We start from the raw sequence: 54,124 nt of genomic DNA on the forward strand, positions 1-54,124 counted from the left end.
TAAGACTGATTCCATCATTCAAAAATTTCGTGCTTATGGTATTTTGTTATGTTGTTGCAATTTACTTAATAGTGGGATTATTTTATATGATGGTTATTGATAATATACAAAATATTATGATTTATATTTGCTGGTTAGGAATATTTTTGGCATTTTCATTTATGAATATAGCTTCAATTTCTGATAGAAAAGTGCATGCCAAAATAATGAATTGAATGTGAAAATAATAATCTAAAAAGAATTGTAGAGCTATATAAACTTGAGACGATTAAGTAGACGTTCCTTATTGAGAAGGAGCGTTTTTTTATGCGGGTTGTCTAGAGGGGAGGATAAATATATGGGAATTCAACATGTCGAATAATGATTATTGATGACAACCATAAGAAGGCCGAAACGTTAGTATAGGTATTGCACGTATAAAATAGTATTTAGGTTTTTTATTTTTTACTCATTTGATAAACGCATAATTACACCAATTTTTGACTTAGTCTTTACATACGAATATATAATTTATGATAATTTCGCAATTATGATAACGTCTATTATTGCAATATATACTTAATTACCTTTCTTTGTATAAATTAGTAAGTTAGTTGTTACAAAAATATTTGATACTAGTAACATTATAATAATTTGAAAGGATGATATTTGAATTTTTACGTTAAATATTTATATATAACTATAAATGTTGAGTAATCATTGGTAAAATAAATTATAAATAATTATAAATAATATCTGGTAATTCTACCTAAATATTTAAGGGATGTGAATGATGATATGAGTCAAGTTAAGAGTGATACTAGTAAAACAAGTAAAATTTTCTCAACCTTACAAAGTGCAATAAATGAATGTGAAAGTGTATCTGACCCTTCAAAAGATGAGAGCACAACAGTAAGCGGAAATAAAGATGCACATAGTGCAATAGATAATTTAATGAAGATGAATCAATCTGTTACCAAAACTATTGAAAAAGCTAGTAAAAATATCCAGAATGTTGGAGATGTATTTGAACAAACAGATCAAGCTATAGGTAATGACATTTCTAGAAACTAAAGGAGTAAATCAATGACGAGTAAAGTGGATGAATTTAATCATTTGATTGTGGAGAAAAAGGAACAAGTGGATAATCTTTTAGTTGAAAAAAAACATGTTAATGATTTAATGAATGAATATCAAGATATGATACAGACTACTGAAAAATTAAATCGTCATTTGGTAGAAAGATACTATGAAAGTCGTATGTTGAGTAGTATTGAGCAAAATAGCGATATCTTCCGACATGGTCAACAACAAGCGTTGAATGCATTACAAGATCAACAAAGTAAAATTGATAAAGATATACAATATTTAAATAGAGATATTACTGAGATTGAAAGAAAAAGAAACATAGAATTACAAATTGAACATGAGAGGGGGAAAATTAATGAGCATTGATATGTATGTGGGGAAATCTAAAAGTCAGGCGTCTGATGTTGCTAGTAAAGTTAAATCTATAACAAGTGGCTATGATAGTTTGCAAAAAGGTATCATGCAGTTTGTTAGTGAAGATGAATTACGAGGAAAAGCTTATGATTCAGGGAAACAATTCTTTTCTTCAGTTATAGCACCATTAACTGTAAGTATTAAAACTTTAGGAGATTTAACTGAACAAGCATGTAAAGAGTTCGTTGAAAAATATCAATCTGATGTAGATAGCCAAAGTTTAAAAGAATCGGAATTAGAGGAAGACATTCGAGAATTAGAACAACAAATCAGCAGATTAGAAGAATTGAATGCTTCTTTGAAACATAAATCTTCTCAAAATAAAGGTTTATTGTCAGGGAATAAACAAATGATAGGGAGTTTAGAGGAACAGAAAAAGGAATTAGAAGAAAAATTACATAAACTAAGACAGTTCAACCAAACGTCACCTAATATATTTAAAGAAGTTGAATCTTTCCAAAAAAACGTTCAGCAAGGTATCAATCAAGCTAAAACTGCTTGGGATCCAGGCAAACAATCATTTAATATCCCATCTGGTAAGCAGATGGAGTGGGCTAAGGTAAGCCAACAAAAAGCTTTAGATGTACGAATGAAAAAAATTAATCAGAAAGCTAAAGATGGGAAGAAATTGAATAAGGATGATATATTCACAATCATTACTTATCAACAACAAAAGCAATCGAGACTATTACCCAAAAGTATTCAGAAATATATGGATGAAAATGCCAGTGATATTTCTAAAGATTTAACAGTAGATGGTTCAACAAAACTCATGGAAGAATATGGTAAATACTTATCTAAAAATCCTGATCTATCAATCAATGGAAAGATGATTAAAGAATACGGTGTAGGATTTGCTAAAGCAGGTAAATATGGCGGTAGCACCATGGGAGCATTGAATTTTGGAGTAGGAATGTATACAGATATAACAGAAGACAATAAAACAGCTGGACAAGCTTTTGCACATAATGGTCTAACGGCAGGAGTGGGTGCTGGAGCCGGTCTTGTAGCGACGGTGGCACTTGCTTCTACACCCCCTGGGCTTATATTAGTAGGGAGTATAGCCGCGGTTACATTAGCAACATATGGCGTTGAACTGGCTTATAAAAATAATTTTCTTGGATTAAAAGATGGAACTGATTGGGTGGGAGAAAATATATTCGACCCTACGTTTAATTGGATTGGTAATAAATGGAAAGCCAACTATACTTTCCAAAAAAATATGATAAGTGGAGGTTATAATATAGTTAAAAATGAAGGAAGAAAAATCATGAAAAATAATGTTGTACCTACTTTTGCAAAAGAGACAGGTAAAGTTATATCTAAAACAAATGAAATTCAAAAAAATACAGAATCTACTATAAAAGAATATAGAACTAATGCCAATAAAGTTTTTGAAAAAACGGATAGGAAAGTAAATGAAGTATCTGATTCATTTAAAACAACTTCTCATCATATACAAAATCAAGTTGGGCAATCACTTAATAAAGTAAAAAGTTCACTAAATCCAATGAAAGGATGGTAGTGGGTTTGGAAAATTATAATTTTATGTTAAAGGAGAAGGAGCAACCATCAAAACAATAACTATAGAGACTATCGAAAAAAACAGTAAATATAAATTAATACACTATAAGGATAAGACCTACATTATAGACATTAATGGAAATAAATTAACTTATTTATTTCCATTGATGAATTACGTAACTAAACGACAATTAATCGAAGTAGATAAGGAAGAATTAAGCAATATTAAAACGGCTTACATAAATAATGATAAAAAAAATAAAACTAACGCTTTAGGATTTATAGGTACTGGTATAGGTTTATTGTTTGCTACATTGACAAAACCACTATTAGATTATTTAAATTTTACAGCAAGTTTTTTGATTAATATTATTTTAATAATAATTGCAATAACCCCTCTAATAGTAATTAAGATATTTGTGGACAAAAATAAGAAAGATAAATTAGGGGTTAAGTTAAATGGGCATAGGCTAAGGGCATTTGTTCTTCCTAATGTTAAAGAGATATTTAAAAATGTTGTTATAAACATTGTAATAAGTTTTGTTTTTATTGCATTAGTTTTGGGAGTAATAATAGAAAAACAATTAAATATTATATATTATTTATGTATGATGATGGTACTGTCTTGTATTTTATTCCAAAATGTTTTTCTTTATGCACAAACTGAAATTAAAGGGAAGATTGGTGGTATTAAATGGAAACAATAGGCAGTATTATATATTTAAAAGAAGGCTCGCAAAAATTAATGATTATTAATCGAGGTCCCATTGTGGAAATAGATAACCAAAAATATATATTTGATTATTCCGCGTGTAAGTATCCTGTAGGTGTTGTAGAAGATCAAATATATTACTTTAATGAGGAAAACATTGATACAGTTATTTTTAAAGGATATTCTGATCAAGATGAAACAAGGTTTCAAGAATTATTTGAAGATATGAAAAAGGATTTAGATTCCGATATTCAAAGAGGTTCAGTAAAATTACAAGATAGTTTTGGCCTAAATTAATTATATTGAGTAATATTAATTTTAAGATAAGGTCAGTGAAGCCTTTGCTAGACTTTTTTAAGAAGAGCTACAATTATTTCTAAAAAGTATTTAAACCAAGAAATAGGTTTAAACGAGCAATTAAAGAAGTAATTGAAAATAAAGAGAAGTTTTTTTTTCATAAAAAAGCCTTAGAAATTATAATAAAATTAAGAATATATATCTTTTAATCTAATAGGAGTTTGGGACATAGTTCCCAAACTCTTTTTTACACTTGCTGAATATTTTTATGTCTTGGACAGAAATGACGTACTATAAGAAAGCGCATACTAATTTTTTAGTAAGTTAGGGGTTTTATAAAAAAGGAACAAGAAACATACATTAAAGAAAATATCTATTTCTTTTTCGATTTATGTTGTTTTACTCCAAAAATGAAGGTTGGCATCATTATAGAACAAACAAGACATAACCAAAATATAATCTTTAAAAATATAGTTAGAACCATTGATTTCACCTTCTTTGATTTAATAATGAGAATTAAATAGTTTATCTCAAAAATTGTACTTTATTATAGTCTGTATTTGCGAAGGTTTATTTTCTATATAGGTTAAATGACAAAGCTTTTAGTTTGATTAAAATCTTATGTTGGAGCGTTATTTACATAATTAGTTACAAATGACTTAATCTAATTAATAAAATTATACTAATCATAACCCATATTTTAGGATTTCATAAAAACTCATGTATTAATGATTGTGAGAAAATATAAATGTTGCCATACATAAAAAGTATTATCGAAGTTAAATTTTTCTTCTATTTTTTCTTTTTCTCATTCAAACTAATAATAATTGGTATCATACCACAACAAATGATTATCAATAATATTAATCCTGAGTTCATTTTTGTACCTCTTGTGATTATTTAGTGTTCATATTTGGCATTGATTGACCAGAAGCTCCACTTATTAATCCAAATCCAACTAATAAAACTAAAGCAACGATGCCTAATATGATTGATGTTTTCTTGGATAAACGACTTGTTGAATAGTAGACTACACCTGTTAAAAATGCTTTTAATACATTAGTTAAACTAATAGCCATAAGGTACTTATTATCTTTAGCAAAGATATTTAAGCTGTCTAATTTATATTCAAAAATACTTAATCCAAATAATGCTTGAATAATAGTGATAATAAGTGAGAAAGTATCAATGATAATCGCGTATGAAAGTGCAGCAGAAAAAATACTACTACCTTTAGCATCAGATTTAAATATTTTAGAAATAACTAAGAAAATCACAAAAATTATTGCTGTATTAAAAAGAATACCGAAGAAACCGGTGAATAATGAAATTATCAAGTATAATCCTGAATTCATTTGACCGTTAGATTGTGATATTACAGTATCTTTCGTAGCCAAGTAACTTACGAATGCAGTTATTAATGCTAAAACTATTAGAATTAATAACTTCACTAACCACTTTGGATTTTCTCTTAATTTACTAAAGTGACTTACAAATGGAACGCTTGAATTCTCTAGTTGGTTATTTTCAATGTTTTGATTTTCCATATTATGTATATCTCCTTTGTTTAATTGTGATAGTAAAAGGTTAACATTTTATTCTATTTAATAAAATACGCAATTTAAATTTTTGATTAAAATTACTTGTGAGTACTAAATCATTTTAACTAAATAATGTTTTTTTAATTTTAACTATTCTAAGATTTTGTAAATTTCTCTTAAATAAAATATTACTAATATTACGAGTATGTTATCATTCCAATTGTAATTAATTATTAAGGAGAAATAGATATGAAAAAGAAAACATTGTGGATCATCATAGGAATTGCAATCATCCTATTATTAATTATCGCTGCTTTTATCGTGAAACAAGTGAATGGTTCAGGTAAAAAAGACAGTGAAGGTTACGATACATATACAGTTAAAAAAGAAACACCTATCAGTTTGGAGGGGAAAGCTTCTCCTAAATCTGTAAAAACATACAACAATAACAGTTCAATTGGAACATTTTTAAGTGCATCTGTAGATGATGGACAGAAGGTTAAACAAGGGGATCGTTTAATCAATTATGATACGAATGCTAGTAAACGTGAACAATTAGCCAATAAAGTGAATCAAGCACAAAGCCAAGTGAATGATGATTATCAAAAGATTAATCAAAGTCCGAATAATAGCCAATTACAATCTAAGCTTACGCAAGACCAAAGTTCATTAAATGAGGCTCAACAATCACTTGCACAACACGACAGACAAGTGAATGACAGTATGTATGCTACTTTCGATGGTAAAGTAAATATGAAAAATGATTCAGATGTCGGCGATGGACAACCGATTTTACAGTTGATTTCAGATAACCCTCAAATCAATGCGACTGTTACAGAATTTGATATTAATAAAATCAAAGAAGGCGATAAAGTCGATGTCACTGTAAATAGTACCGGTAAAAAAGGCGAAGGTAAGATTCTAAAAATTGATGAACTTCCTACAAGTTTTGATGCTGGCAGTGAGAGCGAGGCTTCTGGTGGTGCTCAAGCAGGTGGTGAAGAAGGTGAAGGCGCTCAAGCTTCTAATCCAACTGTAAACAATCCTTCAGGAGGTAAAGATGGCGACACATCTAAATATAAAGTTGTTATTGGAGATTTAGATATTCCTGTAAGATCAGGTTTCTCTATGGATGCGAAGATTCCTTTAAATACTAAGAAATTACCTAATAATGTGCTAACAAAAGATAATAATGTATTTGTCGTTGATAAAGACCACAAAGTGCATAAACGTGATATCAAAATTGAACGTAATAATGGACAAATCATTGTTAAGAAAGGCTTAAAATCAGGCGATAAAGTGATTAAAAACCCTAAAGGTAATTTAAATGATGGAGAAAAAGTTGAGGTGTCATCATGATTGAGTTGAAGAAAGTCAATCGACATTTCAAAAATGGTAATGAATCCAATCATATTTTAAAGGATATTGATATTCATATTGATGAAGGGGAATTTATCGCTATTATGGGACCTTCAGGTTCAGGTAAGAGTACGCTCATCAATATTTTAGGGTTTATCGATCGCGGATATGAAGGGGAATACCTTTTCAATAATGAAAATTATCAAAAAAGTTCAGACAACAAGTTAGCTGAAATTCGAAATCATACTGTAGGGTTTGTCTTTCAAAACTTCAAGTTAATTCAAAATAATACTATTCTTGAGAATGTTAGTATCCCTCTTATTTATAACGGAATGGGTAGTAAAGAGCGTAAAGATAAAGTTTTAGACGGTCTTCAAGACGTCGGTCTAAAAGGTAAAGAAGATTTATTACCGAATAAGTTGTCGGGCGGCCAACAACAACGTGTGGCTATTGCCCGGGCAATTATTAATAATCCTAAATTTGTTATTGCCGATGAACCGACAGGCGCGCTCGATTCTAAGACGTCTCAAGATATTATGGACCTCTTTGTCAAATTAAATAAAGAAAAGAAAACAACCATGATTATGGTGACACACGACCGTGACGTCGCAGATAAAGCTGACCGTATTATCCATATTCTTGATGGACGTGTGCAAGAGGAAGAGGTGTTAACGCATGAATAACTTTTCTAATGTTATTGCAGTTGCCTTTCGCTCGATCCTTAAGAACAAACGTCGTAATATCTTCACAATGATTGGTATCATCATTGGTATCGCAGCTGTGATTACCATTATGTCTCTTGGTAATGGTTTTAAGAAATCTACGAATGAACAATTTGATGAAGCCGGTGCAGGTAAAGATCAGGCTTCGATTTCATTTATGACTGAAAATATGGACGCACCAAAAAACAATCCGTTTAAACAAGAAGATATCAGTGTGGTGGAACAAATTAACGGTGTTAAAAGTGCTAAAGTAAAAGATAGTGAAGATAGTACATATTCCGCTAAAATTACGAATACGCATGGTAGCGGTGATACAAGTCTGAAAAAAGTCAATGAATTAACTGATCCAGAGAAAGGTAAGGGATTCACTAAAGATGATAATGACACAGAAGAGAAAGTAGCTGTTATTGATAGTAAAATAGCTAAAAAAGTGTTCAATAATCATGCGTTAGGTAAGTCCCTCTATATCAACGGTGAAGGATTTAAAGTTGTGGGAGTATCTGAAAGTTCAGGGATGGACGCCGGAGGTATGGGAATGCCTGAAGAATCTACAGTGCAACTCCCTACAAAGACATTTAATAAATATATGGGAAATTTAACTCAAGGTATGCCTCAATTATTAGTATCTGTTGAAAAAGGCGCTGATAAAAAAGAGATAGGTAAAAAAGTTGAAAAAGAGTTAAATAAAAAAGGTACTGGCACATCTGAAGGTCAATATAGTTATCAAGATAACGAAGCAATGATGAAAGGTATTGGTAAAGTCTTAGATACCATTACTTACTTTGTTGCAGCTGTGGCAGGTATTTCCCTGTTTATTGCTGGTATAGGTGTTATGAACGTGATGTACATTTCAGTTACTGAGCGTACTGAAGAAATTGCGATTCGACGTGCATTTGGTGCAAAAGGTCGAGATATCGAAATACAATTCTTAGTCGAAAGTGTTGTACTATGTCTTATTGGCGGTATTATCGGTCTGATACTCGGAATTATCATTGCGACACTCATAGATGCAGTGACGCCAGAGATGGTTAAGAGCTCCGTCAGTCTAGGTTCCGTCATTTTAGCAGTAGGCGTATCGACCCTCATCGGAATCGTCTTCGGTTGGATACCGGCACGTGCTGCTTCTAAGAAAGAATTAATTGATATTATTAAGTAATTTTAAGCGAGATTCTCGCTAATATTTAAAAAAAATACCCCACCTGTTACATTGCAGGGGGGTTTTATAATGGAAGTATAATATTGACTATTATCAGAAAATTCTGTAATTTAATTTTAAGGATTTGGCTAACTATTAAGGTGAGGTGGGATATGAAAATTTTTAAAACAGCATTAGATTTTCTTACATTATCAATCTTAACCACGTTATTCATTTTGTTTTGCCTGAGAGAAAATGAAGAATTAATCCCTAATAGTAAGTATATTGTAGCAATCAGTGAATGGAATCATAAAATTTCTAAAAAAGAGATTCTTGAAAGTATAAATACCATTGCTAAAAAAGAGAATATATCAATTTACAAATCTGTTTCTACTTTTGAAGACAAAAATAAGAAAGGTATTTATATATTTAACGAGAAAAGCGATAACAACCTCAAATATGTAGTTAGTAGTCCTAAAATTAATAAAATGAGCTATGAAGAATTCTTAATAAAAGATATTAGAGGTAAATATTTTGTTACAGAAAAGCACTTTGACAAAGCATATTTAGTGAAATCATTATCCAATAAAGGTTTAAAGGTTGAATTATTTAAAGTGAATAGATGGATACTATTTTTAGAAACTGTAAACAATCATTTTCTATTAATTCCAATTGTCTCAATCATCGTGATTTACTTGCTTTATTATGTTCACGAAAAGAATAAGAAGTTCAAAGAAATATCTATTAAAACTTTAAATGGCTATTCTTTTTTATCTATTATTTTCGAAAAACTATATATAAGGATAGCTTATTGGCTCATGCTTTATGTAATTCAATTTTTATGTGCTCTAATAGCTATGTATTTTATGGATCTAAATAATAATTATTTATTATTCATACAAAGGCTTTTAATCGTATTCATATCATTCACGCTAATAATTACTTTTATGAATCTTTTAACATACACTATGTTATGTAAATTAGATATTGCTTCAATGATTAAAGGTAACGACCATTTTAAACTGATTCGTCTTATCGCTACGGGCTCGAAATGTATTATATTATTTTTACTAACTGTATTAATCATTCAAAATTTATCAACTTTTAATGAGTTAAGTAAAATTAATGATTCTAAAAAGTATTGGAGTCAATTGAAAGATTATTACACCATTGAACTTGAGCCTATTAAAACGGATGAAGAAGAAGTAAAAATAAAGGCTCATGGCTTTCATCAATTTATCAAAGATAGCGAAAGTAAGAACAATGCTATTTTGATAAGAAGTAACAATATTTATAACCCACAAATTCATAATTATAATCCTTATAGTGGGAATATTTTATATGTTAATCAGAAATTTTTAGAATTATACGGTAAAAACATCTTTGCGATACAAACATTACAGGATAAAGCTCAGTCTATTGAAGTCATGTTACCCAAAGCACAATCAAATGTATTTAATAAGATTAAAGACGAATTTATAGAGTGGAGTTATTTTCAGAATGAATTTAAAAGAAAATTAAACGTAGAGGTAACGAGTTCTAAAGATAATAATAATATTTTTTCTTATGATAATCGAACAGAAAATAGTTATAAGTTTTTAAAGTCACCAGCAATTGTGTTATTAAATTCAAAGGATTTAGCTGATGATTTTTATTATGCTAGTCTCTCGCAAGGTGCATATTTATTTAAGAACTATGCAGATATTGAAGAAAGTTTAAATCGATTGCATTTAAAGGATTATGTTAGTGGTATCACAAGTTATACAGATAGTATTGAACAAAACTTAAGGGAAACGAATATAAAATTAATTATAGTCACATTCTCAGGTTTGTTATTAATTATCGTCGGTATGATTACCATCATTTTTGATATTCAATATTACTTTGAACAAAACAAAAAAGATTTACTTATCAAACGTTTATATGGTTTTAATGTATTTAAAACAAACTTTAATTATATTTCATTAAATCTTTTAATTACCTGGATTATAGGGGCCACATGTTATTTTTATATGAAGAATATGTGGGTGATATACATTTTTATCGTAATAACAATGATTCAACTGTTAATTCAATGTCTACAAATTGTCAGTCTCAATCAATCATTCACCAAAAAGATATTGGAGTTGTAAGCTATGAAAAAATTACTAACATTATTTATATCTCTCATTTTAATCATACTTATGTGTTTTATTCTAATTAGAAATTCTTTTCTAGATAGATTTAATCCTTTAATCAAGATGGAATATTCTTATGCAAAGGTGCCAAAAGATACGCAAAAATATGAAGACATCATTATCTATGATGATAAAGGTAGCAAACTTGATTATACGCTTACCTTTAAAGGATATGATTCTAGTCAAATTTACGTAAAGATTCTGCATAAAGGATACTATGTTAAACAAATAGAATATGTAAATAAAAATGAATTTCCTAAGAATATAAGGTGAGTGACATGATTAAATTAGAAAATTTAAATGTTACAAAAGACCGTCAACAGATATTTAAGGATTTAAATATGGAATTTGAAAGAGGTAAATCTTATGCACTTATAGGAAAAAGTGGGTCTGGTAAGTCTACATTACTCAATATTATTGCTGGATTAGAGAGGTCCAAAAAACATAATATTTATATTGAAGGGAAAAAAGAAAGGTTCCGAACGTCTTTTTATAGATATAAATTAGGATATCTATTTCAAAATTACGGTTTGATTGAAACACAATCTATTGATGATAATTTAGAAATAGGATTAAAATTTCATCACTTATCTAAAAAAGAAAAGAAGGAATTAAAAGCGTTTTATTTAAAAGAATTTGAAATTACTGAGGATCTTAAAAGAAAGATACATACACTTAGTGGTGGAGAACAACAACGCATTGCTTTAATCAGGTTAATTCTAAAAAATCCTAAAATTATTCTAGCAGATGAGCCGACTGGTTCACTAGATGCTAAAAATGGACAAAAAATAATTAAAGCGCTCCTCAGTTTAAAAACTAAAGAGCGCGTCATTATAATAGCTACACATGATCACTTCATAGCAGAACAATGCGATGAAATAATAAATATAGAAGATTATAGAGTTTAACGAAGAGAAACTGGAAAGTTGTTAATTTAATTGAGACTTTCCAGTTTTTAATTTGTCTTATTTTGAAACGATACAATATGTAAGTCCAGTTAAAGTCAATGTAAGAATAATTGTCAAAACCAATGTAGTAATTATTCTTTCTACAAGAGAGACATGGCGTAATCCTATAAAAACTGTAACAGTAAAGAACACAAAGGCACAGATTAAGTATAGGATAAACGCAATCAATACGAATGTATTAGGGCTGTCTAAGAATTGTTGATAGTTCTCCATTGATATAACCTCGCAAATGTTGACCTTTATATAATATATCAAAAAGTAGTATGTGTATCGAATAAAAATTGATAAAGATATAACTGTTTATTCTTCGACAAAAAATACATATTTAATATTTTAAATGAAAACAAAAAATTTAACACTAAATCTCAAAAACATAAAATTAACTAAATTTTAATAAAAATAGTTAAATAATTTAAAGAATTCTATGTTATTGTGAAAATAGCAGTTATATTTTTCAATCTTTATAAAGGAAAAAACTTATAGAGGTGATTATTTTTGGAAAATTACAAAGAAAAAAACAGATTTAGTATCAGAAAGTACGCAGTCGGAGCAATATCAATTATTACGGGTGTAGCAATTTTTATTGGGGGACATCAAGCACAAGCTGCTGAAGATACGCATCAAAACGTTGATAAGCCTACGCAAACTCAAGAATTAACGCAAAGTGTTCAAAAAGAAAATCAATCAACTGAAGCTTCGGAGTCTTCTACTGAAAAGACACAAGTACAATCTCCAAATCAACAGGCTCAAGTTACTACGAAACATAATGATGAACAGATGAAAGAAGCTTCAAATCAAAATCTTAATGAAGCGGACAATCCTAAACAAATCGATTCTAAAAAAGAAGAGCCAGCTACTCATCAAGACGCCGTTCCGTCTAAAAAAACTGATGATGCTACGCATCAAAAAGAGCCATCTACAAATCATCAATCCCAAGAACCACCTGAAAATGAATATTCAGTTCAAAAGAATGTAAGTGATAACACAGAATCAAATAAAAATAACCAAGATTCACAAACACAACAAGCAACGAATTCAGGTAAAAATACATATTCTAAAGAGCCTGAACAAAGTCAAGATACAACTCAACAAAAAGCAAAAGAACAAGAATCTCAAAATGATTCTAAGAAAAAAGAAAAACAAGTTGATAAAGGTGAAAAACAGCCATCACAAAATTTACAACAATCAGCCGAAAATAACGAATCAAAAGTAGACAAGCCTAAAAAAGGTGAACAAATTCAAACGAAATCCTCAAATACGAACCACAATTCACTGAACCAAAATAAAGAGAAAGAAAAACATCAACAAACGATCCAATCAACAAACAACAAAGAAGAAATTCCAAAACCATCTAAACAAACTACAAAAGCTAACAAAAAATCAGCTTCACAATCTTCACAATCATTACAATCAAAACAATCTAATAAACTTCCTAAAAAAGCTGCTCAAGCTCAATATAAAAATCAATATCCAGTCATATTCGTACATGGGTTTGTTGGTTTAGTTGGAGAAGATTCATTTGATTTATATCCAAATTATTGGGGCGGCAAAAAATATAATGTAAAAGAAAAATTGACAGAACAAGGCTATCGTGTTCATGAAGCCAATGTCGGCGCATTTAGTAGTAACTATGATCGTGCAGTAGAACTATATTACTATATTAAAGGCGGTCGCGTTGATTATGGCGCAGCTCATGCCGCTAAATATGGTCACAATCGTTATGGAAGAACTTACAAAGGTATTATTCCTGATTGGGAACCCGGCAAGAAAGTTCATCTCGTTGGCCATAGTATGGGTGGACAGACGATTCGTTTGATGGAACACTTTTTAAGAAATGGGAATCAAGAAGAAATAGATTACCAACGTGAGCATGGAGGAACGGTATCTGATCTGTTCAAAGGTGGAAAAGATAATATGATATCTTCCATTACCACTCTTGGGACACCACATAATGGTACGCCTGCTGCAGATAAACTAGGCACACGCAAATTTGTCAAAAACACAATTAATCGTATAGGACGTATTGGTGGTAGTAAAGCACTCAATTTAAACCTAGGATTCGCTCAATGGGGCTTCAAACAAAAGCCTAATGAAAGTTACGCGGAATATGCCAAACGTATTGCTAATAGTAAAGTTTGGGATACTGAAGACCAAGCGATTACTGATTTAACTAGTCCAGGAGCAGAAAAGTTAAATCAAATGACGACACTCAATCCTAATATTGTATATACGTCTTATACTGGTGCTGCGACACATACAGGACCTCTCGGAAATGAAGTACCTAACGTAAGACAATTCTTCTTGTTCGATTTAACAAGTCGTGTAATTGGTAGTGATGAAAATAAAGATCGCAGAGTTAACGATGGTATTGTACCTGTGACATCTTCACTACATCCTACTAACCAAGCATTTAAAAAGGTAGGATTAATGAATCCAGCGACAGATAAAGGAATTTGGCAAGTAAGACCGGTACAATATAATTGGGACCATTTAGACTTCGTAGGTTTAGATGATACCGATTATAAACGCGATGGAAAAGAACTAGGTGAGTTCTATCAAAGTTTGATTAATAATATGATGAGAGTCGAAGAAAAAGACGGCGTAGCTAAAAAATAAATATAGTCGCTATGTAAAAAATTTACCCTCATAGATAGAGGTCTAAATGACTTCTTCTATGAGGGTTTTCTAGTTCAAACTCTACAATTATTTATTTTCTTTTTCTTCACGACGTTTCAAATAATACGCGCCACCTAATAACCCGATAGGTACACCTGCGATTGGTGTAATGATATTACTTAAAATGAATACAGCAGCAACTAATACTAGAATATTGAACCAATTAATAGTTAAGTTTTTTAAATCCTCATATGATTGTTTGATTAAATCTTTAATTTTCATTATAAATACCATCCTTTTTAATAAATTTTTTGAAAAATCATTTTAAATTGAGCGCTTAATGACACGATTTGAGTGAATAAATGCTATAAGTGCAAAGATAAGATAAACGACTGCGTAAGCAATCATTACTATGAATATCGGCATCATTGTTACATTGCCCATAATCTTCATAAAGGCAAGTGATGCAAATAGTGCATGTAGTAAAGCAACTATTAAAGGCAATCCGAAGTTGAATAGAATTTTGAGTAATAAGCCTTTAGACATGTCAGAATTTGTGAATCCGATGCGTCGAAGTATTTTAAAGTTATCAATTTCATCTTCAGTTTCATCCATTTGTTTAATGTAAATAATACATCCAGCAGCGATTAGGAATGCTAATCCTAAGAATGAAGTTACAAATATGAGAATACCATTTGATGCATCTATTATTTTTTTCAATTCATCTTTAGAAACAACATTTGGATCAACTTTCGACGCGATGTGTTTAGCTTTTTTCATATCGCTAGGATGTTTAATGTTAAATCCATAAACTCGCACAGTATTTTTATCAGTTTTTAATGAGTTGTATACTTTAGGGCTTACTTCCACCATAGGAGCAGCATATGAAAGTTCAGATGGGTAAACTTTGGAATCATCTTTATCAGTTACTTTCACAGTTTCTTTAGACTTACCTTTAACTGTGATTTGTTTATTCATGTTAAATTTCATTATTCCGAGAGCGGTTTTTGTATTTGTTAATCGAGCGTCATTACCTTTAAGATGTTTATTAACAATCATTGACGTATTCTCTGAAATACTCTCAGAATCATTTTGGAAAGTCATTACTTCGTCTTTTACTGTTTTAGGATTAATAGACTCATAAGTAATTTTATTATGCTTAATATTATTTTTATCTAATTGTTGTTCAAATTTATGAGCTTGTTTACCTTTTGAAAAGTCAAAATCTTGTGGTGTTGATGATTCAATATTATAATCCGAATTTGCTTTGGTAATAGCCGCAAAACAAAGAATCGTCACTGTAATTGCTGAAATAATTGCGATTACTGTTAATGACATCGCATTTTTCTTCATTCTGTGCATGATAGATGAGGTGCAGACCACATCCGTAATAGAGACACGTCCATTTTTAGCACGTTTAATTGATTTAAATATGAGTGAAACAGAACTTCTAAAGAATAAGTATGCACCGACAATAGTTAGGAATAATATGATGAATGGTGAAATCATTGCCATGGTTAAAGGGTTAAATACGCCGAACATCTCAGTCGCCATATAGTATCCGAAAGCTATCATTAGAATTCCTAACACGCCACCAATGATTTCGAGTACGGTGATGCGCGCTTTAGTCGCTTCTGTCTGAGAACTATCCTTCATCATTGTTAAGATGCTTCTTCTTTTAAGGAAAAGGAAATTCTGAATAAGTATTAATACAAAAGCGATGACTAACATCACGATTGTGACAAGTAATGCCTGTGGTTCGAAACCAATTGAAAGGTGAACCTTTAACTTCATTAAATTTGAAGCGATGGCAAGCAAGAGTTGTGAACCAAAAATTCCAATGATTACGCCAAGAATGCCTGTTACTACAAATATGGCAAATTGTTCAATGCTTAACATTCTTAGAATGTTGCTTCTTGTTAATCCGATAAGTTGGAAAAGTGCAAACTCTTTCGTACGTCTCTTAATAAATAAGTGATTCGCATACATTAAGAAAATGATAATGATGATGAATAGAATAGTTGAGCCAACACTTGAACCTTTTTGAATTATTTTGAGAGAATTTGAATTATTGATACTGTGTGAATACTTTAAAGTTGTGAAACTAAAGTAAAGTACGATACTTAATAATAAAGAAAATAGGAACATGCCATAATGTTTAATATTTTGTCTTAAGTTCTTAAGTGTGATTTGATTAAACGTCATGAGTGACACCACCTAATGCCGATTGCAGTTTGATGATTTCTTGATAGAAGTCTTGTTTAGAATCTTCTCCTTGGTAAATTTCAGAGTGAATATCACCATCTTTCAACATAATGACTCTTTCAGCAAAACTTGCTGCTGAAGGATCGTGAGTGACCATGATAATGGTTGAATTAAACTGCTTATTCATATCTTCTAAACGATTAAGTAAATCTTGTGCGCTTTTAGAATCTAGGGCCCCTGTAGGCTCATCGGCAAAGATGATTGTCGGTTTATGAACGAATGCACGTGCTGCTGCCGTACGTTGTTGTTGACCGCCAGAAATTTCGCTAGGATATTTATTTCCCAGGTCATAAATGCCAAGTGCTCCTGTGACTTCTTTGTAATTTTGCTCCATTTCATATTTTTGAACTTTCTGAACTGAAAGTGGAAGCATGATATTTTCCTTAACGGTCAGAGTTGGCAACACACTGTAATCTTGGAAAATGAATCCGAGTTGTTTTTTACGAAAATTCGCAAGTTGTTTATTACTGAGTTTATTAATTTCATTGCCGTCAACTTCTACAGTACCCCCGGAAATAGTATCGATTGAACTGAGTACGTTGAGTAAGGTCGTCTTACCTGAACCAGAAGGTCCCATGATAGCGACGAATTCTCCTTTTTCTACCGAGAAACTGATATCTTTAAGTGCTTGATACTTTTGTTTATCACCATAGACCTTAGATAGATTGTTAACTTTTAAAATTGACATCTTTTTCACTCCTCAAGTTGTTTATACTTAAATTGTAGAATCTTAGCGTCATCACTGCCTTTATCTAACCTTACAAAATCGCTGTCTAAACTTACATGTATGTAAGATTAGTAAGATTTTGCAAAATAAAAACCACAATCCATTAAAAAGATTGTGGAAAATTTAATTTAAATTTTTATTCGCATTTTTTGGGATATCATTTGTCTTAACTTCCGAATAATTCAAAACTTGTCCTTGTTTCATTGTAAGTTTGAGATAATGATTGGTTTTTAACTTCTTAGTAGCCGTATAAGTAATTTTCTTACCATCACCTTGTTCATCATAGCCTACTGTCTTGTAAGTGTAATTGTAGAAATCTTTATCTAATTTTTCTTTATTTACAGGTTGATTCGTTTTAACAAAATACGCTTCTTTAGGAATCATTGGATTATATTTATTCAAGTCTTGTACTACGGAATCGTTTGGATGATGTTCCCCGTAAATTTTCCCTACTAACATGAGGGCGCCAATAACAAGAATAAAAACGCCCAGTGTTATTAATAGTTTCTTTAACATATGTGTAATCACTCTCCATTTATTTTTCTAATTTACTCATCGCTTTCTTAGGGATATTGTCTTTTTTAACTTCTTCATAACTTTTCACTGTGTCTAATTTTTCTTTAATTTTTAAATAGTGATTTGGTTTGAGTTTTTTCATTCCCATATATGTGATTTTTTTACTATTACCATTATCATCATAGCCAGTTGTTTTATAGATGTGGCTTTCATCTTCATAATCCTTAGGGTTATGTTTCATTGGTTTAGTCGTTTTCACATAATATTCTTTTGTGGGTTCGAATGGGTTAGCCATATTTAAACTTTTAATATCTTTATTATTTGGGTGATGATCACCATAAACTTTTAATCCGAAAAGTAATCCTATTATTAATAAAATAATGACTATTATAGTGGTTAATGAAATTTTTAAAGCTTTCATGAAACTTTCACTCCTTTAATTTGTTTACAATTTAATTGTAGGAGCTTTGTTGGTAAGGTGCCTTTATCTAATCTTACAAATTGGCTTTTCAAACTTACACGGTTGAAAGTTTTGAAAAATAAGACGCCCGGAATACTTAATAAGAAAATTTTTATTGTACATAGAGTTTGTTATGCTACAAGTAACATATATTATTGTAGGGGGTTCAGGATGTCGTTTTTAATTGTTCTAATCGTTGGGACTATATTAGGAATCTATTTTTATAAACGTGAAGAACCAATGCACGTTAGCAGTTGGATTAAAGGTATTTTAGTTATTGTAGCAGTACTATTGATAGTGGATTTTATAAATCATTTTGATCAAATTAAAGATGGTTTTCTAAATGGATCAAAAGATATAGATAAGAATAGTCCATTTGAATAGGAGAGGTTAGAGTATGAAAATTGCATGGATTTTATGGTGGATTGCCACGATTTTCTGGGGAGTCGTCGCGATAGGCCTACTCGTATTTACATTAATGAATGGATTGAATAGTGGAATAGAATGGTATAAATTCACTTTTGTCATGATAGGGATATTTTTAGTGCCAATCATCTGCCAAGTAGTGTGGTTAATTATCAATCTTATTGTGAGTAAAAATTTTAAGGAAAGTCAATATAATTAAATTTCTAGTGTTGAGAATCATTGAAAGATGAAATCTCAACACTTTTTATATGAATTTTTAAAAGTGATTTGTATTACATAATTAATTTATGAGATGATGAAGTTAATCAACATTATAAAGCATTAAGTTTATTTAAATCTTAATAGAATTTTAAAAAATGATTGTTATAATTCATATGAAACTTTGAATCATTGGTAAAGGAGTATGTTTATGAAAAGGTTAATACTATTAGTAAGTGTATTAGGTTTATCTTTTATTTTAACAGCGTGTGGGGGTTCTGGAGAGCAAAAAGAGCCGTCGAAAGAAAGTCAGAAATCTGATAAATATGAATACGAATATTATGAAGTATTGAATGATGGTAAAGAAGAAACTCCTAATGTCGAGATTAAATATAAAGATAAAAATGGAAATTCACATTTAGAAAGAACGGATTTAAAACATGTTTATGAACACATTCTAAGTGATGGTAATAAAAAGCCATACATTGTTAAAGATGGTAGTAAGGTACACGTTTATCGTCCACCATATATGATGTACGGCGATGATGATGTTGAAGGTAAAGCAGTTTCAAAAGATGAAGTATCTAAATAAGAAAAGGTGAGTAGATGAAACGTAAAATATTTAAATTTATAAGTTTAATGATTGTGATTACTACAGCCTCACTTGGTATGTTATCGACAGAATTAGATGCTGCAACATCAGGAGGGTCTAGTGGCTCTAGCTCAAGTAGTTCAAGCAGTAGTTCATCGAGTGCGTCTTCGTCGGCTTCAAGAGGCTCAACATCATCAAGTTCATCAATGAGTCGTTCAAGTGCAGCGAATGCATCTCGGACTGCTCAACAATCGAGCCAACGTGCAGCGCAACAGGCAGCCAGATCAAGTAGTATGAAATCTAGTGCAAATGCTTCAAAGTATAGACAGAGTACTCAAAATATGAGATCACAGTCTCGTTCATTGATGGCTCCAAGACGTCCGTATAGTTCTGGCGCGCCTTATACATCACAATATATGGCGACTTCTTACTATAATAATTGGTTATATTTCTATATCATTGCATCTTCATCTCATGATCAACAGGCGAAGAAAGATAGTGTGAGATACCAAATGAATATGTTAAAACAGCAGATGAAATCAAATGAAAAGTTATATACGGTGACTGTTCAAACTAAAAAGGGTAAACGTGTTATTGTGGTACCTAAAAAGCAATACGATAAAATTAAGACAGGTAAGAATGTAAAAATTAAAAATGGTATAGTACAATAATGAACATTAAAGGAGAATTAAATCTTTGATGAAAGCATTTATTGATAAAGAAAAGAAGAGCGGATACCTGGGTATCTTATTTACACTCGTATTTGGTTTCGTGTTCAGTACAATGTTCACACCATTTATCGGCATCCCTGCAGCTTTATTGGCTGGTTATATCATTCATAATGCTGAAGATGCGGAAGAAGAATAATTTAGAGAATCAAGGAGTCTAAATCATGAAAAAAGAGATATTAGAATGGATTATTGCTATCGCTGTTGCGCTTATCATTGTAGGTTTAGTACAGAAATTCCTGTTTACTTCCTATACCGTCTCAGGGGAGTCTATGCATCCTACTTTTGAAGATAGAGATAAAGTTATGGTGAGTCGAATTTCTAAAACATTAAACCATATTAATTCAGGTGATGTAGTCATTTTCCATGCGACAAAGAAAGATGACTATATTAAACGTTTAATCGGTAAACCCGGAGATACAGTTGAGTATAAGAAAGACCAATTGTATTTAAATAATAAGAAGGTTTCAGAACCTTATTTAAATTACAATAAGAAACATAAAGTTAATGAGTATTTAACTGAGAACTTTAAATCGAAGAACCTTAAAGGCGCCAATGGACATATGAAAATTCCTAAAGATAAATATTTAGTCTTAGGTGATAACCGACAAAACAGTATTGATAGCCGTTATGATGTGGGCTTAATCGATAAAGATCAACTTGTTGGTAAAGTATTATTTAGATATTGGCCGTTGAATCAATGGAAAGGTGGATTTAATCCAGGTACTTTCCCTAATTAATATAAATATGCCTCTTAGCAATGTAGACTACCCTCAACTCAGGGAGGTCTTGCTAAGAGGCTTTTTTAAATGGTTATCCTCTATTCGTCTTCTACATTCTTACCAACAGCTTCCCATCTCAAAGCGGTCGTGATAATTAAACCAACGAGCGGTACGATAGCTAGAATTAACATAGTATTAGTTAAACCTACAGCTGCAAGTATGATTGGGAATACGAATGTTCCGATAATACTACCCGTACGACTCACAGATTCTACGAAACCGGTAGCTTGCGAACGTAAATATGTAGGAAATGATAAAGCAGCAATCGTCTTACCTTGTGTACCCGGACCACCAGAGTGCCCGAATAAGAATAGAGCGATGAAGAACGTGTTAATGATCATTGGTAAGCTGTGATAGAACACGCCTGTCATGACCATTGCAATCAAGACGAGACTGAAACCAATCATGGTTAAGCGACGTGTGCCCACTTTGTAAGTGAGTTGCGATCCTACGTAAGCTCCGATAATACCTGCTATGTTAACGATGGCTGTTCCTAGTAAGACGCCCAATTTATCTTTACTTATAATGTAAGTTGCAATAATTGGTATGTATAATCCCACGCCATAGTATTGCATCCCTTGCAATGTGGAAATTGAAGTGGCTAAGACAATTCTTTTTAAATATTTAGGCTTAAATAGTTCAGTTGTTGATGGTTTTGAAGATTTATTTTCGGAAAATGAAGTTCCGTTATCTTCTAACTTAAGATTTACATCATAATTATTTCTTACATATTTAGTAGCTTCTTCTAATGAATGATGATTAATGATCCATGTGGGACTCTCTTTCAAATATTTGATACGTAAAATGTAAAGCACGAGAGCAATGAATGCACCAAAGCCTACTGCAAATCTCCATAAATGTTCGCCTGTACCCATAACAAAGAATGCAATAACCACAAGTGCAGATACGACAATCGCTACGTACCAAACAACTTGCCAGTAGTTGACGTTACGGCCTTTCTGCCATTTATTACTGATTTCTGCGATAAAAGTGAAGGCAACAGGACTGTCCATACCGATAGCGAAGCCCATAATGAAGCGGCATGTAAGTAAAATAAAGAGATTTGGAGCAAGTGATGCACCTAAAGAAGTAATCACGAGAATAAGTAAAGATACGGATAAAATACGTTTACGACCAAATTTATGTGCGAGGGAGCCACCGAGAATTGCACCAAAAAGTGCCCCGATAGGTAAAGAGGTCATGACAACTGAAAGCATTGTTGGAGACAAATGAAATTGTTTCGTGAGTTGATCGGTCATAGTTCCTAGAATTGTGATGTCATAAGCATCTAAAAAGATCGTTCCCAATATCATGAAAAGTAGAATTTTAGATGTGTGTTTCTGATCTGCATGATCAATAATTCTAAATAAATCATTTTTAGATTTTACGATTTCCATATTATCATTCCCTTACATTTTTTGTCTTTTTAAGCGTAATTGAGTGTCATTAAGTTAAAATTAACCTAAGTTTAAAATTTTATTAACATTACTCACACAATCAATTAAAAATTGTGGATAACTTTATGGATAGATATTGCATAACCCACATTTATCAACGTTTAAAGGTAAATTAGGAGTTATCCACATAATATGATAAGGTGTTGATAATTTCCAGAATTGTGCGAAAAATACATCAAATGTCTATTCAAAACTAAGAAATGAAGAATGGATCCAGGGCGTATTCTTAGATAGTTATGTTTATGATTTATTCAAGAAAGAGTATCTACAATTAAAAAGAGAGGGTCATTAAAAAAAGACAGGATTAGTACACCCTGTCTTTTTAGTAATTTAGAATTGAATGAGGAATCATTTTATTTAGTTATTGTGTGAACGAAATTTTCATATTTATTGAAATTAAAGTTCTTTCTTATTAAAGATACTTATAGATAATTTATAGGTTAAAGCAAAAGTTGCTAATCCTAAAATGCCAAAGACAACGAACACAAGTAAACTTCTTGTATTACTTAACATTTCTACCATTGAATTATCATAATGTGCGGCTATAATAACTGCAAGGATATAGAAAATGAAGTATATGATAATCATAAAGAAGACAGTTACCATGATGATTGTGTTGGAATTTTCAGGACCAAATTTGAATGTTAATGGGAACATGGCGGAATAAATACCAGTACATCCAAGAGAAACAAGTGCGGAAATCAACGCCATATTGAAACTATGTGTAATGATTAATACAATCGGAAAACTAACCACCAATGCAATGATTATGACAATACAAAAAAGAAAATAGTAGCTCTTAACATAATCAGATCGTTTTATAGGTAGTGTAGAAACGTAATTCATCCATTTAGAATCTTTTTCTCGTTTAAAGTTATCTGCAATTGAAGAGATTAATAATGCAATTAAAATAAAACCGCTCATAGGTGGGCTTGCAAAAGTCATTACTACTGTAGCAATGATTCCAATAATTAAATAAGTAATTAATGGTTTCTTTGTTTCATAGAGAGTACTTAATATTAAACCTTTCATTATTTGTCACCTCGCATAACAATTTTAGTAGCATCATCAATATTGTTGATTTGTTTAGCTCCAGGCACTTCTTGATAATTGTTTACTAAGCTTATTCTGTTATGGTTGCGTTCTCTTGATGCGACCAGATATTCATTACAAATATTAAATGATTCCACTGGTTGCTCTACAATTCCATAATTTTTAAGTAATTCTTCTTTGTTTTCTTTTAAAATGATTTCCCCGTCTCTCATAAATACTAATTTATTTGCGAGTTGTTCGATATCTTCTGAAATATGTGATGAAATTAATATTCCATTACCTTCATTTATATAATCTTCAAGAATTTCAATCACTTGTTCTCGACCTGAAACATCCATTCCAGCAGTTGCTTCATCAAGAATAAGTAATTTAGAATCATGAGCCATCGCTATTGATAAAGCCGTCTTCATTCTCATGCCTCGTGAAAAGGTATTAACTTTATTCTGCGTTGGTAATTCAAATTCTTTAATTAGTGAAAAGAATTTCTCGCTATTCCAAGTGCGATATATATTTGCAAACACTTTATCTATAGATGTGAGCGTTAATTTATTAGGTACTCTTAAATCATCAAAGACGACGCCAATGTGCTCTTTATATGTATTATCTTCTTCGACAACTTCTTCGTCGAAAAAGCTGATTTTACCATTATCTTTATGTCTATTTCCTACAATTGTATTAATGAGTGTAGACTTACCTGAACCGTTCTTACCGATTAAACCGACAACTTCCCCAGGCTTAATTGAGAAAGAAATGTTTGAAAGATGAAACTTTGACTGATTATAAGACTTATTTAGATGATTAATTTCTAAAAGCTTTTCCATTCATATTTCCCCCTTATTAAATAACAATTTAACTGTGTTTATAGAAACGAATAAGTTTAGAAAAATAAGTATCTTCCTACTTTCATAAGTCTCCCTCCTCAATAATAAAAATATTTTCTACTGGTTCGTTAAAAATTTTGGCTATTTTTATAGCGGTTAAAATAGATGGAGTGAAATCATTACGCTCAATTAATGAGACAGTTTGTCTGGAAATGCCTGCTTTTTTAGCAAGTTGTGTCTGGTTATATCCGTCTCTTGCACGTAATTCTTTAAGTCGATTTCGCAATTTCTATCAACTCCTTACACACATAACATATATTACTTTTGTCATTTTGACAAGTATATTAGTCAAAATGACGTAAATGAATGTCAAAAATCTTCAAATAAGTTTAGTCAAATGTAGAGTAGCTTATCTAGAAAGTGGAATGATAAAAGATTAAAACGCTGGTTATAGAAGTGTTCTTAAATTAAATTAACCGATGAATCATTTGTAATTTGAGGCTATCTCATTATTTAGATAAATTAAAACAAATGTATTTTGGAAATGTATATATTTTGTTAATATATCTATTGTTATGAAATCCGGGAGGTGCAAGTGGTGAGTTTTTATAACTTCATGAAAAACTATGAAGGTGAGAAGAGTCATTTTGGTGACTTATTTGAAGGTATGAAAGATATCGATTTTCCTAAAGATGTCTCTAGTCCTAGAGATATTATTGATAGATTTCAACATTGGCTTGAAGAACCGAGCTTACATGATACGATTCATCAAGCTATTGAGTCATATGAGCAACAGTAACAATTTTAATCGTAACTTATATTTATCATACGGGCTAACATTCCATCATTAGAACGCTAATGTAAGGAAAAAAGCGTCAACATTAATATAAAAGACTTTCAGGGAGTGTTGATCATGAACAATTTACACAATATTAGAGTGAAAAATAACTTAGAAATTAAAGAGCTTGTAGAAGACATAAATAAAAAATTTGGTACTCAATATGAAGTGCATCATATTTGGGAATGGGAAAATGGTGAAAATGAACCCAAAATGGAAGATGCACTTGTGTTAGGTAAATATTTTGATGTTCCACACCAAGAATTTCTAGATAGCGAAATGAAAAAGTTAAAAGATTCATTTGATGATGTATCCATCAATAAATAATTAAACAAATATAAAGGAAAGTAAGTATCCCTCTCAATTCATAATAAGAATCAAAAAAATTATTTCTCACCTTTGTATTCATAACATCGTAAAGGAAACCGAGACGAAGTAGTTATATCAGTGATTAACAATGCGGTCAGTCTACCCGGCCTATTTAAACTGAACTATTTCATCTTGGTTTCCTCTTTTTATATCATTTTCAATCAATTAAATATCAATGTCCTCATCCACTCGATTTCAAATCTCATCGTCAAAGGGTCAGTCTAAATGTGAATCATCACATGATTAGGTATAGATTAAACACAATTATTTGTCGATACATGTGTTGTCTCTGGAAAAATTAATTATAATTTTGTACTATTGTCAGTAATGAGTGGGCACGTGCTAAGTATGATAAACATGCTTATACGACGTTCTCAAAGACGGTTAATAATATATAACTTTTTAATACAGAAAGATGTTACCGTTTCATTTATAAGGGGAAGATGCATGTTAACGACATGTGGTTCGACCCCCATTTTCATAAGGATAAAAAAGAAAATAAGGAGATGAATAGATATGACACGAGTAGTTCTAGCAGAAGCATACCGCACACCTATAGGCGTATTTGGAGGTGCCTTTAAAGATATCCCTGCGTATGACTTGGGCGCAACAGTAATTAAACACATCGTAAAAAGTAGTGGCATCGACCCAAAAGAAGTCAATGAGGTTATTCTAGGCAATGTCTTACAAGCAGGACAAGGTCAAAATCCTGCACGCATTGCTTCCATTAAAGGCGGATTATCTGAGGCCACGCCATCATTCACAGTCAATAAAGTCTGTGGTTCTGGAATGAAGGCTATTCAACTTGCCTACCAATCTATCGTAGTTGGCGATAATGAGATTGTGATTGCAGGTGGTATGGAAAGTATGTCTCAATCTCCAATGCTATTAAAAAATAGTCGATTTGGATTTAAAATGGGCAATCAAGCGTTAGAAGACAGCATGGTAAGTGATGGATTAACAGATAAATTTAACGACTATCATATGGGAATTACGGCAGAGAATTTAGTTGAAAAATATGGTATCACTCGAGAAGAGCAAGATCAGTTTGCTGCGAACTCTCAACAAAAGGCTGAACATGCACAAGAAACAGGTGGATTCGATGCTGAAATTGTGCCAGTAGAAGTGCCTCAACGTAAAGGGGAGCCAGTGGTTGTGTCACAAGATGAAGGGATTCGTCCAGGTACGACAGCTGACAAGTTAAGTCATTTACGTCCTGCATTTAAAAAAGATGGTTCTGTTACAGCTGGAAATGCATCAGGTATTAATGATGGTGCTGCAGCAATGTTAGTTATGACTGAAGAGAAGGCGAAAGCACTTGGTGTGAAGCCGATTGCGGTGTTAGAGAGTTTCGGAACAAGTGGTGTAGATCCATCCATTATGGGAATTGGCCCTGTTGAAGCGGTACGTCAAGCATTGAAACGTTCAGGTAAAACGACGTCTGATATCGACGTATTTGAACTTAATGAAGCCTTTGCTTCTCAATCATTGGCGGTTGACCGAGAATTACAATTGCCACAAGATAAGGTGAATGTTAAAGGTGGCGCAATCGCATTAGGTCATCCTATTGGTGCATCTGGTGCTCGTATATTAGTTACTTTATTACATCAACTGAATGAGACGACTCAAAATGGTCTCGCTTCATTATGTATCGGTGGCGGTCAAGGTATTGCTACTCTCGTATCTCATTATGACGCGAAATAATAAAACAAGCTGTAAGTGTATGTCATCGCGACATCGCTTACAGCTTATTTATTTTATTTATGAAATTAGGAAGGTTTAATAATGCGATGACGTAATGAATGGCTCTTCCATTAACGATCGCTACAGGCAAAAGACTTTGTTCCCCCTTTTAAATGCATTATGTTGCATTCATTTCTTTGGCAAGCCGGCTCAAAGCTTACCAAAGTTGTGGGGACATGCGTCACGTTGATGTACTTGATAATTGAAAAATTTGAGTTACTTGCTTAAATGATTGCTCATTTAGGGTTTGATTGCGAATGCTCTGACAGGAAATCCTGGGGCATCTTTAGGTTTTGGACTAATCGCATAGATAATTGCGCCACGCGTAGGTAATTGATCTAAGTTTGTTAATAATTCTAATTGGAAAGTATCTTTGCCTAGAATGTAACGTTCACCTACTATATCTCCATTTTTAGCGGTATCCACAGAAGCATCGGTATCAAATGTTTCATGACCGATGGATTTCACTCCACGTTCTTCGATAAGAAATTTCAAAGCATCTAAACCCCAGCCAGGTAAGTGTTGATTGCCATTGGCGTCTTTATTTTCAAATTGGTCAATATCTGGCCAGCGCTTAGACCAGTCTGTGCGTAGAGCTACAAATGTACCTGGTTCAATTTGACCATTGTGACTTTCCCATTCTTCAAGGTGTTGTCTAGTTACGATGAAATCGGCGTTCTTTGAAACCTCTGTAGAGTAGTCTAGGACGATGAGTGGTAAGACCAATTCTTTCAAGTCTAACTCTTCTAAGTATCTTCGATTTTCCACAAAATGAATTGGCGCGTCGATATGCGTACCATATTGTGTAACGATACTCCATCGTTGAACGTAGAAACCATGTTCTTTGACGTTAAAGAGTGTCGATACTTCACCTTTTTCAAATTCACTAAAGCGAGGAATCTCAGGATCGAAAGTATGTGTTAAGTCGACCCATTGTGCCTCTTTAAGTTGATTCAGTTGGTCCCATAAAGGATAGTTTGTCATAAGCATCACCTCTAAATGATATTATGCTGTTGTTGCGCCATTTTCTTGACGTTTCTTCTTCACTGCGTTAACTAAGACAGTTAAGGCATCTTTTACTTCGTCTTCTTTACGCGTTTTAAGGCCACAGTCTGGATTAACCCAGAAGAGTGAGCGGTCAATTTGTTGTAAAGAACGATTGATAGCTGTAGTAATCTCTGCTTCAGTTGGAATACGTGGACTGTGAATATCATAAACGCCTAATCCAATACCTAAATCGTAATTGATATCTTCAAAGTCTTTAATTAAATCACCGTGACTACGTGATGTTTCGATTGAAATAACATCTGCATCTAAGTCATGGATAGCATGAATGATTTGTCCAAATTGAGAATAGCACATATGTGTATGAATTTGTGTTTCATCATGTACGGATGACGTTGCTAACTTAAATGAGTTAACCGCGTCTTTCAGGTATTGTTCATGGTATTCAGAACGTAATGGTAATCCTTCACGTAATGCTGGCTCATCTACTTGGATGACTTTAATACCTGCTTCTTCAAGCGCTAACACTTCTTCATCGATCGCTAATGCGATTTGGTCTTGAACGACCTTACGTGGGACGTCTACACGTTCGAAGGACCAGTTTAGGATTGTGACTGGACCAGTGAGCATCCCTTTTACAGGTTTGTCAGTTAAACTTTGTGCGTAAACCGTTTCTTTCACTGTTAATGGTGCTGTCCATTTTACGTCGCCATATATCACTGGTGGTTTAACGGCACGTGAACCGTATGATTGTACCCAACCAAACTTAGTTACTAAGAAGCCTTGAAGCTTTTCGCCGAAGAATTCAACCATGTCATTACGTTCAAATTCTCCATGTACGAGTACGTCTAAACCGATGTCTTCTTGTATTTTAATCCAACGGGCAATTTCATTTTGTAAGAAGTCTTGATATTCAGCATCTGTAATACGATGATTCTTCCAATCTGCACGGTATTTACGTACTTCACGTGTTTGAGGGAATGAACCTATTGTTGTTGTTGGTAAATCTGGTAAATTTAAGCGCTCATATTGTTTTTGTTTACGTACTGAGAAAGGTGACTTACGACTTGTAGGAACGCTATCGAAGTCGTATTCAAGATTTTTAAATGATTGGCTTTGGAAACGTTCGTAACGCGCTTTAAGTTCGTCATATTTAGCGCTATCACCATTATTGAATAAACGGCGTAAGGCATCTAATTCATCTAACTTTTCAGTAGCAAAACTTAATCCTTCTGCAATAGATTCGTCTAATGTTTCATCATCTAATGAAACAGGCACGTGTAATAAAGATGATGATGGTTGAATGACTAATTGGTTTGTATGTTGTTGTAACGTTTCGATTAATTGCTTTTTAGATTCAATGTCTGCAGCCCACACATTACGACCATCAATAATGCCTGCATAAAGTGTCTTGCGTGAATCGAAGTCTCCAGCTTTAATTTGTTTTAAGTTATAACCGTTGTCATGAACAAAGTCTAAACCTAAGCCGCCAACTGGCAATGTGCTTAAGAATTTTAAATGTACACGTTCAAAGTATGTTTGGATGACTAACTTTTCACCTAAACCAGCTTGAGCGAAGTAATCATAAGCTTCTTTAGTGATATTCTCATAGCTTTCACTATCATCAGTGACTAAGATAGGTTCATCGATTTGAATGTATTCGGCACCAGCATGAATCAGTGATTCTAGTACTTCTTTATAAAGTGGAAGCAAAGTTTGAACTTTCTCTTCAAATGATTGGTTGCCACCTTTAGAAAGTTTGACGAAAGTAATTGGGCCAACGATAACTGGATGGGCATTGACATTGATAGATTGGGCGTATTTAAAGCGTTCGAGTAATGTGTTTTTCTCTACTTTAGGTTCTACATTATCCCATTCAGGCACGATATAGTGATAGTTAGTGTTAAACCATTTGATGAGTGCACTCGCTACATGTTCTTTATTACCGCGGGCGATATCGAACAATAAATCATCATTCACTTCACGACCTTGGAAACGTTCTGGAATAATATTAAATAATAAAGATGTATCAAGAATATGGTCATATAATGAGAAATCTCCTACAGGGATACTGTCTAAATTGTAATTCTTTTGAAGTAAGAGGTTCTCTTTGTGTAAATCAGTCAGTGTTTGATCTAATTCAGCCTTATCGATTTTGTGAGCCCAGTAGCTTTCAATCGCTTTTTTCCATTCTCTTTTTCTACCTAATCTTGGGAATCCTAAGTTTGAAGTTTTAATTGTTGTCATAATATTGCCTCCTTGTTAGCAGTAATAGATTTAGAATATGCTGCGAGTTCTAATGAATAATCTACCTTTTGAAAAGGTGTGATAATGTACAAACCGTTAAAGTATTCATGTACTGTATCGATGAGTTCTTTAGAGAGTCTTAAACTTAATTCTTTCGTTTTTTCCTTATCATCTTTAACAGCTTTAAATTGGTTAAGTACATCTTCTGACATTTTTATGCCTGGCACTTCGTTATGTAGAAAAAGTGCATTGTTATAACTGGCTATAGGCATAATGCCAATGAAGAACGGTGTATTTAGATGTTTCGTTTCTTCATAAACTTGTTTTATTTTTTCTTTGCTATAAACGGGTTGAGTAATAAAATAGCTCATACCGCTTGCAACTTTCTTCTCAAGTCGTTTAACGGCACCGTCAAGTTTTCGTACGTTTGGATCAAACGCACCAGCGATGTTGAAGTTGGTATGTTTCTTCAGCGCATCACCATCCGTGTTAATACCTTGGTTAAATCTCAGTGCAAGTTCTGTTAGACCTTTCGAATTCACGTCATACACGTTGGTTGCACCTGGTAAATGTCCCACTTTAGAAGGGTCACCAGTAATGGCTAGAATTTCATTAACCCCGATGAGTGAGAGACCTAAGAGGTGAGATTGAAGCCCTATAAGGTTTCTATCACGACATGTGACATGAACGAGTGGTTCAATATCATAACGTTGTTTGATTAGACTTGCTGCTGCGATATTACTGACTCGAACTGTTGCAAGGGAATTATCAGCCAACGTAACCGCGTCAATACCTGCTTCATCTAATTTTCCGACGTTGTCGAAGAAAGTATCTGTGTCTAAATGTTTCGGCGTATCTAGTTCGACAATCACAGTTGGTCCATTTTTAACTTTGGTAGTAAGATTTTGTTTCATCACGCTCGTTGGTTTACGATTTGATTTCTTCGTAATAGGAATCACTTTTTTGTCTTTTACAGGTGTTAAACCTTGAACGGCTGATTTAATATAGCGGATGTGCTCAGGTGTCGTACCACAACAGCCACCGATAAGTCTTACGCCTTCGTTGATGAGTTCTTGTGCGACGTCGCCGAAATATTGCGCATTGTCACTATATTTAAATTCACTATTTTCAATATCTAGTAGACTTGCATTTGGATAACATGATAAATATGCCTGTTCAGGCAGCTCTATATGTGAAAATGAACGCTGCATATGGTGTGGACCATGGTGACAGTTAAGACCAATAACGTCAGCACCACACTCAACGAGTTGTTTAAGTGCCTCGTTTATTTCAGTGCCATCAACCAAATAATTGGTGTTGGAAGCGGTCAATTGCGCAATAATAGGAATGTCATATTTCCTACGTGTTGCGACTACAATATTTTTCAATTCGTCTAAGTCGTAATAAGTTTCAAATAATAGAGCGTCTACGCCTTCATTGATTAAGGTATCGATTTGAAGTTCTGTATGATATTGAATCGTTGATAAACTTATTTCTTCTTGTCTCACACCTCTAAAGCCACCTACAGTACCAAGAATAAATGTGTCCTCATTGGCAGCGCGTTTAGCAATTTGTACAGCTGCTTTATGAATTTCTCTGACACGATGTTCTAAGCCGAAGTTTTTAAGCTTTTCGAAATTAGCACCGTATGTGTTGGTTTGGATCACGTCCGCACCAGCTTCGATATATGAGCGATGGATGTGTTCTACCTTGTCTGGATGAGTAAGGTTGTACGCTTCAGGGCAAGTGTCGAGCCCTTCTGAGTAAAGTATTGTGCCGATAGCTCCATCAGCTACCAAAACGTTGTTCTGTAAATGTTTCAGAAATTGACTCATTGAAAGCCTCCTTTAAAGCGTAGTTAAAATCTGCGATGATTTCTTCAGGATCTTCAAGCCCCACACTTAAGCGGAATAAACCGAAAGTAATTCCTCTTTCTTGTCTTACAGCTTCTGGAACAGCTGCATGTGACATTGTTGCTGGGTGAGAAAGAATGGTTTCAACACCACCAAGACTGACTGATACAAGTGGTAATGTGAGTGATTCTACAAATGCTTGTGCTTTAGATTCATCTTTCAATCTAAATCCGATAACCGCTCCACCTGTGGAAGCTTGTCTTAAATGGATCGGGTTATTTCCTGGGTAATAAACTTCTGCGATTTCTTCACGCTGACTTAAGAATTCAACTAAGCGTTCAGCATTTGACACAGATTGTTTAAATCTTACCGGTAATGTTTTAAGATGCTTCGCCAGAGCCCAACTATCATGTGCTGAGAGTGCTGTACCAGTACCGTTTTGTAATAAATAAAGTGCTTCTGCAATATCTTTACGATTTGTGATTGCTGCACCTGCAATGAGATCGCTATGACCACCTAAGAATTTAGTTGCGCTATGAACCACGATATCTGCCCCTAAGGCTAGAGGTGATTGACCAAGAGGCGTCATAAATGTATTATCCACTGCTAAGCGTAGGTTATTTTGTTTAGCGATTCTTGCTACTGCTCGTATATCTGTAATTTTGAAAAGTGGATTCGATGGCGTTTCCACATAAATTAGTTTAGTATTCATTTGAATGGCATTTTCAATTTCAAGAATATTTGTAGCGTTTACCGTCGTAAATTCGATATTAAAACGATTTAAAATTTGTTCAGTGAGTCGAAATGTACCACCGTATACGTCATCAGGAAGGATAACGTGATCGCCTGACTGAAGCGTCAGTAATACTGCAGTAATTGCTGCTATTCCAGATGCATATGCAAAAGCATAGTTCCCGCCTTCTAGACGTGCGAGTTTTTCTTCTAAAAGGGTACGATTTGGATTTCCACTTCTTGCGTAATCATATTGAGTATCGCCACCTAGTACTTTTTGGTGAAAGGTTGACGAATCATATAAAGGTGGATTAGCTGAGTGATATTCTTGTCCTCTGCGTGAATCAAAAATGACTTCTGTTTCTATAGATAAACTCATGAAATCACTCCTACTTTAGAATTTTCTAATGCTTGAATAATATCTGTTTCGATATCGTTATAATCTTCAATACCTACAGAAAGACGAATAAGATGTTCGTCGATACCTCGTTTATCCTTTTCTGCGTCAGGCATGTCTACATGTGTTTGTGTGTAAGGGAAGGTAATGAACGTTTCTGTGCCACCTAGACTTTCTGCGAATATGCAGACGTTTATATTTTCCAGAAATTTAGCAACACTATAGGCTTTATTCAGTCTTAAACTTAGCATTCCAGTGCGACCACTATAGAGTACTTCGTCAATGGATTCAGTGTGACGACATCTTTCAGCGAGTCGTTGCGCATTTTCTTGAGAACGATCTATACGAAGGTGTAGGGTCTTTAGTCCTCTTTGAAGCAGGTAACTATCTAGAGGAGACAGTGTTGCGCCTATCATGTTATGAAATTGACCAAGTTGTTCTGCTAGATGTTCATCTTTTACTGTGACGACGCCAGCAAGTACATCATTGTGTCCACCAATGTATTTCGTTGCCGAGTGGAGCACGATATCTGCGCCTTCTTCAAGTGGCGTTGAAAGATATGGCGTTAAAAAAGTGTTGTCTATGATTGTTAATAATTTATGTTTCTTACTTAGTACGTAATAAGGCTCAACGTCGATTTCTATCATTTGTGGATTTGAAATGGGTTCAATGAATAATGCTTTTGTTTGTGGTGTGAGATTTTTTTCAACATCTTCATAATCTAAGAAATCTACATATTTAAATCTCACACCGTATTGTTGTTCGTAGAAATCGAAGAGTCGGAATGTACCTCCATATAAATCAAATGCTACGAGAACTTCATCACCAGGTTTGAAGATGTTACATACAAGTTGAATTGCTGCCATACCACTAGAAGTGGCGAAAGAGGCGATGCCCTTTTCAAGTTTTGCAAATGCTTCTTCAAATGCAGTGCGTGTAGGATTCTTTGTACGTGTGTAATCGTATCCTGTTGACTGACCTAGATGAGGATGTTGGTATGCGGTAGATAAATAAATTGGATTGGCAATAGCGCCAGTATGGTCGTGTGTTAGAGCGATTTGAGCTAATTCAGTATCCTTCATTACTAGACCCTCCTAATATAAAAAATAAAAAAAGCTTCCGTCCTTTAAACCCGAGTAAATCGGATGTAAAGGACGAAAGCTTCGGTTTCGCGGTACCACCTTTGTTCGTCACTTTATTGCTAAAGTGACCTCTATCAGTACGCCATCATGTAGGAAATGGTTACATGTTTGGAAGTGCCAATACATTCACAATCTTAATCGCTACGTTAAATCATTGAGCCTAATAAAAACCCATTTAGTCTTTTGAAAGATTAAATGAGTATTAACGATTAGTTGTGACGGTAGTAATTCCAGTACGCCATTCAACATCAATGTTAATACTGTATCGCTATAACGGGCGAACCCGTTGATACCTCATATTGGCATCAACACTCCAAGGCCATTTTCAAACTTTCTTTCAATGCCTTCTCTCAGCTTATGAAGACTCTCTGTATTAGCAGTGTAAGTTCTACTTTCCTTTTTACAGTGTGTAAAATGTTTCGTTTTGTAATTGTTAATACATAGATTACATACTGGAAAATGATTTGTCAACAACTTTTCTGAAAATTTAGATTAAATAGTTAATTAGAAAGTAGTAGGAAGGATTTTGGAATGAACGTTGAAGTTTGTTAAAAAGTTTCGGAAGGATGTGGAAAAATCTTAAAACGCTTGTACAATGAGATTGAAATTTTTAAAATAGTAAGTGATGTGTTGAAATAGGAAGTTGGACAGAAAAATCATTGAGCAAAATTAATTTCTTTGTCTCGAACCCAACTTGCATTGTTTGCAGAATTTAAAAAAATTTTTTGTTGGGGCTCCGCTGGTAAGGTTGATTAGGATTAAGAAGAACTTGATATCAGTGCACTTTCAATTCAGATATCTACTGCCAATATGTTAAACATTTATAGAAAGATGTGAAAAGATGACACAGGAAGAAGATCAACGTTTGCAACTTGAAAGTAACGAACATGTGCAAAATATAGCTATTGATTTAATTAAACCGAATCCTTATCAACCACGAAAGTCATTCGATGAGGAGAAATTGCAAGATTTGGCGAAATCAATTGAGCAACACGGTATTCTTCAACCGATTGTATTAAGAAAAACAATCCAAGGGTTCTATATTGTGGTGGGTGAACGAAGATACCGAGCATCTCAAATCGCTGGACTAAGAGAGATCCCTGCAATAGTTAAAGAACTATCAGATGAAGATATGATGGAACTAGCTATTATTGAGAATTTACAACGGGAAGATTTAAATGCGATTGAAGAAGCTGAAAGTTATAAAAAGTTAATGTCGGATTTAAACATTACACAACAACAGGTTGCACAACGATTAGGTAAGTCTCGACCATATATTGCCAATATGCTAAGATTGCTTCATTTACCTTCAGAAATTATGACAATGGTTAGAGAAGGAGAATTATCTGGGGCACACGGTCGTACCCTCTTATCATTAAAAGACGCTTCAAAGATGAAGAAGATAGGGAAGCAAGCCATCCGGGAGTCTTGGAGTGTAAGACAACTCGAGCAATATGTAAATACCTATTTACAGAATGATACGGTTCAACCAGAATCGAAGCAAAGTAAGAATAAGAAACCTAAATTTATTCAACAACAAGAAAGACAACTTAAAGAACGATATGGTTCTAGAGTTGATATTTCTACTTCTAAGCATGTTGGTAAAATCACTTTTGAGTTTAAATCAGAAGAAGAATTTAAAAGACTGATTCAACAACTTAATGAAAAGTAATTGATTTCATGTAGTTTTTTAAAACTGAAGACTGATTCAATTGAAAGAGCTTTAAGCTATAGTGTATAAGTTACGAAAAATTTAAAAAAAGGAGGTAACGAAATAATGAACCAAATAAAGCATATTTTATCTTCTTTATTTGAACCTTTAACCAAAATTGAGACATATGAGAATCTTGTCTCAAAAATTATAATGATTTTGATTTATATCATTGTTGCACTCATCGTTATTGCGATTTTAAATAAAGTGATTGAACAAGCTTTTAAAATACAAAATAAAAGTAAAAAAGGAAGTAAAAAACGTTCAAAAACGCTCATATCACTTGTACAAAACGTAGTAAAATATATTGTATGGTTTATCGTACTTACAACCATTTTAAGTAAATTTGGTATTAGTGTTGAAGGTGTTATCGCCAGTGCTGGTGTCGTTGGTGTAGCAGTAGGTTTCGGTGCGCAAACAATTGTTAAAGACATCATTACTGGTTTCTTTATTATCTTTGAGAATCAGTTTGATGTGGGTGACTATGTTAAAATCAATAGCGGTGGAACAACTGTAGCAGAAGGTACAGTTAAATCTATTGGTTTAAGATCAACACGTATTAATACGATTTCTGGAGAGTTAACTATTTTGCCAAATGGCAGTATGGGTGAAATCACCAATTTCTCTATTACAAATGGCACTTCAATTGTGCAACTTCCAGTCTCAGTTGATGAGAATTTGGATCAAGTTGAGAAGAAATTAAATAAATTATTCACGTCATTACGCAGTAAATACTATTTATTTGTTAGCGACCCAGTTGTCGATGGTATCGATGCAATTGAGAACAATAAAGCAATCATTCGTGTTTCTGCAGAGACGATTCCAGGAGAAGGTGCTTCAGGTGCCCGTATTATTAGAAAAGAAGCGCAAAGAATGTTTGTGCAAGAGGGCATACGTATGCCTCAACCGCTATTTACACAACACGATGAGGCTCAAAGTAAAGACTAGTTATCATTGGAGGTAATTTCATGACGTCAAATTACGGAATAAATGATATAGTAGAAATGAAAAAACAACATGCATGTGGAACGAATCGCTTCAAAATCATAAGAATGGGTGCTGATATTAGAATTAAATGTGAAAATTGTCAGCGTAGTATTATGATTCCACGTCAAACGTTTAATAAAAAATTGAAAAAAGTTCTTGAATCTCATCAAGACAAAGAAAGTTAGGAGAATGATTAATGGCTTTAACAGCAGGTATCGTAGGTTTGCCTAACGTAGGTAAATCTACCCTATTTAATGCAATTACTAAAGCTGGTGCATTAGCAGCGAACTACCCATTTGCTACGATTGATCCAAATGTAGGTATCGTAGAAGTACCAGATTCACGTTTACTCAAATTAGAAGAAATGGTACAACCTAAAAAAACTATCCCTACAACATTTGAATTCACTGATATTGCAGGTATCGTTAAGGGTGCCTCTAAAGGTGAAGGGTTAGGTAACAAATTCTTATCACATATTCGTGAAGTAGATGCGATTTGCCAAGTTGTTCGTGCATTTGATGACGAGAATGTGACGCACGTTTCTGGAAGAGTAAATCCATTAGATGATATCGAAGTCATCAATATGGAATTAGTATTAGCTGATTTAGAATCAGTTGATAAACGCTTACCTAAGATTGAAAAAATGGCACGTCAAAAAGATAAAACAGCAGAGATGGAATTACGTATTCTTACTAAAATTAAAGAAGCTTTAGAAGATGGTAAACCTGTTAGAAGTATTGATTTCAATGAAGATGATCAAAAATGGGTAAACCAAGCTCAATTATTAACTTCTAAAAAAATGTTATATATCGCTAATGTGGGCGAAGATGAAATTGGCGATGAAGATAACGATAAAGTAAAAGCAATTCGTGAATATGCTGAGAAAGAAGATTCTGAAGTTATCGTGATTAGTGCCAAAATTGAAGAAGAAATTGCGACACTCGATGATGAAGATAAAGAAATGTTCTTAGAAGATTTAGGTATTGAAGAACCAGGTCTAGATCGACTTATACGAACTACTTATGACTTATTAGGCTTGTCAACTTACTTTACTGCAGGTGTTCAAGAAGTACGTGCATGGACATTTAGACAAGGTATGACAGCCCCACAATGTGCAGGTATTATCCATACCGATTTTGAACGTGGATTTATTCGTGCCGAAGTTACAAGTTACGATGATTATGTAGAGTATGGTGGCGAAAACGGCGCTAAAGAAGCGGGTAAACAACGTTTAGAAGGTAAAGATTATATTATGAAAGACGGAGATATCGTACATTTCCGCTTTAATGTATAATTTAATAGATTTTTAAGGAGGTTGGGACATAATCAATTGTCTCAACCTTCTTTAACATATTGGCAGTAGATGTCTGAATTAAAAGTGCGCTTATATCAAGCTTCTTTCAATCCTAGCCATCCTTGCCGGCGGGGCCCCAACATAGAGAATTTCTTTTTAAGAAATTCTGCAAACAATGAAAGTTGGGAGAGGGACAACGAAAATAATTTTGATAAATTACATTTCTGTCTCACTCCCAAACTGTCGACAAAGTCTTTGATTTTGTGGGCAGTTTTTTAATTTATGCGAATATTTTCTTAGAGGGCCTGTCAATTCGAGGTCTTGATAGATCAACTTGTTTAAAAAAGAAGCAATGGCGTTCAAATTAGAGTTTGTAGTGACTCAGAATCTAAATGCCATTGCTTATATATTTGAAATTCCAATTCTTTAAAAAAATGGAATGACTTCGCTTGCTTCTATAATATCTTGTGTACTGAAAAATTGCTTGCCTTCACCGGTGTAAGCTGGTTCAAGAACCATATTTGCCTTAGCACAATAAAGCCATTCAGGGTGAATACCACAATTTAAGATATCTTGAAATTCTTGGAACTCTTTATTCCAATCTAAATTTAATTGCATGCTAAACACCTCAACCACATTATAGAACGAACGTTCGTAAAAGTGAAGTGTTTTTGTTCGTTATTGTTCGCTTTTTAAGATGTGAACCAAGAAGCATCTACGTTACTGTCGATATAGTTAGCATCAACATTTTGATTTAATTCTGGTGAATAATAGCTATCAGTATATTGCCATAACACTTTTTCTCGATTAGGTTCTTCGGCTTGATATGAAGCCATCCAATAGCCATCATATGAACTTACAGCATTTGCAACATGATTGATCATAAAGTTTTCATACGAATAGTAGAGTATTTTTTTATTTCCTGCAAGTTTTCTCATTTCATCTGCCCAAGCTTTTGTTGCTGTTTCATCATCACCATTTGTCACTGTTTGTTGTTCGTAGTCATTGACATAGAATTCAGCTTTTGGAGCACGATTGTGTAATGTTCTTGCTTCGTAACGTGCGTCTGTAGCATTTTCATACATACTGTAAGAATAAACACCAAATTTCATATTGTTTTTGTCTAATAAGTTAGAGTTGTGTTCTAAAGACTGATCAACGTACTCTGAACCATACTGGCCACGAATGATAATGAAATCATAATTTTGTTTTAATTTTTTGACTTGAGCATCAGTTAGATTGCCTTGCCATTCAGAAATATCTAGAACTCTTTCGCCATTATCAGTGACAGCTGCTCTAGATTTTGTTGAGAATGTTGAACGATTTTGTGTTGCGTTACTTTTTTGGTTAGGATGTTTCTTTATGTATTGTTGGTAGCCATACCCCATTGTTCCTTTTTCGCTTGTTGACTGACTATTTGAGGATTCTTTAGCATGTGCATTTACTATTCCTAGACTTGTTGCTAATACTGAAAATGAAATTACCGAGTAAGTGACTTTCTTTAACATAAATGTGCTCCTTTGTGTGAGAATTTAGAAATTACACGCAATTGTATGTAAAATGTAATTTTTATACTATTACAATTAAACTCACCTCGCAACAACGTATCTAACACGATTTACTATTGTGAAAAATAAGGTTACGCGGAACATAAAACATTTGTAATTCAATAAATTGTATGTGTTTTAATCATGATTGGATGAAGGGAGTCTAAGGGTAGTCTTATTTTTATAACAACTGTTTGTTTCTATGTATGGTGCTAAATTTAGAATTTATTTTGAAGGATGAGCTTTAGAATATTTATTGTAAAAAGTAATACTCTATGCTATAATTCTTGATTGTGAGTAATGAAAATTATTCCTTGCTTATCACATAAGTGTTGATAAGCCGCATAGACCACAAGGAGGTGCAAATAAACTATGAGAACATATGAAATTATGTATATCGTACGTCCTAACATTGAAGAAGATGCTAAAAAAGCTTTAGTTGAGCGTTTCAACGGTATCTTAGCTTCAGAAGGATCAGAAGTTTTAGAAGAAAAAGACTGGGGCAAACGTCGCCTAGCTTACGAAATCAATGATTTCAAAGAAGGCTTCTATAACATCGTACGTATTAAAACAGATAACAATAAAGCTACTGACGAATTCCAACGTTTAGCTAAAATTAATGACGATATCATTCGTTACATCGTTATCCGCGAAGACCAAGATAAGTAATAATTAGACGGGGGCGTTTAAATGTTAAATAGAGTTGTATTAGTAGGTCGTCTAACGAAAGATCCAGAATACAGAACCACTCCCTCAGGCGTAAGTGTAGCGACATTTACTCTAGCAGTTAATCGTACTTTCACGAATGCTCAAGGGGAACGCGAAGCTGATTTCATTAACTGTGTTGTCTTCAGAAGACAAGCTGAAAATGTTAATAACTACTTATCTAAAGGTAGCTTAGCTGGCGTTGATGGTCGCATACAATCGCGTAGTTATGAAAATCAAGAAGGTCGTCGTATCTTTGTTACTGAAGTTGTGTGTGATAGTGTTCAATTCCTTGAACCTAAGAATTCACAACAAGGTGGCCAACGTTCACAAAACAACGATTTCCAAGACTATGGTCAAGGATTCGGTGGTCAACAATCAGGACAAAATACGTCATACAATAACAATAATTCATCAAAATCTAATCAATCTGATAACCCATTTGCAAATGCGAATGGCCCAATTGACATTAGTGACGATGATTTACCATTCTAATAACGAACGTATAAAAACGAAAAAATAGTCAAAGGAGGCAGTTAACCATGGCAGGTGGACCAAGAAGAGGCGGACGTCGTCGTAAAAAAGTTTGCTATTTCACAGCAAATGGTATTACACATATCGACTATAAAGATACTGAATTATTAAAACGTTTTATCTCAGAACGCGGTAAAATCTTACCACGTCGTGTAACAGGCACTTCAGCTAAATATCAACGTATGTTGACTACAGCAATCAAACGTGCTCGTCATATGGCATTATTACCATATGTTAAAGAAGAACAATAATATATCGTTTATTGTTAAACCCCGTAGGCATAGGCTTACGGGGTCATTTTTGTGCTTAGGAAATATGGAGATAAGGCAGAAAAAAGGCATGAGGTGAAGGTTATAGAGATTTAGACATAAAAAAATGGGCAACCGTCAGTTAAGTGCTAACGAGTTTTTACATTTATTAACGAATTCAGCAGTTGGTGATGAGACTGAAACGAAAGAAGTTGTCGTCAAACGTGGTGAATATAAAGAGAATCCACAGAATGGTAAAGTACAGTTAGTCTATAATGAACACGTTGGGCTTATAGAAGTTCCTATTAAGCCTAGTGATCGCTTACGTGCTAGGGATATACTCGGAAAATATCATAAATTGTTTACAGATAAGCAAGAAATTACAACCCGTAATTTCGAGATTAATGTTGGTGAATGGGATGGCGATGAAGAAGAACAACAGCAAGTAATTGATACTGTCGGAGAGGAACACCCTGATAGACCTTTCATTATTGGTAATGTTCCTTTGGAAGATTAAGAAAGGTATATAGGATTGTGTCTAAATTGACTAGTAAGATAAGCATTGAAGATATGTTCAATAGAGCAATGGCGATAAAAAGATATACAGTTTTGTACTATGATGATTTTATGAGTGATGAAGAAAAAGAAATATGGAAGACCCTACATGATTTTCAGAAAGCTAGTATTATATTGCCATTTAATCTAATGTTAGTACGTAAAAACGTTGATAGAAGAATAGTGCCATCTATAAAATTGAATGATAACAGAATATTTATATATCCGAATAGATAATCACCAAAGTTATTTACTGATAAAGTAGATTTAAATTTAGCGACACCAATATTTATTGATAGTACCGGTCAAGATGATGAAAAGAATAAGAAAGATTTAGAGAAGTTGAGTAAGAAATGTCCAAATGAAGAGTTTCATATTGATAATTAGGTAGATGTAAGTGATAATATTAAACAAGCGCCAAACCATATAGGCTTGGCGTTTTTATAATATAGATGCTGTCATGACTGATATACTATATCAACTAAATTATCAGTTTGAATTTTTCTTCTTTTTATATTTGATAACGGAGTTTTTCTTTTGATGTTTTCCTTTGTATATATTGTGTATAACTATTAATGTTCCAAACGATGAAGTTAACAATAAATTGATAATTAGAAAATTAGATTGTTTCATTTTAGAATTAAGATTACTTACCTCGCAAGAAAATTTATTTTCTTCAAAGTGCTTTTTTACACATTTTACAGTTGTATCTTTCTCTGATTTATTTTGTTCGCTTATTTGATCCAGAGTATATCCAGTGCTTAATAATGTTAATGTTATAGGGATTATAGTTATGAAAAATTGGACAATATTGTTATTAAATGTTTTAAATATACCATCGTCTTTTTTAAAGTCCTCTTGATAAAGCCATGTTAATAAAGCGCTTGTAACTATAATTACTATGAAAATTGCAAGTGTAGTGTTTTTAATATTTAAACCAAGTAAAAATAAAAGTATTGATAAAACCAAGAATGGTAAAAACAATACTAACGATATTGCATAAATCAAATGACTGTTTTGAGCCCAGTATTTAGGTACACCTTTAATAATACCAGTAAATTTTAAGAATATTGGATTTAAATTACTTTTTCTCATAAATGCCTCCTTAATTGTCGATGGATATTATTAATTTCATTAAACTATTATATAAACAATAATGCTAATATATGCTTGTTTCAATAAAATAAGCAACTGACAAGTATTCAGGTAGGCTAATAATTGTTGATGACGTTCCGTTGGAGGATTAATGATGAAAATGAGAAGCACTAACTATTCATTCGGTTGAGTAGTTAGTGCTTTTCTGATGTTAAAAGCCCCAAATTAGAGGTGGATCTACTTCATAGTCTTTTTTATTTAAATTTTCTTTCTTAATAATATCATTAGGTGTTAATTTATCCTTAGCATTTTTTTCTTTAAAAAGTTTACCTACGCCATCTGTGTCATATCCTACGTCTCCAGTAAACTGATGATTATCTGCACTTGATATATAGGCCTCAAACTCTAAAGTTTTATCATCATTAATATAACCATCAATAAAGTATCCTTTCATAGGACTCTTTTTGAAGTTGTTAATTTTCATAGTTTGATAATTTTTTAGATTATGTTTGAAGTATAAATCTATACGCTTTTCTTGTTTCGTAATGTAATTCTCCTTTTTATTTTTGTGCAAAGTATGCCCTCCTAATCCTATAAGTGTTAATATCAATATAAGAATTATAATTTTTGCTTTCATCGTCCACCTCTTGTTTTTAAAATATTAAGGAGTATTTTATTATGAAATTTTCTGACGAACTGTCATTTAAAGTTGCTGATGATTCTTATAAAGATTTGAAAAAGGGTCGTGTATATGACTTGAGTGGTCAGAATTTCAAGGTCATTGAAAAGCGCGATGCTAAACAAAATGGTTTGAAAGTCTATGCACTTACACTAGTTGTGAATGGTGAAGTAGACACTAATCATATTTATATGGGCTAAGCTAGAAGAGATTTTAAAAGTATACGAGATTTGTTTACAGATTTACAACTTGCTTTTTATAATAACACATCTAATTATAAAATTAATAAAAGACACAGTGATTTAGATAATACTACTATAAACGAAGAGCAATAATATATCGTTTATTGTTAAACCCCGTAGGCATAGGCTTACAGGGTTATTTTTTTGTACTTTGGAAATTAGTTTAGGAGTCTAAAATCATTGATCTTCATCAAATATAATTCTAAGTATGTTAAGTTAGTAAATGTGAGCGAAATTATAAAGAGGAGTTTAAAATGGAATATAATTTGAAAACGGTTTTAAAGGATTTATTTATTAACTTAATTATTACTTTTGTCATTGCATTTATAATCAATTACTTTGGAATTAATTCAGATAAACATGGTTGGTTTGCGAATATTATTGATAAGATTAATTTTATACATATTTTTGGTAATAAAACTGCGAATGCTGTAGTAATTGTAGGTTTAGCTATAACAATTTTTGAACTTATACACGATGTGTTCTTTGATGATGAAGATGAAGACGAAGAAGATAGTAAGAAGAACTAGATATTGAACAATGTAGTTATCTTGAATGTTTTTAGGATTAACATGTCTGGTTAGAAGCGTCTTCACTTAAGTTAAATAAGGATAAGCAACGATAAAAAGCTAAGATAATACGTTTATTATATTTAAAACGTACTATCTTAGCTTTTCATTTTAATGAATGGGTTACATTCTTATATCAACATTATCTAAATGCTTTTGATACTCTTTAACTTTACTTTCTAAGAACATTTGATAGGGTGCATCGAAGAAATCAGCTAAACGTAGAGCATCTTTAAATTTAGGTTCGTGGTAATGATTTTCCCATTCCCAAATTTGATGTGCTTCATAATGCGTTCCATACTTCTCGTTTAATTGTTGTGCTAATTCCTCAATCTCTAAGTGTTTTTTAGTTCTTAAGTTATATAAAATATGTAAATTCATACACAACATCTCCTATTCGTGTTGAAATAATCTAGATGTATCGTTTGGATGTAATTTTATTCTATTATTATAAAATAAGACTTTCAAGTTAAAGTATTTTGAATATGTGTCATTATTGTAAAAATTAGGGTATCTTTCTAAAAACAAGAGATTTTGAGGTGTAATTGATGAAAATTTTTGATGCTCATTTTCATATTATTAATTTTGATTATCCAGTTAAAGAAAATAATGGCTATTTGCCGCCTGAATTTAAAGAGAAAGATTATAAAGTATGGCAAGAAGATCTCAACATTATAGGTGGGGCGATTGTTTCTGGATCATTTCAAGAGTTTGACCAAGAGTATTTAATACATGCACTCGAAACATTAAATGGTCAGTTTGTGGGGACAACGCAATTGCCTATTTCTACCCCTGATGAAGTGATAGAAAAGTTGAATGAACTTGGGATTAGAGGTGTAAGATTTAACGTAAAGAGGGGAGGTTCTGAGGATTTAAAACATCTTAAGTCCTTTGCGCATCGTGTTTATAATTTAGTGGGATGGCATACTGAACTCTATATAGAATCCAAAAAGTTAAATGAAATAAAGGAAATATTATTAGAATTGCCACTTGTTTCAATAGATCATTTAGGCCTTACAAATGAAGGGTTCGAAGATTTAAAAGAATTAGTTGAACAAGGCGTGTATGTTAAAGCAACTGGTTTTGGAAGAATTGAAGTCGAACCAATTCAAACGATGAGAGAATTAATGGATATTAACCCAGACGTGCTCATGTTTGGTACGGATTTACCATCTACTCGTGCGAAACGTCCTTTTAATAAATCAGATATTGAATTAATTAAAAAACATTTTTCCGAGGAGGAACAACAGAAAATATTCTATAAAAACGCGATGAGATTTTACAGAATTAATGAAATTTAGTAATGCTGTTTATGACGTTTAGAATCTAATTTAGATAGAATATTTGAAAGTATTGTGCTTATAAGGATGATAGAGATAAGCGTTGAAAAAATATAAACTTGCTTACTTTTAATGTTAAAACCAATTTCAAAATCTCCATGTAAATGGCCTTTAATGAAAAAATTTAACGTCATCATCGCTAATATTCCAATTATAGATAAGAAACTTAATATATGCATAATTTTACTTACTAGCGTAAGTTTAGTGTTTTTATGATTCATAGAAAATACCTACTTTTTTATGGTTAGTAAATAGATTGTGCTAAATTCACAAATTATAGCTTATCATATTAAATGTCTTAATTATAACTACACAATTTCAATTTTGGAGTAAAGTTATCATTCTTAAATGATTTAAGTTTGTCTACAAGTTCTGTATATACGATGAGGCTGGGACAACGTGAATAATTTTGCTAAATTATATTTCTGTTTCACTTCCAGTTTTTGTGAGGATTAAGAAATTAATAAATGATTTAGTTTTAAACTTGAATAAAAATTTTTATCAAAATTGTTTAATGATTTTTAACTAAGGGTAACACTTACTAATAGGTAAACAATCTTAAAATAAAGGAGATAATAATTATGTTTGGATTAATAGGTATGATTATTGTCGGTGGTATCATTGGTTGGATTGCCGGCTTAATTATGGGTAAAGACATTCCAGGTGGAATTTTAGGAAATATTATTGCTGGTATCGTAGGTTCATGGGTCGGTACTGCAATTCTTGGACACTGGGGTCCACAATTAGGTAAAATTCACATTTTCCCAGCACTAATCGGTTCAATTATTTTAATCTTCATTGTTTCATTAATTCTTAGATTATTTAAAAAGAAATAATGAGTCGATGTAAATAAAGTTTTGAGGGAGGTTATATTTCCCTCTAAATGTAGATGTCTCAAAAAGATTTAGAGTAATAATCTTTTTGAGGCATTTTTTTGATTTATACAAAGTTTTTTTCTATATATGGGATGTTTTTTAACATAAAAAGAGGATGGCGCTGGGTTACGCCATCCAGGAGTATTATGTTCATGAATATAAAAGACTTTGTAGTTACTACTAACTACATTCTTATAATATCATGGTTTACATTTATCTGACAATAAAAAAATTTTTGTTCATTTTCTTTCTAAATCTATTTTCAATTATAACGCCTTTAAACGATGAGTTGTTTATGGATATTTTGAACAGGAAATCTAAGTATCTACTTGAGGGAAGTCTGAGGAAGGTCTTACATAATAGCTAATTGTATGTGATAATGGAATATAAAATGACATCTAGGAGGTTGCGTATGGAAGGTTTATTTACATTTATTATTATCACATTACTTATTATTATTGTTCCAGGGCCAGATTTTATAATTGTGATGAAGAATACTATTAATTCCAGTAAAATGAATGGCTTCATGTCAGCATTTGGAATTACAACTGGGCATATTCTATATTCTTCTTTAGCGATTTTTGGCATTATATACATATTGACAAGTTTATACTACGTATTTTTAATTATTAAGATATTAGGTGCTTGTTATCTTATTTATTTAGGTATTCAAAGTATCAGAAGTGCACACAGTTCAGTGAATTTTAGTAAAGAAGCATTGATGGATGTACGTAATGTAAGTTATTTAACATCTTATAGACAAGGATTTCTGAGTACAAGCCTCAATCCTAAAGCGATTCTATTTTATGTAAGTATTCTACCTCAATTTCTCTCACAAGGCGGAATTGAAGTGAAATCAGAAGTAGCATTACTATCTTTATCAGTAGTGCTTGTAACATGTTTATGGTTCTTATTCTGTGTATTTATATTTCAATATATTAAATTATTATTTAGTAAGCCTAAATTTAAAGCAGTTTTCGACTATATCGTTGGATTCGTATTGATTGGCCTATCTATCAATTTATTATTAAGTAAAAGTAGTTAACCGTACTTAAGTAAGGAGTATTAAATATGAATATTTTTCTTGTAAGGCATGGGGAATCCCAATCAAATTATGATAATCAACATGGGAACCCATATTTTTGTGGTCAATTAGATGTTCCTTTAACTGAAAAAGGAATGCAAAGTGCCCAAGATTTAGTAAGTTATTTTGCTGATAAAAAGATAGAACATGTATATGTTTCAGATTTACTTAGAACCCAACAAACATATGAAAGGATATTTCCTTATAATATTCCTACGACATTCACAAAATCATTAAGAGAACGTTCGTTAGGTGTTTTCGAAGGGAAAAATAAGCAAGAAGTCAGCGAAGACAAGGAATATGAGAGATATTTTAATGATCCGGAGTTTAAGGATTTTAGACATAGTTTTATACAGAAGGCACCTGATGGAGAAAGCTATCAGGATGTATATGAACGTATTGCGCGTTTCTTTGAAAGTGAAATTCATAAGGATAGTGACAATATAGTGATTATCGCTCATCAAGTTGTAATAAGATGTATATTTGTTTATTTGGGGCAACTCACTAAAGAAGAAGCTTTAGAATTAAATATTGATAATTGTCATCCTTACTTAATTGAGAAATAAAAAGAAAGTGAATGGAGTAGTTAATGTAACTTGCATCCATTCACTTTTTTTAATGAAATAAGACGTCCGGATGTGGCTGGAACCACGAAATTGATTCTAGTAAATTATATTTCTGTGCCACTCTCATAGTGTCGAGCCTTGGGATAACCTATAAAAAGTGTCATAAATGTGCTGAGTAATATAAGTAGCACAGTTAGGAGAGCCATAAGACCTACAGGGACAATTCCGGCTGCAAATGCCACTATAATAAAAAGACCATACATCATTACTGCAAACATTTGAAGAATAGCTGATATGATTCTACAAATTAAGTTATTGAAAAATCCTAATATCAATGCCGGCAAAGCCATAGCGATGTTAGTAAGTACAGCTAACCATACTTCCCATGGGTGATCGTAACTCATTGTGTTAGGGCCAGAAGGGTATTTAGCCATAACAAGAACCATTACCACTGTTGATAAGATTGCTAAGATTATAAAACTTACGCGTAGCTTCATCAAGTCACTCCTATTTAAGTTTTTAAAAGTTTATAATTATGTAAATGAAGTTAGTCACTCTTAGTGTGAAGTAAATTGATAGCGCTGTCAAAAGTATTAAAAAAACTTCTATTTGATGCATCAATGAACATCAAATAGAAGCTAGTGTTGCTTACTTCTTATTTATCGAATACTTCTGTGTCGATACCTTTCTTTTTAAGGAAGTCTTTAATTTTATCTTGTTGTTTTTTATTCACATCGCCCGCATATTTAGTTGGAACATCAACAACATTGATAGTGTTTTGAGGTTGGTAATTTAATTCCTCAATATCTTCATCAACATTGGCGATTGTACTATTTAACGCATTGAAATAATTGATGATTCGTTGCGTAGGATCTTTATATTCTTTAGGAATCTTGTTGTTTTTCACGAACTTTTTAAAGTGTAGGTCATTTTTAACAGCTAAATTAGAAAGCTCACTTAGTTTATTGGCTTGATCTTTTGTTATTTTAGGACTACTATCACTTTGTTTATCCAATTTGTGTTGCATCACGTATTTATTATCTAATACGTCGTTGTTAACTTGTAGGTATTTTTTTAGAGCGCTTTTCATTTCAGAGTCGCTAATATTTTGTCCTTTTTTATTTGATGAGAAAATATCTTTTTCTTTAATGTTTTTAGCGCTTTTAGGTGCGTGCGCACTACTATGATCATTTTGGTTATTATCATCTTCACTATTATTGGAACAGGCTGCAAGTGTTAATGAAAGTGCTAATAATAAACTCACAATTACTCTCTTTTTCATAGAATTGAGAAACTCCTTTTTTACATCACTCATATTAAGTATATACATTTTATTGTTATTACACACGTAATAGAATATCATTTATGAAAAAATATTTGAACGTTTTAGAACTACATTTGAACGAGAGATATGGCTACTTTGTGGCTGTGTTTTATAATAATTTGGCATATCGTTTTTAAGTATCTACTACCAAGAGTGATAAATGTATAAAAAAACAGAGTCTTAAGTGATTAAGACTCTGTCCATGTGAAGATATTATGATAGGTATATATTTAAAACTTAATTTCTAATAATATAATCAAATGCGTTCAACGCTGCGTTAGCGCCAGCGCCCATTGAAATGATGATTTGTTTGTTTTTCTGGTCTGTTACGTCTCCTGCTGCGAATACACCAGGAAGGCTTGTAGCGTTATCACGATCGATAACGACTTCGCCACGTCCATTTAACTCAATTGCATCTTGTAACCATGCAGTATTAGGGACTAAGCCGATTTGAACAAAGATTCCATCAAGGTTGACTACTTGTGTTTCGCCAGTATTTAAATCCTCATAACTAATACCAGTTACGTGGTCTTCGCCGATAACTTCTGTAGTTCTAGCATTCGTTTTGATGTCGACGTTTTCCAATGAACGTAAACGGTCTTGTAAAACATTATCTGCTTTTAATTCAGAAGAATATTCAAATAATGTTACGTGCTTAACAATACCAGCTAAATCAATAGCTGCTTCGACACCAGAGTTACCGCCACCGATAACTGCTACGTCTTTGTTTTCAAATAGAGGGCCGTCACAGTGAGGGCAGAATGCTACACCTTTATTGATAAGGCGATCTTCTCCAGGAATATTAAGTTTACGCCAACTTGCACCTGTAGAGATAATCACAGTCTTACTTTCTAATACAGCATCATTCTCTAAAGTGACTTTGATTGCTGAGTCTGTCTTTTCGATATTAGTGGCACGAATACCAGTCATTGTATCAATGTCATATTGTGAAATATGATCAGCAAGATTAGATGAGAACTCTGAACCTGTTGTTTCTTTAACAGTAATGAAGTTTTCAATGCCAGCTGTATCATTCACTTGGCCACCAATTCTATCAGCAACGATGCCTGTTCTTAAACCTTTACGAGCAGTGTAAATGGCAGCACTACCACTTGCTGGGCCACCGCCTACGATGAGCACATCATAAGGGTCTTTATCATTAAATTCAGAAGCATCTTGTGTGCTTCCTAATTTCGTTAAGATATCTTGAATAGTCATACGACCATTACCAAATTCTTGTCCATCTAAAAAGACAGCTGGAACTGCCATAATGTCTTCAGATTCTTCGCGGAATACTGCGCCATCAATCATTGTATGAGTAATATTAGGGTTAATAACACTCATTAAGTTTAATGCTTGAACAACGTCAGGGCATTTTTGGCAAGTTAAACTAACGAAAGTTTCGAAATGGAAGGGACCTTCGAGGCCTTTGATTTGGTCAATAACAGATTGTTTTTCTTTAGGGGCACGACCACTTACTTGTACAATTGCTAATACAAGAGAGTTGAATTCGTGACCTAAAGGAATACCTGCAAACGTGATGCCAGTTTCTTCACCTGGGCGGTTTACTGAGAAACTTGGTGTACGTTTTAAATCCTTTTCAGTTACCGTGATGCGAGCTGACATTCCAGCAATTTCATCTAGTAACTCTTTAAGTTCTTTTGATTTATCATCTGAGCCAAGGCTAGCGACGAATTCAACGTCGCCTTCCATTAGCTCTAATAGTTGTTGTAATTGTTGCTTTAAATCAGCATTAAGCATGTTTTAATGCCTCCTTAGATTTTACCTACTAAGTCTAAACCAGGTTGTAATGATTCAGAACCTTCTTCCCATTTTGCTGGGCAAACTTCACCTGGATGTTGACGTACGTATTGAGCTGCTTTGATTTTGTTTACTAATGTACTAGCGTCACGACCGATACCGTCAGCGTTGATTTCAGCTGCTTGAACAACACCATCTGGGTCGATGATGAATGTACCACGTTGAGCTAAACCAGCTTCTTCATCTAATACATCGAAGTTACGAGTGATTGTTTGAGAAGGGTCGCCAATCATTTTATATTGAATTTTACTGATTGCATCTGAATGATCGTGCCAAGCTTTGTGTACGAAGTGAGTATCAGTTGATACAGAGAATACGTTAACACCTAACTCTTGTAATTTTTCGTATTGGTTTTGTAAATCTTCTAATTCTGTAGGACATACGAAAGAGAAGTCAGCAGGATAGAAGCATACGACGCTCCATGAACCTTTAAAATCTTCTTGTGAAACTTCTTTAAACTCATCATTTTTTGGATCATAAGCTTGCGCTGTGAATGGTAAGATTTCTTTGTTAATTAAAGACATAGGTAAATACCTCCTGAAATTTTTAAGTATAAGCTAGAATTACATAACAATAATTGTTTGTTTATAATAATTCTAATCTCTTGATTAGTATTATCACATCTCGACTTTAAATAGTCAACTTTAGAAACTTTTTAATTGAGAAAATGAAATTAGAGTAGCTTTAAATAGCGTCAAAAGAAAGTTATTCAATATTAAGCGTATCTCAAATAGAAATGGTAAATTACCTAGTATATTGAGTTTTTATTTTGACTTTTCACACTATAAATAGCACATATCATTCTCAACTAAACATGTTTTATTGATAATAGAGTGTAATTTTATTACATCTATATCTTAATGATAACATCTGAGCTATAAATTTTCTTTTACGACCGTTTATATAAATAAAACAGAGATTAATCCAGAGTCGTATCACTCATTCTGAATTAATCTCTGTTTATCTTGTTGATTATTTACTAACTGTGAACTCAACCGTACCAATACCACTATATTCTGCTCTATAAGTTCCAAATTCTAATTTAAGTGGTGAGATAAATGTGCCGGAAGATATCATTTGCCCTTTTTTCAATTGTTTACCATGTGAGTGTAACTTTTTGATAAGCCAATGCACTGCATGAACAGGGTTCCCTAACACTTCTGATGAAGATCCTGTAGCAATTAATTCATCATCTTTGTATAAATTTAAATCCACATTTGCGAATGCATCTATATCAAGAGGGCTTACGCTTTCGCCTACAACAATCATACCAGTCGCAGTGTTGTCAGAAATTAAATCGCCCAACGTGAAATTCGGGAACCAATTCTTATATCTAGCATCTGGGATTTCAATACCAGCAGCAATTTGAGTATTTAAAACAATGGTTTGCAAATCAGCATCATAAGGTAAGTCTTCCTTCACTATAAACATAATTTCTGGTTCTAATAATGGAGAAAATAATGAAGAAAGTGATACTGAGTCACCATTTTTTAAAATATTGTTAGATAAAATTGTTCCATATGCTGGTTCATTTGTATTGGCGATAGATTGTGTTGTCTTACTCGTCATACTCACCTTATAGCCAGCAACGTAGGTATTGTCTTTAAGTTTTAATTGTTCGAGTAAATCATCTTGGTTTAGATATGCTTCTTCTTCACTAATTTGATAAGATTCGCTGACGAAATCGATAGGTCTTCTACTTCTATATGCTTTAAAAAGGGCGTTAGAAATGTTTTTATTGGGTTGTGTCATGGTATCTCTCCTTAAAATATCTGAAAATTACTACTATTATGATAACTTTTAAACGAAGTGTGTGCAAATAGATTTAAAAGTTTCATATTTAGGGTATAAAATGGTATCCAACGATGAAGATATATTTTATTAGGAGTGAATTTTGTGTCAGATTATGTTTACGATTTAATGAGAAAGCATCATTCAGTTAGAAAGTTCAAAGAAAGTCCGCTTAGTGATGACGCAGTGAAGAAGATAGTAGAAGCTGGTCAATCAGCATCAACGTCAAGTTATCTTCAAACGTATTCAATCATTGGTATTGATGATCCTAAA

Annotated in this window: 63 protein-coding genes, 1 pseudogene and 1 other annotated feature; of the genes and pseudogenes, 37 read left to right on the top strand and 27 right to left on the bottom strand. The window is 32.8% G+C overall.

Features of this window, described 5'->3' with window-relative positions:
* The 6 genes from HMPREF2580_RS11970 to HMPREF2580_RS04255 all read left to right on the top strand — a co-directional run.
* Window positions 1–215, top strand: a 215-nt coding sequence (locus tag HMPREF2580_RS11970; protein ID WP_141756854.1) for a DUF443 family protein, incomplete at its 5' end; no start/stop codon positions are given.
* Window positions 216–777: 562 nt separating this feature from the next.
* Window positions 778–1,053: a TIGR04197 family type VII secretion effector gene (locus tag HMPREF2580_RS04235; protein ID WP_070830604.1), complete on the top strand. Its 276-nt coding sequence runs from the start codon at window positions 778–780 to the stop codon at window positions 1,051–1,053.
* A gap of 12 nt (window positions 1,054–1,065) precedes the next feature.
* Complete coding sequence (locus tag HMPREF2580_RS04240) at window positions 1,066–1,434, top strand: hypothetical protein (RefSeq protein WP_070830606.1); 369 nt, start codon at window positions 1,066–1,068, stop codon at window positions 1,432–1,434.
* A complete protein-coding gene (locus tag HMPREF2580_RS04245) occupies window positions 1,424–3,007 on the top strand; it encodes a T7SS effector LXG polymorphic toxin (protein WP_070830608.1) in 1,584 nt (527 codons plus the stop codon). The genes HMPREF2580_RS04240 and HMPREF2580_RS04245 overlap by 11 nt, the downstream gene beginning before the upstream one ends.
* 121 nt (window positions 3,008–3,128) lie before the next feature.
* Window positions 3,129–3,713, top strand: coding sequence for a DUF443 family protein (locus HMPREF2580_RS04250; RefSeq protein WP_256326420.1), 585 nt, complete (start codon window positions 3,129–3,131; stop codon window positions 3,711–3,713).
* Window positions 3,701–4,015, top strand: coding sequence for a DUF4176 domain-containing protein (locus HMPREF2580_RS04255; protein WP_070830611.1), 315 nt, complete (start codon window positions 3,701–3,703; stop codon window positions 4,013–4,015). Before HMPREF2580_RS04250 ends, HMPREF2580_RS04255 begins: the two co-directional genes overlap by 13 nt.
* Window positions 4,016–4,911: 896 nt before the next feature.
* On the opposite strand, the gene HMPREF2580_RS04260 is transcribed toward HMPREF2580_RS04255, so the two are convergent.
* A complete protein-coding gene (locus HMPREF2580_RS04260; RefSeq protein ID WP_002445081.1) occupies window positions 4,912–5,562 on the bottom strand; it encodes a YIP1 family protein in 651 nt (216 codons plus the stop codon).
* Window positions 5,563–5,805: 243 nt separating this feature from the next.
* Between HMPREF2580_RS04260 and HMPREF2580_RS04265 the strand changes: the two genes are divergently transcribed.
* The 6 genes from HMPREF2580_RS04265 (at window position 5,806) to HMPREF2580_RS04290 (ending at window position 11,857) form a co-directional block, all read left to right on the top strand.
* Window positions 5,806–6,915: an efflux RND transporter periplasmic adaptor subunit gene (locus HMPREF2580_RS04265; RefSeq protein WP_002445083.1), complete on the top strand. Its 1,110-nt coding sequence runs from the start codon at window positions 5,806–5,808 to the stop codon at window positions 6,913–6,915.
* Window positions 6,912–7,598: an ABC transporter ATP-binding protein gene (locus tag HMPREF2580_RS04270; protein WP_002445085.1), complete on the top strand. Its 687-nt coding sequence runs from the start codon at window positions 6,912–6,914 to the stop codon at window positions 7,596–7,598. Before HMPREF2580_RS04265 ends, HMPREF2580_RS04270 begins: the two co-directional genes overlap by 4 nt.
* On the top strand, window positions 7,591–8,793 hold the full coding sequence (locus tag HMPREF2580_RS04275) for an ABC transporter permease (protein WP_002445087.1): 1,203 nt from the start codon (window positions 7,591–7,593) through the stop codon (window positions 8,791–8,793). The genes HMPREF2580_RS04270 and HMPREF2580_RS04275 overlap by 8 nt, the downstream gene beginning before the upstream one ends.
* 152 nt (window positions 8,794–8,945) lie before the next feature.
* The gene (locus HMPREF2580_RS04280) at window positions 8,946–10,904 is read left to right on the top strand and encodes a DUF1430 domain-containing protein (RefSeq protein ID WP_070830613.1); all 1,959 of its coding nucleotides are present in this window, start codon (window positions 8,946–8,948) and stop codon (window positions 10,902–10,904) included.
* A gap of 3 nt (window positions 10,905–10,907) precedes the next feature.
* Window positions 10,908–11,222, top strand: coding sequence for a YxeA family protein (locus HMPREF2580_RS04285; RefSeq protein ID WP_070830615.1), 315 nt, complete (start codon window positions 10,908–10,910; stop codon window positions 11,220–11,222).
* A 5-nt stretch (window positions 11,223–11,227) separates the two neighbouring features.
* Window positions 11,228–11,857, top strand: coding sequence for a putative bacteriocin export ABC transporter (locus tag HMPREF2580_RS04290; RefSeq protein ID WP_070830617.1), 630 nt, complete (start codon window positions 11,228–11,230; stop codon window positions 11,855–11,857).
* A gap of 57 nt (window positions 11,858–11,914) precedes the next feature.
* Here the strand turns inward: HMPREF2580_RS04290 and HMPREF2580_RS11975 are convergent, their stop codons facing one another.
* Entirely contained in the window at window positions 11,915–12,130 is a 216-nt protein-coding gene (locus HMPREF2580_RS11975; protein WP_083321662.1) for a hypothetical protein, read from the bottom strand.
* Window positions 12,131–12,412: 282 nt separating this feature from the next.
* Here HMPREF2580_RS11975 and lip point away from each other — a divergent pair, with 282 nt between their 5' ends.
* A complete protein-coding gene (gene lip / locus HMPREF2580_RS04295) occupies window positions 12,413–14,533 on the top strand; it encodes a YSIRK-targeted triacylglycerol lipase (protein WP_070830619.1) in 2,121 nt (706 codons plus the stop codon).
* A gap of 87 nt (window positions 14,534–14,620) precedes the next feature.
* On the opposite strand, the gene HMPREF2580_RS04300 is transcribed toward lip, so the two are convergent.
* From HMPREF2580_RS04300 to HMPREF2580_RS04320, 5 genes are all read right to left on the bottom strand, one after another.
* Window positions 14,621–14,815 carry a VraH family peptide resistance protein gene (locus HMPREF2580_RS04300; protein WP_037541783.1) on the bottom strand — a complete coding sequence of 65 codons (195 nt, stop codon included), beginning with the start codon at window positions 14,813–14,815 and terminating at the stop codon, window positions 14,621–14,623.
* 42 nt (window positions 14,816–14,857) lie between these two features.
* On the bottom strand, window positions 14,858–16,738 hold the full coding sequence (locus HMPREF2580_RS04305) for an FtsX-like permease family protein (RefSeq protein WP_070830621.1): 1,881 nt from the start codon (window positions 16,736–16,738) through the stop codon (window positions 14,858–14,860).
* On the bottom strand, window positions 16,728–17,486 hold the full coding sequence (locus HMPREF2580_RS04310) for an ABC transporter ATP-binding protein (RefSeq protein WP_070830623.1): 759 nt from the start codon (window positions 17,484–17,486) through the stop codon (window positions 16,728–16,730). The genes HMPREF2580_RS04305 and HMPREF2580_RS04310 overlap by 11 nt, the downstream gene beginning before the upstream one ends.
* A 162-nt stretch (window positions 17,487–17,648) precedes the next feature.
* The gene (locus HMPREF2580_RS04315) at window positions 17,649–18,041 is read right to left on the bottom strand and encodes a YxeA family protein (protein ID WP_070830625.1); all 393 of its coding nucleotides are present in this window, start codon (window positions 18,039–18,041) and stop codon (window positions 17,649–17,651) included.
* Window positions 18,042–18,060: 19 nt separating this feature from the next.
* Window positions 18,061–18,462, bottom strand: coding sequence for a YxeA family protein (locus tag HMPREF2580_RS04320; protein WP_070830628.1), 402 nt, complete (start codon window positions 18,460–18,462; stop codon window positions 18,061–18,063).
* 210 nt (window positions 18,463–18,672) lie between these two features.
* Between HMPREF2580_RS04320 and HMPREF2580_RS04325 the strand changes: the two genes are divergently transcribed.
* From HMPREF2580_RS04325 to lepB, 6 genes are all read left to right on the top strand, one after another.
* Window positions 18,673–18,885: a hypothetical protein gene (locus HMPREF2580_RS04325; protein ID WP_037541784.1), complete on the top strand. Its 213-nt coding sequence runs from the start codon at window positions 18,673–18,675 to the stop codon at window positions 18,883–18,885.
* Between the two features lie 13 nt (window positions 18,886–18,898).
* Window positions 18,899–19,126 (top strand): hypothetical protein, encoded by a 228-nt coding sequence (locus HMPREF2580_RS04330; protein WP_002445099.1) that lies wholly within the window; start codon window positions 18,899–18,901, stop codon window positions 19,124–19,126.
* Window positions 19,127–19,336: 210 nt separating this feature from the next.
* Window positions 19,337–19,717 carry an LptM family lipoprotein gene (locus HMPREF2580_RS04335; protein ID WP_037541785.1) on the top strand — a complete coding sequence of 127 codons (381 nt, stop codon included), beginning with the start codon at window positions 19,337–19,339 and terminating at the stop codon, window positions 19,715–19,717.
* 14 nt (window positions 19,718–19,731) lie between these two features.
* Window positions 19,732–20,388 carry a hypothetical protein gene (locus HMPREF2580_RS04340; RefSeq protein ID WP_070830630.1) on the top strand — a complete coding sequence of 219 codons (657 nt, stop codon included), beginning with the start codon at window positions 19,732–19,734 and terminating at the stop codon, window positions 20,386–20,388.
* A gap of 28 nt (window positions 20,389–20,416) precedes the next feature.
* Entirely contained in the window at window positions 20,417–20,584 is a 168-nt protein-coding gene (locus HMPREF2580_RS12185) for a VraH family peptide resistance protein (protein ID WP_256326421.1), read from the top strand.
* A gap of 25 nt (window positions 20,585–20,609) precedes the next feature.
* Window positions 20,610–21,185, top strand: coding sequence for a signal peptidase I (gene lepB / locus HMPREF2580_RS04345; protein WP_070830632.1), 576 nt, complete (start codon window positions 20,610–20,612; stop codon window positions 21,183–21,185).
* 80 nt (window positions 21,186–21,265) lie between these two features.
* On the opposite strand, the gene HMPREF2580_RS04350 is transcribed toward lepB, so the two are convergent.
* The 4 genes from HMPREF2580_RS04350 to HMPREF2580_RS04365 all read right to left on the bottom strand — a co-directional run bounded on the left by HMPREF2580_RS04350 (window position 21,266) and on the right by HMPREF2580_RS04365 (window position 24,844).
* Window positions 21,266–22,624 (bottom strand): MFS transporter, encoded by a 1,359-nt coding sequence (locus HMPREF2580_RS04350; protein ID WP_070830634.1) that lies wholly within the window; start codon window positions 22,622–22,624, stop codon window positions 21,266–21,268.
* Window positions 22,625–23,080: 456 nt separating this feature from the next.
* Window positions 23,081–23,716, bottom strand: a complete 636-nt coding sequence (locus HMPREF2580_RS04355) for an ABC-2 transporter permease (RefSeq protein WP_070830636.1) — start codon at window positions 23,714–23,716, stop codon at window positions 23,081–23,083.
* A complete protein-coding gene (locus HMPREF2580_RS04360; RefSeq protein WP_070830638.1) occupies window positions 23,716–24,558 on the bottom strand; it encodes an ABC transporter ATP-binding protein in 843 nt (280 codons plus the stop codon). The genes HMPREF2580_RS04355 and HMPREF2580_RS04360 overlap by 1 nt, the downstream gene beginning before the upstream one ends.
* Window positions 24,559–24,640: 82 nt before the next feature.
* The gene (locus tag HMPREF2580_RS04365; protein ID WP_002445112.1) at window positions 24,641–24,844 is read right to left on the bottom strand and encodes a helix-turn-helix transcriptional regulator; all 204 of its coding nucleotides are present in this window, start codon (window positions 24,842–24,844) and stop codon (window positions 24,641–24,643) included.
* Window positions 24,845–25,156: 312 nt separating this feature from the next.
* Between HMPREF2580_RS04365 and HMPREF2580_RS04370 the strand changes: the two genes are divergently transcribed.
* The 3 genes from HMPREF2580_RS04370 (at window position 25,157) to HMPREF2580_RS04380 (ending at window position 27,469) form a co-directional block, all read left to right on the top strand.
* Window positions 25,157–25,357 (top strand): YozE family protein, encoded by a 201-nt coding sequence (locus tag HMPREF2580_RS04370; protein ID WP_037541787.1) that lies wholly within the window; start codon window positions 25,157–25,159, stop codon window positions 25,355–25,357.
* A gap of 114 nt (window positions 25,358–25,471) precedes the next feature.
* On the top strand, window positions 25,472–25,723 hold the full coding sequence (locus tag HMPREF2580_RS04375; protein ID WP_002445118.1) for a helix-turn-helix domain-containing protein: 252 nt from the start codon (window positions 25,472–25,474) through the stop codon (window positions 25,721–25,723).
* A gap of 558 nt (window positions 25,724–26,281) precedes the next feature.
* Complete coding sequence (locus HMPREF2580_RS04380; RefSeq protein ID WP_070830640.1) at window positions 26,282–27,469, top strand: acetyl-CoA C-acetyltransferase; 1,188 nt, start codon at window positions 26,282–26,284, stop codon at window positions 27,467–27,469.
* A 279-nt stretch (window positions 27,470–27,748) separates the two neighbouring features.
* On the opposite strand, the gene HMPREF2580_RS04385 is transcribed toward HMPREF2580_RS04380, so the two are convergent.
* From HMPREF2580_RS04385 to HMPREF2580_RS04405, 5 genes are read right to left on the bottom strand one after another with little or no spacing between them, the layout of a single operon-like run.
* Complete coding sequence (locus tag HMPREF2580_RS04385) at window positions 27,749–28,492, bottom strand: cyclase family protein (RefSeq protein WP_070830642.1); 744 nt, start codon at window positions 28,490–28,492, stop codon at window positions 27,749–27,751.
* A 21-nt stretch (window positions 28,493–28,513) separates the two neighbouring features.
* Complete coding sequence (metE, locus tag HMPREF2580_RS04390; protein WP_070830644.1) at window positions 28,514–30,760, bottom strand: 5-methyltetrahydropteroyltriglutamate--homocysteine S-methyltransferase; 2,247 nt, start codon at window positions 30,758–30,760, stop codon at window positions 28,514–28,516.
* Window positions 30,757–32,595 (bottom strand): bifunctional homocysteine S-methyltransferase/methylenetetrahydrofolate reductase, encoded by a 1,839-nt coding sequence (locus HMPREF2580_RS04395; RefSeq protein ID WP_070830646.1) that lies wholly within the window; start codon window positions 32,593–32,595, stop codon window positions 30,757–30,759. The genes metE and HMPREF2580_RS04395 overlap by 4 nt, the downstream gene beginning before the upstream one ends.
* On the bottom strand, window positions 32,549–33,724 hold the full coding sequence (gene metC / locus HMPREF2580_RS04400) for a cystathionine beta-lyase MetC (protein ID WP_070830648.1): 1,176 nt from the start codon (window positions 33,722–33,724) through the stop codon (window positions 32,549–32,551). Before metC ends, HMPREF2580_RS04395 begins: the two co-directional genes overlap by 47 nt.
* Entirely contained in the window at window positions 33,721–34,824 is a 1,104-nt protein-coding gene (locus HMPREF2580_RS04405; protein ID WP_070830650.1) for a PLP-dependent transferase, read from the bottom strand. The genes metC and HMPREF2580_RS04405 overlap by 4 nt, the downstream gene beginning before the upstream one ends.
* 65 nt (window positions 34,825–34,889) lie before the next feature.
* Window positions 34,890–35,297: a binding site (T-box leader), on the bottom strand.
* A gap of 428 nt (window positions 35,298–35,725) precedes the next feature.
* Here HMPREF2580_RS04405 and HMPREF2580_RS04410 point away from each other — a divergent pair.
* The 4 genes from HMPREF2580_RS04410 (at window position 35,726) to ychF (ending at window position 38,876) form a co-directional block, all read left to right on the top strand.
* Window positions 35,726–36,556 carry a ParB/RepB/Spo0J family partition protein gene (locus HMPREF2580_RS04410; protein ID WP_070830652.1) on the top strand — a complete coding sequence of 277 codons (831 nt, stop codon included), beginning with the start codon at window positions 35,726–35,728 and terminating at the stop codon, window positions 36,554–36,556.
* A gap of 105 nt (window positions 36,557–36,661) precedes the next feature.
* Window positions 36,662–37,543, top strand: a complete 882-nt coding sequence (locus HMPREF2580_RS04415; RefSeq protein WP_070830654.1) for a mechanosensitive ion channel family protein — start codon at window positions 36,662–36,664, stop codon at window positions 37,541–37,543.
* Window positions 37,544–37,563: 20 nt separating this feature from the next.
* Window positions 37,564–37,767 carry a DUF951 domain-containing protein gene (locus tag HMPREF2580_RS04420; RefSeq protein WP_002445134.1) on the top strand — a complete coding sequence of 68 codons (204 nt, stop codon included), beginning with the start codon at window positions 37,564–37,566 and terminating at the stop codon, window positions 37,765–37,767.
* Between the two features lie 11 nt (window positions 37,768–37,778).
* Window positions 37,779–38,876, top strand: a complete 1,098-nt coding sequence (ychF, locus tag HMPREF2580_RS04425) for a redox-regulated ATPase YchF (protein ID WP_002445137.1) — start codon at window positions 37,779–37,781, stop codon at window positions 38,874–38,876.
* Window positions 38,877–39,302: 426 nt separating this feature from the next.
* On the opposite strand, the gene HMPREF2580_RS04430 is transcribed toward ychF, so the two are convergent.
* The gene (locus HMPREF2580_RS04430) at window positions 39,303–39,494 is read right to left on the bottom strand and encodes a hypothetical protein (protein ID WP_044466557.1); all 192 of its coding nucleotides are present in this window, start codon (window positions 39,492–39,494) and stop codon (window positions 39,303–39,305) included.
* 74 nt (window positions 39,495–39,568) lie between these two features.
* The gene (locus tag HMPREF2580_RS04435) at window positions 39,569–40,384 is read right to left on the bottom strand and encodes a GH25 family lysozyme (RefSeq protein ID WP_070830656.1); all 816 of its coding nucleotides are present in this window, start codon (window positions 40,382–40,384) and stop codon (window positions 39,569–39,571) included.
* A gap of 411 nt (window positions 40,385–40,795) precedes the next feature.
* Between HMPREF2580_RS04435 and rpsF the strand changes: the two genes are divergently transcribed.
* The 4 genes and pseudogenes from rpsF to HMPREF2580_RS04455 form a co-directional block, all read left to right on the top strand.
* Window positions 40,796–41,092 carry a 30S ribosomal protein S6 gene (rpsF, locus tag HMPREF2580_RS04440; RefSeq protein WP_002445146.1) on the top strand — a complete coding sequence of 99 codons (297 nt, stop codon included), beginning with the start codon at window positions 40,796–40,798 and terminating at the stop codon, window positions 41,090–41,092.
* A gap of 21 nt (window positions 41,093–41,113) precedes the next feature.
* Entirely contained in the window at window positions 41,114–41,623 is a 510-nt protein-coding gene (ssb, locus tag HMPREF2580_RS04445; protein WP_002445148.1) for a single-stranded DNA-binding protein, read from the top strand.
* 47 nt (window positions 41,624–41,670) lie between these two features.
* Window positions 41,671–41,913 carry a 30S ribosomal protein S18 gene (rpsR, locus tag HMPREF2580_RS04450; RefSeq protein WP_001831354.1) on the top strand — a complete coding sequence of 81 codons (243 nt, stop codon included), beginning with the start codon at window positions 41,671–41,673 and terminating at the stop codon, window positions 41,911–41,913.
* Window positions 41,914–42,025: 112 nt separating this feature from the next.
* A pseudogene (locus HMPREF2580_RS04455) lies at window positions 42,026–42,427 on the top strand (terminase small subunit); the annotation flags it as partial.
* 527 nt (window positions 42,428–42,954) lie between these two features.
* On the opposite strand, the gene HMPREF2580_RS04465 reads toward HMPREF2580_RS04455, so the two are convergent.
* Both HMPREF2580_RS04465 and HMPREF2580_RS04470 read right to left on the bottom strand, forming a co-directional pair.
* Window positions 42,955–43,560: a hypothetical protein gene (locus HMPREF2580_RS04465; protein WP_002445153.1), complete on the bottom strand. Its 606-nt coding sequence runs from the start codon at window positions 43,558–43,560 to the stop codon at window positions 42,955–42,957.
* A gap of 211 nt (window positions 43,561–43,771) precedes the next feature.
* Window positions 43,772–44,197: a DUF1433 domain-containing protein gene (locus tag HMPREF2580_RS04470; RefSeq protein ID WP_070830658.1), complete on the bottom strand. Its 426-nt coding sequence runs from the start codon at window positions 44,195–44,197 to the stop codon at window positions 43,772–43,774.
* Between the two features lie 41 nt (window positions 44,198–44,238).
* Between HMPREF2580_RS04470 and HMPREF2580_RS12435 the strand changes: the two genes are divergently transcribed.
* Window positions 44,239–44,439 carry a hypothetical protein gene (locus HMPREF2580_RS12435; RefSeq protein WP_002445158.1) on the top strand — a complete coding sequence of 67 codons (201 nt, stop codon included), beginning with the start codon at window positions 44,239–44,241 and terminating at the stop codon, window positions 44,437–44,439.
* Window positions 44,440–44,735: 296 nt separating this feature from the next.
* Window positions 44,736–45,011, top strand: coding sequence for a hypothetical protein (locus HMPREF2580_RS04480; protein ID WP_070830660.1), 276 nt, complete (start codon window positions 44,736–44,738; stop codon window positions 45,009–45,011).
* Between the two features lie 162 nt (window positions 45,012–45,173).
* Here HMPREF2580_RS04480 and HMPREF2580_RS04485 read toward each other — a convergent pair whose 3' ends face one another.
* Window positions 45,174–45,431: a helix-turn-helix domain-containing protein gene (locus HMPREF2580_RS04485; protein WP_002445161.1), complete on the bottom strand. Its 258-nt coding sequence runs from the start codon at window positions 45,429–45,431 to the stop codon at window positions 45,174–45,176.
* Between the two features lie 167 nt (window positions 45,432–45,598).
* On the opposite strand from HMPREF2580_RS04485, the gene HMPREF2580_RS04490 reads away from it, so the two are divergent.
* The gene (locus HMPREF2580_RS04490; RefSeq protein WP_070830662.1) at window positions 45,599–46,351 is read left to right on the top strand and encodes an amidohydrolase family protein; all 753 of its coding nucleotides are present in this window, start codon (window positions 45,599–45,601) and stop codon (window positions 46,349–46,351) included.
* Here HMPREF2580_RS04490 and HMPREF2580_RS04495 read toward each other — a convergent pair.
* Window positions 46,348–46,611: a hypothetical protein gene (locus HMPREF2580_RS04495; RefSeq protein WP_070830664.1), complete on the bottom strand. Its 264-nt coding sequence runs from the start codon at window positions 46,609–46,611 to the stop codon at window positions 46,348–46,350. The two genes, HMPREF2580_RS04490 and HMPREF2580_RS04495, sit on opposite strands and share 4 nt — an antisense overlap.
* Before the next feature lie 360 nt (window positions 46,612–46,971).
* On the opposite strand from HMPREF2580_RS04495, the gene HMPREF2580_RS04500 reads away from it, so the two are divergent.
* The 3 genes from HMPREF2580_RS04500 (at window position 46,972) to HMPREF2580_RS04510 (ending at window position 48,915) form a co-directional block, all read left to right on the top strand.
* Window positions 46,972–47,226, top strand: a complete 255-nt coding sequence (locus HMPREF2580_RS04500; RefSeq protein ID WP_002445168.1) for a GlsB/YeaQ/YmgE family stress response membrane protein — start codon at window positions 46,972–46,974, stop codon at window positions 47,224–47,226.
* Between the two features lie 451 nt (window positions 47,227–47,677).
* Window positions 47,678–48,310, top strand: coding sequence for a LysE family translocator (locus HMPREF2580_RS04505; RefSeq protein ID WP_070830666.1), 633 nt, complete (start codon window positions 47,678–47,680; stop codon window positions 48,308–48,310).
* 26 nt (window positions 48,311–48,336) lie between these two features.
* Window positions 48,337–48,915, top strand: a complete 579-nt coding sequence (locus tag HMPREF2580_RS04510) for a histidine phosphatase family protein (protein WP_070830668.1) — start codon at window positions 48,337–48,339, stop codon at window positions 48,913–48,915.
* 104 nt (window positions 48,916–49,019) lie between these two features.
* Here HMPREF2580_RS04510 and HMPREF2580_RS04515 read toward each other — a convergent pair whose 3' ends face one another.
* From HMPREF2580_RS04515 to HMPREF2580_RS04535, 5 genes are all read right to left on the bottom strand, one after another.
* Complete coding sequence (locus HMPREF2580_RS04515; RefSeq protein ID WP_070830670.1) at window positions 49,020–49,412, bottom strand: hypothetical protein; 393 nt, start codon at window positions 49,410–49,412, stop codon at window positions 49,020–49,022.
* 158 nt (window positions 49,413–49,570) lie between these two features.
* Complete coding sequence (locus HMPREF2580_RS04520) at window positions 49,571–50,197, bottom strand: NDxxF motif lipoprotein (RefSeq protein ID WP_037541790.1); 627 nt, start codon at window positions 50,195–50,197, stop codon at window positions 49,571–49,573.
* 279 nt (window positions 50,198–50,476) lie between these two features.
* Window positions 50,477–52,000 carry an alkyl hydroperoxide reductase subunit F gene (gene ahpF, locus HMPREF2580_RS04525; protein WP_070830672.1) on the bottom strand — a complete coding sequence of 508 codons (1,524 nt, stop codon included), beginning with the start codon at window positions 51,998–52,000 and terminating at the stop codon, window positions 50,477–50,479.
* A 14-nt stretch (window positions 52,001–52,014) separates the two neighbouring features.
* On the bottom strand, window positions 52,015–52,584 hold the full coding sequence (gene ahpC, locus HMPREF2580_RS04530) for an alkyl hydroperoxide reductase subunit C (protein ID WP_002445177.1): 570 nt from the start codon (window positions 52,582–52,584) through the stop codon (window positions 52,015–52,017).
* A 448-nt stretch (window positions 52,585–53,032) separates the two neighbouring features.
* Window positions 53,033–53,812, bottom strand: a complete 780-nt coding sequence (locus tag HMPREF2580_RS04535; protein ID WP_070830674.1) for a 2-keto-4-pentenoate hydratase — start codon at window positions 53,810–53,812, stop codon at window positions 53,033–53,035.
* Between the two features lie 144 nt (window positions 53,813–53,956).
* On the opposite strand from HMPREF2580_RS04535, the gene HMPREF2580_RS04540 reads away from it, so the two are divergent.
* A partial coding sequence (locus tag HMPREF2580_RS04540; protein ID WP_176747466.1) for a nitroreductase family protein occupies window positions 53,957–54,124 on the top strand: 168 nt, incomplete at its 3' end.

Source organism: Staphylococcus sp. HMSC036D05 (assembly GCF_001836225.1).
Taxonomy (GTDB): Bacteria; Bacillota; Bacilli; order Staphylococcales; family Staphylococcaceae; genus Staphylococcus; species Staphylococcus caprae.

What these genes read in the sequence shown, in the direction of transcription:
- HMPREF2580_RS04515 (WP_070830670.1), bottom strand. Translation starts at nt 49,412, where the DNA reads ATGAAGCTACGCGTAAGTTTTATAATCTTAGCAATCTTATCAACAGTG.
- ahpF (WP_070830672.1), bottom strand. Translation starts at nt 52,000, where the DNA reads ATGCTTAATGCTGATTTAAAGCAACAATTACAACAACTATTAGAGCTA.
- metE (WP_070830644.1), bottom strand. Translation starts at nt 30,760, where the DNA reads ATGACAACAATTAAAACTTCAAACTTAGGATTCCCAAGATTAGGTAGA.
- HMPREF2580_RS04430 (WP_044466557.1), bottom strand. Translation starts at nt 39,494, where the DNA reads ATGCAATTAAATTTAGATTGGAATAAAGAGTTCCAAGAATTTCAAGAT.
- ssb (WP_002445148.1), top strand. Translation starts at nt 41,114, where the DNA reads ATGTTAAATAGAGTTGTATTAGTAGGTCGTCTAACGAAAGATCCAGAA.
- HMPREF2580_RS04330 (WP_002445099.1), top strand. Translation starts at nt 18,899, where the DNA reads ATGAAAATTGCATGGATTTTATGGTGGATTGCCACGATTTTCTGGGGA.
- HMPREF2580_RS04395 (WP_070830646.1), bottom strand. Translation starts at nt 32,595, where the DNA reads ATGAGTCAATTTCTGAAACATTTACAGAACAACGTTTTGGTAGCTGAT.
- HMPREF2580_RS04335 (WP_037541785.1), top strand. Translation starts at nt 19,337, where the DNA reads ATGAAAAGGTTAATACTATTAGTAAGTGTATTAGGTTTATCTTTTATT.
- HMPREF2580_RS04380 (WP_070830640.1), top strand. Translation starts at nt 26,282, where the DNA reads ATGACACGAGTAGTTCTAGCAGAAGCATACCGCACACCTATAGGCGTA.
- HMPREF2580_RS04260 (WP_002445081.1), bottom strand. Translation starts at nt 5,562, where the DNA reads ATGGAAAATCAAAACATTGAAAATAACCAACTAGAGAATTCAAGCGTT.
- HMPREF2580_RS04510 (WP_070830668.1), top strand. Translation starts at nt 48,337, where the DNA reads ATGAATATTTTTCTTGTAAGGCATGGGGAATCCCAATCAAATTATGAT.
- HMPREF2580_RS04410 (WP_070830652.1), top strand. Translation starts at nt 35,726, where the DNA reads ATGACACAGGAAGAAGATCAACGTTTGCAACTTGAAAGTAACGAACAT.
- HMPREF2580_RS04305 (WP_070830621.1), bottom strand. Translation starts at nt 16,738, where the DNA reads ATGACGTTTAATCAAATCACACTTAAGAACTTAAGACAAAATATTAAA.
- HMPREF2580_RS04360 (WP_070830638.1), bottom strand. Translation starts at nt 24,558, where the DNA reads ATGGAAAAGCTTTTAGAAATTAATCATCTAAATAAGTCTTATAATCAG.
- HMPREF2580_RS04485 (WP_002445161.1), bottom strand. Translation starts at nt 45,431, where the DNA reads ATGAATTTACATATTTTATATAACTTAAGAACTAAAAAACACTTAGAG.
- HMPREF2580_RS04405 (WP_070830650.1), bottom strand. Translation starts at nt 34,824, where the DNA reads ATGAAGGATACTGAATTAGCTCAAATCGCTCTAACACACGACCATACT.
- HMPREF2580_RS04240 (WP_070830606.1), top strand. Translation starts at nt 1,066, where the DNA reads ATGACGAGTAAAGTGGATGAATTTAATCATTTGATTGTGGAGAAAAAG.
- HMPREF2580_RS04490 (WP_070830662.1), top strand. Translation starts at nt 45,599, where the DNA reads ATGAAAATTTTTGATGCTCATTTTCATATTATTAATTTTGATTATCCA.
- ahpC (WP_002445177.1), bottom strand. Translation starts at nt 52,584, where the DNA reads ATGTCTTTAATTAACAAAGAAATCTTACCATTCACAGCGCAAGCTTAT.
- HMPREF2580_RS04420 (WP_002445134.1), top strand. Translation starts at nt 37,564, where the DNA reads ATGACGTCAAATTACGGAATAAATGATATAGTAGAAATGAAAAAACAA.
- HMPREF2580_RS04520 (WP_037541790.1), bottom strand. Translation starts at nt 50,197, where the DNA reads ATGAAAAAGAGAGTAATTGTGAGTTTATTATTAGCACTTTCATTAACA.
- HMPREF2580_RS04435 (WP_070830656.1), bottom strand. Translation starts at nt 40,384, where the DNA reads ATGTTAAAGAAAGTCACTTACTCGGTAATTTCATTTTCAGTATTAGCA.
- HMPREF2580_RS12185 (WP_256326421.1), top strand. Translation starts at nt 20,417, where the DNA reads ATGAAAGCATTTATTGATAAAGAAAAGAAGAGCGGATACCTGGGTATC.
- HMPREF2580_RS04480 (WP_070830660.1), top strand. Translation starts at nt 44,736, where the DNA reads ATGGAATATAATTTGAAAACGGTTTTAAAGGATTTATTTATTAACTTA.
- metC (WP_070830648.1), bottom strand. Translation starts at nt 33,724, where the DNA reads ATGAGTTTATCTATAGAAACAGAAGTCATTTTTGATTCACGCAGAGGA.
- HMPREF2580_RS04350 (WP_070830634.1), bottom strand. Translation starts at nt 22,624, where the DNA reads ATGGAAATCGTAAAATCTAAAAATGATTTATTTAGAATTATTGATCAT.
- lepB (WP_070830632.1), top strand. Translation starts at nt 20,610, where the DNA reads ATGAAAAAAGAGATATTAGAATGGATTATTGCTATCGCTGTTGCGCTT.
- HMPREF2580_RS04290 (WP_070830617.1), top strand. Translation starts at nt 11,228, where the DNA reads ATGATTAAATTAGAAAATTTAAATGTTACAAAAGACCGTCAACAGATA.
- HMPREF2580_RS04465 (WP_002445153.1), bottom strand. Translation starts at nt 43,560, where the DNA reads ATGAGAAAAAGTAATTTAAATCCAATATTCTTAAAATTTACTGGTATT.
- HMPREF2580_RS04505 (WP_070830666.1), top strand. Translation starts at nt 47,678, where the DNA reads ATGGAAGGTTTATTTACATTTATTATTATCACATTACTTATTATTATT.
- HMPREF2580_RS04470 (WP_070830658.1), bottom strand. Translation starts at nt 44,197, where the DNA reads ATGAAAGCAAAAATTATAATTCTTATATTGATATTAACACTTATAGGA.
- HMPREF2580_RS04235 (WP_070830604.1), top strand. Translation starts at nt 778, where the DNA reads ATGAGTCAAGTTAAGAGTGATACTAGTAAAACAAGTAAAATTTTCTCA.
- ychF (WP_002445137.1), top strand. Translation starts at nt 37,779, where the DNA reads ATGGCTTTAACAGCAGGTATCGTAGGTTTGCCTAACGTAGGTAAATCT.
- HMPREF2580_RS04355 (WP_070830636.1), bottom strand. Translation starts at nt 23,716, where the DNA reads ATGAAAGGTTTAATATTAAGTACTCTCTATGAAACAAAGAAACCATTA.
- HMPREF2580_RS04270 (WP_002445085.1), top strand. Translation starts at nt 6,912, where the DNA reads ATGATTGAGTTGAAGAAAGTCAATCGACATTTCAAAAATGGTAATGAA.
- HMPREF2580_RS04265 (WP_002445083.1), top strand. Translation starts at nt 5,806, where the DNA reads ATGAAAAAGAAAACATTGTGGATCATCATAGGAATTGCAATCATCCTA.
- HMPREF2580_RS04535 (WP_070830674.1), bottom strand. Translation starts at nt 53,812, where the DNA reads ATGACACAACCCAATAAAAACATTTCTAACGCCCTTTTTAAAGCATAT.
- HMPREF2580_RS11975 (WP_083321662.1), bottom strand. Translation starts at nt 12,130, where the DNA reads ATGGAGAACTATCAACAATTCTTAGACAGCCCTAATACATTCGTATTG.
- HMPREF2580_RS04415 (WP_070830654.1), top strand. Translation starts at nt 36,662, where the DNA reads ATGAACCAAATAAAGCATATTTTATCTTCTTTATTTGAACCTTTAACC.
- HMPREF2580_RS04495 (WP_070830664.1), bottom strand. Translation starts at nt 46,611, where the DNA reads ATGAATCATAAAAACACTAAACTTACGCTAGTAAGTAAAATTATGCAT.
- HMPREF2580_RS04375 (WP_002445118.1), top strand. Translation starts at nt 25,472, where the DNA reads ATGAACAATTTACACAATATTAGAGTGAAAAATAACTTAGAAATTAAA.
- rpsR (WP_001831354.1), top strand. Translation starts at nt 41,671, where the DNA reads ATGGCAGGTGGACCAAGAAGAGGCGGACGTCGTCGTAAAAAAGTTTGC.
- HMPREF2580_RS04245 (WP_070830608.1), top strand. Translation starts at nt 1,424, where the DNA reads ATGAGCATTGATATGTATGTGGGGAAATCTAAAAGTCAGGCGTCTGAT.
- HMPREF2580_RS04500 (WP_002445168.1), top strand. Translation starts at nt 46,972, where the DNA reads ATGTTTGGATTAATAGGTATGATTATTGTCGGTGGTATCATTGGTTGG.
- HMPREF2580_RS04300 (WP_037541783.1), bottom strand. Translation starts at nt 14,815, where the DNA reads ATGAAAATTAAAGATTTAATCAAACAATCATATGAGGATTTAAAAAAC.
- HMPREF2580_RS04325 (WP_037541784.1), top strand. Translation starts at nt 18,673, where the DNA reads ATGTCGTTTTTAATTGTTCTAATCGTTGGGACTATATTAGGAATCTAT.
- HMPREF2580_RS04385 (WP_070830642.1), bottom strand. Translation starts at nt 28,492, where the DNA reads ATGACAAACTATCCTTTATGGGACCAACTGAATCAACTTAAAGAGGCA.
- HMPREF2580_RS04285 (WP_070830615.1), top strand. Translation starts at nt 10,908, where the DNA reads ATGAAAAAATTACTAACATTATTTATATCTCTCATTTTAATCATACTT.
- HMPREF2580_RS04340 (WP_070830630.1), top strand. Translation starts at nt 19,732, where the DNA reads ATGAAACGTAAAATATTTAAATTTATAAGTTTAATGATTGTGATTACT.
- HMPREF2580_RS04320 (WP_070830628.1), bottom strand. Translation starts at nt 18,462, where the DNA reads ATGAAAGCTTTAAAAATTTCATTAACCACTATAATAGTCATTATTTTA.
- HMPREF2580_RS04310 (WP_070830623.1), bottom strand. Translation starts at nt 17,486, where the DNA reads ATGTCAATTTTAAAAGTTAACAATCTATCTAAGGTCTATGGTGATAAA.
- HMPREF2580_RS04280 (WP_070830613.1), top strand. Translation starts at nt 8,946, where the DNA reads ATGAAAATTTTTAAAACAGCATTAGATTTTCTTACATTATCAATCTTA.
- HMPREF2580_RS04255 (WP_070830611.1), top strand. Translation starts at nt 3,701, where the DNA reads ATGGAAACAATAGGCAGTATTATATATTTAAAAGAAGGCTCGCAAAAA.
- HMPREF2580_RS04315 (WP_070830625.1), bottom strand. Translation starts at nt 18,041, where the DNA reads ATGTTAAAGAAACTATTAATAACACTGGGCGTTTTTATTCTTGTTATT.
- HMPREF2580_RS04275 (WP_002445087.1), top strand. Translation starts at nt 7,591, where the DNA reads ATGAATAACTTTTCTAATGTTATTGCAGTTGCCTTTCGCTCGATCCTT.
- rpsF (WP_002445146.1), top strand. Translation starts at nt 40,796, where the DNA reads ATGAGAACATATGAAATTATGTATATCGTACGTCCTAACATTGAAGAA.
- HMPREF2580_RS12435 (WP_002445158.1), top strand. Translation starts at nt 44,239, where the DNA reads ATGAAATTTTCTGACGAACTGTCATTTAAAGTTGCTGATGATTCTTAT.